Source organism: Geobacillus proteiniphilus, from assembly GCF_001908025.1.
Taxonomy (GTDB): domain Bacteria; phylum Bacillota; class Bacilli; order Bacillales; family Anoxybacillaceae; genus Geobacillus; species Geobacillus proteiniphilus.
Window position 1 is genome coordinate 1 of the sequence record NZ_MQMG01000022.1, and the last position, 52,882, is coordinate 52,882.

Here is a 52,882-nt window from a genome sequence, read left to right on the forward strand (position 1 = left end):
AAAGTTGATTGGCTTTTCGCATTGTCTAGCTTCAGCGCCTAGCTCTCTTCTGCCAAATCACCTTCCCCCTCGGGGTGCAAGCACCCCAGCGGGTGAAGAACATTTGGCTTCGAGATCGCCAGGATGGCGATATTTCGCCGTTGCCCGCAGGACGCGGGCTGCCTTTAGGCGAAATTACGGCGCCTCCGCTTTTCGTTTGCGCTTCGTTTCGTTCAGTTTTCAAGGAACGAGGCTGCTGCCTAGACTTACTCCTTTGCAGCCTTGCGCCGAGGAACCCAATTCCTCCGAATTCAATAGAAGACACAGGCGCAAAGTTGCTGCATTGAAACAACTTCTCTGCTGATTTGCGTCGAAGAATCCCGCTTCTCTCCATTCACTTGCAGACACAAGGTTGCTACTTTAGTTTGCTTCTCTGTAATCCTACCGAGGAACCTCACGTCTTCAAATTCCCTTGCAAGCGGCAGGCACAGACATAAAGCAACAGTGGAGCCTATCGGGATCGAACCGATGACCTCCTGCGTGCAAAGCAGGCGCTCTCCCAGCTGAGCTAAGGCCCCATATGTCCGCTATCGGGAAGACAGGATTTGAACCTGCGACCCCATGGTCCCAAACCATGTGCTCTGCCAAACTGAGCTACTTCCCGCCAACGCGCTCGAGAGGATTCGAACCCCTAACCTTCTGATCCGTAGTCAGATGCTCTATCCAATTGAGCTACGAGCGCAAGTGCCGAGGGCCGGACTCGAACCGGCACGGTAGTTACCTACCCCAGGATTTTAAGTCCTGTGCGTCTGCCAATTCCGCCACCCCGGCTAAATGGGCAAATAAATGGAGCGGAAGACGGGACTCGAACCCGCGACCCCCACCTTGGCAAGGTGGTGTTCTACCGCTGAACTACTTCCGCTCGAATCAACATGCGGGTGAAGGGACTCGAACCCCCACGCCCGTAAAGGGCACTAGACCCTGAATCTAGCGCGTCTGCCAATTCCGCCACACCCGCAAATCAATTGTGGTGAGCCATGGAGGACTCGAACCTCCGACCCTCTGATTAAAAGTCAGATGCTCTACCTACTGAGCTAATGGCTCATGGGTTAGATAACACTCCGAGACAACGATGTCCCTTCCTCTGCCAGCTGATTCAAAGAAGCCGAATGCGTCGGGACAACTCGATGCCTATTCGACGATGTAACGCTCGTTACTGAGCTAATGGCTCATAGTTTGGATAACACTCTAGGTACTACCTAGCTCTACCTGCCTCTTCCTCTCCCAGCCTATTCAAAGAAGCTAGGTGCGTCGAGGCAACTCGCAGCGAACTCGAAGATGTAGCGCTCGTTACTGAGCTAATGGCTCATAATAGGTGATGGTGGAGGATGACGGGATCGAACCGCCGACCCCTTGCTTGTAAGGCAAGTGCTCTCCCAGCTGAGCTAATCCTCCACGGGATTGCCTAGCGACGACCTACTCTTGCAGGGGCGCTGGCCCCAACTACCATCGGCGCTGGAGGGCTTAACTTCCGTGTTCGGGATGGGAACGGGTGTTTCCCCTCCGCTATCATCACTAGACAATCAACAGACAAGTTATATTATAATTAAATTTATTTATTTGTCAATAGGTCCTTGTTTTTGATTAGTGCTGTCATTTCAATGCGCTATCATAATATAACACGTTGGGAATGGTTTGTCAACTCAACTTCCTATGTTTGTTTTTCAACAAAACAACGACGACTATTTTTACTACTTAAAAAAAATCGCCCCCTGCTGCTTGTCTTTACAGGGAGCGATCAAATTTATCTATGACGCATTTGCGGGAAAAGCAGCACGTCGCGGATCGACGGCGAGTTCGTCAGCAGCATGACCAGACGGTCGACGCCGATGCCAAGCCCGCCTGTTGGCGGCATGCCGTACTCGAGCGCTTCAAGGAAGTCTTCGTCCATTTCATGTGCTTCATCGTTTCCTTGTTCACGCTCTTTCAGCTGCGCCTCAAAGCGTTGGCGCTGATCGATCGGATCATTCAATTCGGTAAAGGCGTTGGCATGTTCGCGCCCGACGATAAACAGCTCAAATCGGTCGGTAAAACGCGGGTCGTCCGGATTTTTCTTGGCCAACGGTGAAATTTCAACCGGATGGCCATAAATGAACGTCGGCTGAATGAGGTGAGACTCGACTTTTTGTTCAAAAAATTCGTTGACAATATGGCCAAACGTCATATGTGGAGCAACTTCCACTCCATGTTCTTTCGCCAGCTCCCGCGCCTCTTCGTCGCTCATCTGCCGCCAGAAGTCGACGCCGACATATTCCTTGATCGCATCGACCATATGGAGGCGCCGCCACTCGGGCGTTAAGTCGACGACATGCTCGCCGTATTGAATTTTCGTCGTTCCAAGCACTTCAGTGGCAATGTGGGCGATCAAATTTTCGGTCAGTTTCATGATGTCGCGGAAATCGGCGTACGCCTCGTACAATTCGAGCATCGTAAACTCCGGATTATGACGGGTGGAAATGCCTTCGTTCCGGAAAACGCGGCCGATTTCATACACTTTTTCCAAACCGCCGACGATGAGCCGTTTTAAATGGAGCTCGATGGCGATTCGCATATAAAGGGTCATATCCAATGCGTTATGATGCGTAATGAATGGGCGCGCCGCAGCGCCGCCAGCAACGGCGTGCATCATCGGCGTTTCAACTTCCAAATAGCCATGGCTGTCGAGATACCGCCGCATCGATTGGATGATTAAACTGCGGGTGATGAACGTCTTTTTGCTCTCCGGATTCATAATTAAATCGAGATAACGCTGGCGATAGCGTTGCTCTATGTCTTTCAAACCATGGTATTTTTCCGGCAGCGGACGCAGCGCTTTCGTCAAAAATTCGTACGACGACACTTTGATGGAAAGTTCACCGACTTTTGTTTTAAACATTGTGCCGCGCACGCCGACGATATCGCCAAGGTCAGAGATTTTAAACAGTTCGTACTGCTGTTCGCCAACATCGTCTTGGCGGACGTAAATTTGAATCTGCCCGGTGACATCCTGGATATGGGCGAACCCGGCTTTTCCTTTGCCGCGCTTTGTCATGATGCGGCCGGCGACGGCGACTTCAATTTGCTTTTCTTCAAGTTCCTCTTTCGACAAATCGCCGTACAGTTCGAACAGTTCTTGCGCTTTATGAGTGCGCTCGAACCGTTTGCCAAACGGGTCGACACCCAATTCCTCAATTTTTTTCAGCTTTTCCCTGCGGACGCGCAGTTGGTCGTTCAATTCTTCATGACTCATACCTCATTCACTCCATTTAGCGATTTTTTACGAAAAATACTGCCAGCGCTCGCTGGCAGTCCTCCGCTGCATGAACGTCATCTCCGTTGTTTAAACGGCTTCGGCGTTCGCCGCTGCTTGGACTTCCGCTTCCTCCGCCACGCGAAGCAACAGTGCGGCCAGTTCGTCCCGCGTTTCACATTCATTGATGGCGTTGCGGATTTTCGCTGCGCCGCGAATGCCTTTTAAATACCAAGCAGCGTGTTTACGCATTTCTTTGACGGCGATATACTCGCCTTTTAAGGCAATTAATCGGTCTAAATGCAGCAGGCAGACATCGATTTTTTCCCTCGGCGTCGGTTCCGGGATGAGCTCTCCAGTTTCTAAATAACGGACAGTGCGATAGATCATCCAAGGGTTTCCAAGCGCCGCCCGTCCGATCATGACGCCGTCGACCCCTGTTTCTTCAAGCATCCGCTTTGCATCTTGAGGCGTTTTAACATCTCCGTTGCCGATAACCGGGATGTTGACGGCTTCTTTCACTTGCTTGATGATGTTCCAGTCCGCTTTTCCTTCATACATTTGCACCCTTGTCCGTCCGTGGACGGCGACGGCCTTCCCGCCGGCGCGCTCAACGGCTTGAGCGTTTTCGACGGCGTAAATGTGCTTTTCATCCCAACCGATCCGCATTTTCACCGTGACCGGTTTTTCAACGGCATCGACGATCGCGGCAACGACATCATAGATTTTATTCGGGTCAAGCAGCCATTTCGCTCCAGCGTCGCAATTCGTAATTTTCGGCACTGGGCAACCCATGTTGATGTCGATGATATCTGCATTCGTATTTTTATCGACAAATTTCGCCGCTTTGACGAGCGTTTCTTTCTCGCCGCCGAAAATTTGCAAGCTGATCGGCTTTTCCCGTTCATCAATATATAACATGTTTAACGTCTTTTCGTTGTTGTATACGATTCCTTTGTCGCTTACCATCTCGGCGCATACAAGCCCGGCGCCGAATTCTTTGACGGTCAGGCGGAACGCGGAGTTGCATACGCCTGCCATCGGAGCGAGCACGACGCGGTTTTTAATTTCGACATCGCCAATGCGAAACATCGCAGATGCCTCCTTTCTACTTGTTCGATTCGAGTTTCGGCGGCGCCAGTTCTTCCACCGATATATTCAGCCGTTCGGCGATTTGTCCAACGAGCGAATCGGACGGCATCCGGTTCCCCCGTTCAATTTCACCAAGGATCGATACGGAAATGCCTAGTTCTTTCGCCAGTCTTTCTTGCGTATATCCTTTCAACTTTCGAAAAGCGCGAATACGTCTTCCCCATCTTTCCGCTTCCATACATGAACTCCTTTTTTGTCAGGTAGTCGGCCAATGATGTCGATTAACGGTTCAGAAAGAGTCGGTACTGTCACATGGGCGTTGACTTCCAACAACGGGATGAGCACGAACGCCCGCTCCGCCATGCGCGGATGCGGGATCGTCAGCTGCTCTGTTTCAATATTTTCATGATTATACAGCAAAATGTCAAGGTCTAACGTCCGTGGTCCCCAGCGAATTTCCCTTTTTCTTCCAAGTCGTCGTTCGATTTGCTGGGTCACGTCAAGCAAGGCAAACGGCGACAACGTGGTCGCCACCTCGATCACCATGTTTAAAAACTTGCCTTGGTTGACATAGCCGACCGGATCGGTTTCATAAATCGATGAGCTCGATGTGATAAAAATTTCCTGATGATGATGGAGCGCTTCAATGGCAGCCCGCAAATAAGAAACACGATCTCCCATGTTCGAGCCTAACGCGATATATGCGATGTTTCCCATTTAACGCCCCCTGTCAATTTCGACTGCGACATGTCGATAATGGCCGCGAATCGGCGGATTCGGTTTCGTCACTTTGACCAGGCACCGCTGAACGGAGGGGAAGGCGGCAAGCAAATCGGCAGCAATCGCCTCAGCGACTGCCTCGATCAAGGAGAATGTCCGCTCCTCCACAATCGCCCGGCAGCGCTCGTACACATCGGCGTAGTTGACAGTATGTTCTAAACGATCGCTCCGCCCGGCGGGCTGCAAATCGAGCTCCAACGTTACATCAACCAAAAACCGCTGGCCGAGGATGTTTTCTTCGCGAAGCACCCCATGGTAGCCGTAAAATTCCATGCCGTGTACGTAGATTTTATCGATGGCCGCTCTCTCCCTTCCCAAGCATAGCATCCATCATTTTCGCCATGCGGGCAATCGGCAATACATCATGGACGCGAACGATATGCACTCCTTTGACGATGCCGAGGCAAACGGTCGCTCCCGTCCCTTCCACCCGCTCCTCAACCGGGACATTGAGCACATGGCCGATAAACCGTTTGCGCGATGTACCGAGCAAAAGCGGATAGCCAAGAGCGGCAAATTCGTCAAGACGCCGCATCACTTCCAAGTTATGCTCGACCGTCTTGGCGAAGCCGATCCCTGGGTCTAAAATAATGTTTTCATCTTTCACACCGGCTTCTTTGGCAATGCGAATGCTTTCCTTCAAATCAGCGATCATGTCGGAAATCAAATCGCAATACGCCATATCGCGACGGTTATGCATTAAAATGATCGGTGCGCCGTACGTGGCGGCGACGCGGGCCATATCGGGATCGGCTTTTGCTCCCCAAATGTCGTTGATGATGTGCGCTCCGGCTTCGATCGCTTGCCGGGCGACCTCTGCCTTGTAAGTGTCAATGGAAATGGGTACGTTCACCGCCTCGGCGATCGCTTTGACCGCCGGGATGACGCGCCGCAATTCTTCATCAAGCGGCACTGGCTCCGCTCCCGGACGAGTCGATTCACCGCCGATGTCAATGATGTCCGCCCCTTCCGCCACGAGCCGCTTCGCGTGCTTGACCGCGTTTTCCACGTCGTAAAACCGGCCGCCGTCGGAAAACGAATCGGGCGTGACGTTGACAATGCCCATGATCAACGTTTTTTTGTTTAAGTCAAGCTCATGCCCGCGGCATTGAAGCCGAAGAGGGCGCATCGATGTTGTCATCAGTCGTTCATCCTTTCTGCCAATTCGTTCCTCGTCCATAACCGATGGGTCAAGCGTCGGTAATGGTGCTGCAAGGCCCGGACCACCGGACCATTTTTTCCTTGGTAAACGCAATGGCCAATGCGGCAAAGGGGTACAATTTCCTGCACAGAGTTGGTGATAAATGCTTCATCAGCCTGCAACAAATGGGACAGCGGATATACCCCTTCTTCAACTGGGATGCGCAACTGCTTGAGCAAGGCAATGATGAATTGTCTTGTGATGCCGTTTAATATGCCGACAGCCGGCGCTGGCGTGTAGACGATGCCGTCTTTCACCCAAAAAATATTGGAAACGATCCCCTCCGCTACCGCACCATCTGAATTCAAAAAAATTCCTTCCGCATGAGGTCGATGTCCGAGCTCCCATTTCCCAATCATATTGTTTAAATAATGGTGCGACTTTAGTCGCTCATTGCCTTCCGGGCTGTTTCGCCTTGCCGCGAGCACCACCCCTTCTTTTCCTTCCGGAGGGACGGGCGGCGGAAGCGGCTTCATATAGACGATGACGGTCGGGTTTCGGTAACGTTCGATCGGCAAGCCGAGATCGCCGACCCCGGCCGATACATTGAAGCGCACATAAGCGTCGCGCAAGCCATTGGCCTCGAGCAACTGCTCGATGATCGCCACCGCTTCGGCGCGGCCGAACTGCCTTTCGATGTGAAGCTCAGACAGCCCTTTGTTCAATCGGGCCAAATGATCGTCAAGCAAAAAAGGGTGGCCGCTATACGTGCGAAATGTTTCAAATAAGCCGAGCCCATATAAAAAGCCGTGATCAAACGCTGATAACTGCGCTTCTTCGCGCGGAACGACCGCGCCGTTGATATACACGTACATGATCGTCACGCCTTTTTATACATGTCGATAAAGTTTTTCAACAGCTGCATCCCATGGCTTGTCATAATCGATTCCGGGTGAAACTGCACGCCTTCCACCGGCAGCGTTTTATGGCGAATCGCCATCACTTCATCCTCTTCCGTCCAAGCCGACACGACGAAACAGTCCGGAAGCGTCTCTTTCTCGACGATAAGGGAATGGTAGCGCGTTGCCGTAAACGGGTTCGGCACGCCGCGGAAAATCGTCTCCCCATCATGGTAGACGGACGATGTTTTCCCGTGCATCAGCCTTGGAGCGCGGACAACGCGGCCGCCGAACGCCTGGGCGATGGCTTGATGCCCGAGGCAGACGCCGAAAATCGGAATTTGGCCGGCAAAGCGATCGATGACTTCCAGGCTGACCCCTGCCTCATTCGGTGTGCACGGACCGGGGGAAATCATAATAAAATCGGGGCGGAGTCGTTCGATTTCAGCCACCGTAATTTCATCATTCCGTTTGACAATCAGCTCTTCTCCCAACACGCCCAAATATTGCACTAAATTGTACGTAAATGAATCGTAGTTATCAATCATGACGATCATCATTCTCACCTCATGCTCGGAAATAATGCCTCTGCTTCGCTCAGCTCTTTCGCTTTCCAAAGGGCAGCCGCTTTCTTTAAACATTCCTTGTACTCATGCTCTGGGTTGGAATCGATGACGATGCCCGCTCCAGCCTGTACATGCGCCAATCCGTCTTTGACGACCATCGTTCGAATGGCGATGTTTAGCTCCATGTTTCCTTGAAAATCGATCCAACCGATCGAGCCCGTGTACAAGCCGCGGCGGACCGGTTCCAACTCTTCAATAATTTCCATTGTTCGCACTTTCGGGGCGCCGGTGATCGTCCCGCCGGGAAACATGGCGCGAATGACGGAAAACGCATCGTGCTCCGGCGCCATGGTGCCGGATACGTGAGAAACGATATGCATCACATGAGAATACTTTTCTACGGTCATCCATTCGTCAACTCGAACCGTCCCGTATGCACAGACGCGCCCAAGGTCATTCCGTTCAAGATCAACGAGCATGGCGTGCTCGGCCCGCTCCTTTTCACTCGCAAGCAACTTGCGAGCAATTTGTTCATCCTCTGCCGCCGTCCGACCGCGCGAACGTGTGCCGGCAATCGGCCGCGTCTCAAGACGCCATCCCCGCTTGCGGACGAGCAGCTCCGGCGAGCCGCTGACAACTTGAAATTCCGGGGTATGCAAATACGCCATATAGGGTGATGGATTAAGGGCCCGCAACTGTTTGTAGACGGCAAATGGGTGTGTCAAAAGCGGCTGCGACTGGCGCACCGACAAATTGACTTGGAACACATCGCCCGCCGCAATATAGCGTTGCACGCGGCGAACCGCATCCATAAACCTCTCTTTTGTCATTGAAACAGACGGCGCAGCTGTCGAGGCAGCAAGCGGCCAGACCAGCGCTTCATTCCGATCCTCGAGCCACATCCGTGCATGCCGCGCAAGCCGCCGGTTTGCCTCGCTTTCCTCCCCTTCATTCGCGTAGGCAAGCAAATGAAGCTGTTCAGTTTGGTGATCATAAATCGCTACGTCGTCAAAGAGGAAAAAATACATGAGCGGCAGCCGCAAATCATCTTGCGCGAGCACCGGGAGCCGTTCCAAATAGCGAACCGCATCATAGCTAATGAAACCGATCAGCCCGCCTTGGCAAGGCAACGACTCCCCCTCATCCGGCACGGCGAAACACCGAAGCCATTGCCGGAGCCCTTCGAGCGGCGAGCCATCAAGCACCGTTTCAACCCCGCGCTGCTTGATGATGAGCCGCCGCTCGTCAGCGCGGATCACTCCGATCGGGTCAAGGCCGATAATGCTGTACCTTCCCCCTTGGCCGCTCTCAAGCAACACATGATGAGGCCGGCTATAGGCCAGCTGTTCGTACTGGCGGAACCAATCCCGTCCGCGATAATCGATAGTTCGTTTCAGTCGCCTGCGCCGCTGTTCCATCCTCGTCAGCTCCTTACGATGTCCATAGTTACTTTTATTGTACAATGATTGTCCGTCTGGGTCACCATCCTCGTAAAAAAATTCGACAGGGTTGCCCCTGCCGAAAAAGTCTGCTTAGTCTTCAAATTGGTAAAGAGGCGTGCTCAAATAACGTTCGCCGTTGCTCGGGATGATGGCGAGCACTTTTTTCCCTTTGCCGAGCTCTTTCGCCACTTTCAATGCCGCATGAATCGCAGCGCCGGACGAAATGCCGCCGAGAATGCCTTCCTCGCGAGCCGCGCGGCGGGCCGCCGCAAACGCTTCTTCCGTCGTTACCGTAATAACCCCATCGTAAATGCTCGTATCCAAAATATCTGGAACAAAGCCAGCGCCGATCCCTTGGATTTTGTGCGGGCCCGGTTTTCCTCCCGACAAGACTGGGGAATCGGCCGGTTCAACGGCGTAAATTTTAATGTTTGGGTAAGCTTCGCGCAACACTTTGCCTGCTCCGGTGATCGTTCCGCCCGTGCCAACGCCGGCAACAAACGCATCAAGCTGGTCGCCCATTTGCTCCACGATCTCTTTCCCGGTCGTCAAGCGATGGATTTCCGGGTTCGCCTCGTTTTTAAATTGCTGCGGCATAAAGTAGCCGTGCTCGCGGACGAGCTCTTCCGCCTTTGCGATTGCTCCGCGCATCCCTTGTGCACCCGGTGTGAGCACAAGCTCGGCTCCATACGCCCGCAGCAGGTTGCGGCGCTCCAAGCTCATCGTATCCGGCATGACTAATACCGCCTTATACCCTTTCGCTGCTGCGACCATCGCCAATCCGATCCCAGTGTTGCCGCTTGTCGGCTCAACGATCGTGTCGCCCGGCTTCAGCTTGCCCGCTTTTTCCGCCGCTTCAATCATCGCCAACGCAATCCGGTCTTTGACGCTGCTGCCCGGGTTCATAAATTCCAGTTTCAAATACACATCCGCGCTGTCTTCATCAACGATGCGGTTCAGTTTCACGGCCGGCGTATCGCCGATCAATTCGGTTATCGAGTTGACTGTGCGTGCCATTGTTCCACCTCTAATCCCCATTAATTTTATCGACTTTGTCTCCAATGTATCAACTATTGGCGTAATTGTCAATCATTTTACTGTTTTCATTCTTTTTTCGCTAATCGTTTCAACTGTTCCAGCTCCGCTTTGTCGAAATGGTACGTTTCATTGCAAAAATGGCACGAAGCTTCCGCCTGCCCTTCTTTGTCGATGATGTCTTGGATTTCCTCGGGCCCTAGGCTGATAAGGGCATCAGCGATCCGCTCGCGCGAACAGCGGCAGACGAATGACACCGGCATCGTCTCGAGCACACGGACGCCTCCATCTCCCAACAGTTGTTCGAGCAGCTGTTCCGGGCTGAGCCCTCTTTCGATCATGCGCGACACGGGCGGAATTTGTTTCAGCCGCTCTTCAATGCGAGTGATCGTGTTCTCCTCCGTCCCGGGCATCAACTGGATAATAAATCCTCCGGCGGCTCGGATGGTATGGTCGGGATTGACGAGCACCCCGACGCCAACCGATGACGGAATTTGTTCGGACGAAGCAAAATAATACGTAAAATCATCGCCAAGCTCCCCGGAGATAAGCGGCACTTGTCCGGTGAAAAAGTCGCGCAGCCCAAGATCCTTCACAACCGTCAACATCCCATTTTTGCCGACCGCCCGTGCCACATCAAGTTTCCCGTGCTCGTTCAGCTCAAAATGCACATGCGGATTCGTTACATAGCCACGCACTTCCCCTCTGGCGTTGCTGTCGACCAAAATGACGCCGATCGGGCCGCCGCCGTCAATTTTAATCGTCAACGTTTCCTCGCCTTTCAGCATCGCTCCCATCATAACACCGGCGGTCAACGCTCGACCAAGGGCCGCTGAGGCGGTCGGCCATGTTTGGTGGCGGCGTTGCGCCTCGGCGACAGTTTCCGTCGTTCTTGCGGCATACGCTCTCACTTGTCCATTGTAAGCGAGTGCTTTGACTAAGTAGTCTCCCATCTTCATCAAGCCTTTCATCCTTTTTTCTCGGTGTTTTTCTCGTACAACAATTTTAAGCCAGTCAGCGTCAAAAACGGATCAACGACATCGATGATGTCCGATTCGCTGGCAATGAGTGGAGCTAGGCCGCCGGTGGCAATCACCTTCGGCGGGATTTTGCTTTTCGCCTTCATTCGCGACACGATGCCTTCCACTTGTCCGACATAACCGTATAAAATACCGGCTTGCATGGCGCTGACCGTATTTTTGCCGATGATATCATCCGGGCGGGCGATTTCAATGCGCGGCAATTTCGCCGCCCGCGCAAACAGAGCCTCTGTCGAGATCATAATTCCCGGGGCAATGGCCCCTCCCATATATTGTTTATGTTCATTAATATAACAATACGTCGTCGCCGTGCCAAAATCGACGATAATCAGCGGACTGCCGTACAAATGGATGCCGGCGACCGCGTTGACAATCCGGTCGGCACCCACCTCACGCGGATTGTCATATTTGATGTCGAGCCCGGTTTTAATGCCCGGACCGACGATGAGCGGTTTGATATGGAAATATTTTAGACACATGCGTTCAAGAGCAAACATAATCGGCGGCACGACCGAGGAAATGATGATGCCTCGAATGTCGGAAAACTGCAAGCCGACATGGTTCAAGAGCGCTTTGATCATCATGCCGTATTCGTCTTCCGTTTTCCCCCGGCTCGTTTCAATGCGCCAATGATGTTTCAGTTCGTCCCCGTCATACACCCCTAACACCGTGTTTGTATTGCCGACGTCCAATACAAAAATCATCGCTTCATTCCTCGCTTTTCCTCGATAAATTCCCATTCTTTATCATATCATACTTACGGGAAAAAAACTGTCCTTCTTTCCCTGGGCCGCCGGCAAAAAAAAAGATGCCTCCGAACAGAGACATCGATTACTCCTCTTTCTTTTGGATGTTGATTTTCACATCGCCGTCGCTTTTGCCGGCCTCCTCGCGCCCGTTCCGGTCTTTGGGCAGCGTGCCATGTTCGAACAAATGTTTAATTTGCTCCGCATCGAGCGTCTCGACTTCTAACAGCGTGTTGGCGATCAAATCCAATTTGTCCCGATGTTGGGTCAAAATTTGTTTCGCTTTTTCATAGCACTCTTTAATGATGCGCTGAATCTCTAAGTCAATTTCATAAGCGATTTTGTCGCTGTAGTTTTGCTCGTTGTGTAAGTCACGTCCTAAAAACACTTGCCCGCTCGGTTGGCCGAATTGAAGCGGACCAAGCTTTTCGCTCATGCCAAACTCCGTCACCATCCGGCGCGCGATGTTTGTCGCCCGCTGAAAATCGTTATGGGCCCCTGTACTCACTTCATTGAACACGATTTCCTCGGCAACGCGCCCGCCGAGCAGTCCGGTGATTTTATCCATCAGTTCGGCTTTCGTCATAAAGTAGCGGTCTTCTTTCGGCAGCATGACCGCATAACCCCCGGCTTGGCCGCGCGGCACAATCGTCACTTTATGCACCATTTCCGCATCGGCGAGCACCATGCCGATGACCGTATGCCCAGCTTCGTGAAACGCGACGATGCGCCGTTCTTTTTCCGAAATGACGCGGCTTTTTTTCGCCGGTCCGGCAATCACCCGGTCCGTCGCCTCGTCGATGTCGCTCATATCAATTTTCTTTTTGTTGCGGCGCGCCGCAACGAGCGCCGCCTCATTCAGCAAGTTTTCCAAGTCGGCGCCGGAAAATCCAGGCGTCCGCATCGCGATCGTCTTCAAGTCAACCGATTCATCGAGCGGCTTGTTGCGGGCATGCACGCGCAGCACCGCTTCACGCCCTTTGACGTCCGGGCGGTCGACGGTGATTTGCCGGTCGAAGCGACCCGGGCGCAACAGCGCCGGGTCTAAAATGTCCGGCCGGTTGGTCGCCGCGATAATAATGATCCCTTCGTTGCCGTTAAAGCCGTCCATTTCGACAAGCAGTTGGTTGAGCGTCTGCTCACGCTCGTCATGGCCACCGCCAAGGCCGGCGCCGCGCTGGCGGCCGACGGCGTCGATCTCATCAATGAAGATGATGCACGGGGCATTTTTTTTCGCCGTCTCAAACAAGTCGCGCACCCGCGATGCCCCGACCCCGACGAACATTTCCACGAAATCCGACCCGCTGATCGAGAAAAACGGCACGCCCGCTTCTCCGGCAACCGCGCGCGCCAACAACGTTTTCCCGGTTCCGGGCGGCCCAACGAGCAATACCCCTTTCGGAATGCGGGCGCCAAGTTCTGCAAACTTGCGCGGATCTTTTAAAAACTCGACGATTTCCACCAACTCTTCCTTTTCCTCATCCGCCCCAGCCACATCGCGGAAGCGGACTTTCCGCTTGTCATCCGTATACAGCCGCGCCCGGCTTTTGCCGAAATTCATCACCCGGCTGCCGCCGCCCTGTGCCTGGTTCAAAAGGAAGAAGAACAAAATAAAAATAATAACAAACGGGATGATAGAAGTGAAAAACGTCACCCATCCGCTCGTTTCGTCCGCTGGCACGACTTCCACCCGCGTCCGCGCCGCCGCCGCATCGATGCGGTCAAGCACTTTGTCACTGTTCATGACGTAGGTGGAAAAGTACTGCCCTTCGCTATATGTTTTCAACTGGCCTTTGATTTCATATACGCCGCGCTCCGGCTTAATGGAAAACGACTTGACATCCCCGTTTTCCAGATGAGTAATGAACGCATCGTACGTCATCGGCTCCGTTCGCTGGTTCGTGCCGTTAAAAAAGCTGACGACGCCGATCACGACGAGGAAAATCAGCAAATAAAAGATGGTATTGCGGAAAATCCGGTTCATTTCTTGCCTCCTCCCATATGAAACACACTATACTCAATACTATCATAGAAATTTGTTTAAATACAAACAATTCGGCCGTCGCCCAGCAACCGTTCTACTTTTGGTACACTTCCGGCTTTAAGACGCCGATAAACGGGAGGTTGCGGTATTTTTCCGCGTAATCGAGCCCGTAGCCGACGACGAATTCATCCGGGACGGTAAATCCGGTGTAATCGGCTTGAATGTCCGCCTTCCGCCCAGACGGCTTGTCAAGAAGCGTGACGATTTTGATCGAATTCGCCTTCCGGTAGCGAAACAAGTCGACCAAATAGCTGAGCGTCAGCCCGCTGTCAATAATATCCTCAATGATCAAAATATCCCGTCCTTCGACGGATGTGTTCAAGTCTTTGACGATTTTCACTTCGCCGGATGAAACGGTCGCATTGCCATAGCTTGATACGTCCATAAAATCCATTTCCAAATATGTATCAATATGTTTGAGCAAGTCGGCCATAAACGGCATCGCCCCTTTGAGGACGCCGACAGCGAGCGGAAAACGGCCTTCATATTCTTTCGTTAACAAACCGCCGAGTTCTTTGACTTTTGCCTGAATTTCCTCTTCAGTGATCAACACTTTTTGAATATCGTCTTTCATCCCCATCTTTTTTCCTCCTAGCTGTTCATCGCCTGATAGTGCAGCAAAATATAGCGGGCTTGCCCACGGTTTTGCGCTTCCAAAGCCGATTTTTTCAAGCCGGGCACCCAAAGGATACGGCCGTCGGCATCTTCGACAATCGGCCAGCGATCCCTTTCCATCCGCGGAATTTTTGCTTCAATGAAAATTTCTTTCAATTTTTTCGTGCCTCCCGTCCCCTTGAGCACCATCCGGTCGCCGCGCCGACGCGTCCGCACGCGAAGCGGCAAGGAGACGGAAGCAGGATCCACGACGAACCAATCATTCCCGGCCTGCTTTCTTGGATAGTGTTCCCCAAATTCACTGATGATTGCATAGCCGTTTGGGAGGGGCAATAGCGCCGGAACCGGCAGTTCAAACCAATAGCCTTTCTCGCCGCTTTCTGCGCCAAAAGTAAACAAACAGCGGTCGTACGAGCGAATCACTTTGAGCCCTTTTGGCAAATCGATCATTCCGGAAGGGCGGCCGCGCTCACAAAGCATCAGTATATGGCCGATATGTACGGAAGTCAATGTCGGCGGAACGCCGCCATAAAGACGGAGAAGCAACCGCTGCAGCACTCGGCGCTGCAGCGGTCGCGGCAGCGCCAAAAATGGTCCGATGGAAAGCGCCGCATCGCGATGTTGTTTTTCCATTACTTTATTCAGCGCGTCCGCGGCTAATTCCTCCAAAAATTGCTCATCTTCCGCCATCATTTCGCTGTATTGCTGAAACCGCTCGTGCAGGCGCGGATTTTCCTGCCGTAGCAACGGGACGATATGATGGCGGAACCGGTTGCGCGTATAATCGTCTTTTTCATTGCTCGGATCGCGGCGCGGAGAGAGCCCCATCTGCTGGCAATACGCTTCAATCTCCGCCCGGCTGACAGCCAAAAACGGACGGATGAGATAGCCGCCGTGAAACGGCCGTTTGACGGGAATGCCAGCGTATCCTTTGCTTGTGCTGCCGCGCACAAGCCGCATTAAAATCGTCTCAACTTGATCGTCGCCATGATGGCCTACGGCGACGTACCCCGCTTGATGCTTTTCCATCAGTTCGGCAAAAAAGCGGTAGCGGCAGATCCGCGCCGCCTCTTGGGCACCGAGGCCCGTGCGGCGCTGAAAGGCCGGGACGTCGATTTGCGCGGTCTCACATAAAATACGGCGCTCCACGCAAAAACGTTTCACAAACTCCATCTCTTCTTCTGACTCCCGCCCGCGAAACATATGGTCAACATGGGCGGCTATGACCTGAAGCTTCCATTCGTCGCGCAGCGACAAAAAAACGTGCAGCAACGCAAGCGAATCCGGGCCTCCGGAGACGCCAACGATGACGGCCGCTCCTTCTGAAAGCAGTTGATGCCTGTGGATAAAGGCGCGCACTTTGTCGATCATCCGAGCCAACCTCTTTGCGTTTCTTTCAGCTTCATCGTAACACGTCCGCCCTGTTTTCTCAAAAAAAATTACATCGCCAGCTGCCAATATATATAAAAGGCATAGGCGCCCAGCAATGCGGCGGCGATGACCACCGTTTCGACAATCCCTCTCGCTTGGCGGCGCCGTTTCACCTGCCGCCCCGACCGACGGCTTGGCACTGCCTTTCTTTCGTTTTCCGCCGATGTATGGCGGGAAGAGGCGGCCAATAAGTCGCGACGCATATCGGCCGCCTTTCGATATCGGCCGTCAAGCGCCTTTTGCAGCACCTCCTTGTATCGGGTTAAAAAGCGGTCCGTTTCGATGATGGACAACAGCTGCGCCCGACCGTCACCCTTTTTCTCAATCGGCCCCGGGCAGCAAGAAGAAATCATCACCATCGCCGCCGCAAACAAGTCGTAAGATGGCTCCGCTTTGCGCGATCCAAGCCCCCAATAGCCGCGGTCATACAGCTCAGTAAACTCTTTTACCGCCCTTCCTTGCAGCGTCGTCCCGCCCACATCAAGCAACCGAACCGACGGCGGCGACCCGGTAACGATCAAATTATCCGGCTTTAAATCCCCAAATACCCATCCTTCTTGATGAAGCCGATCAAGCACCGACAACAGCTGCATCACGAGCACGGGCGCCCATTCTTTTCCACGGCGGCGGATGAAAGCAGCGAAATTCTCCCCTTCAATATACTCCATCACATAAAACGGGATCGTCTCCCGCGCAAACGGGCTTTGCCAGTCATCGGCTTCCAGCAAAGAAGGCCCGAGGGCGGCTCCCTGGACCTTAGCAAAACGGCGCAATATATTCATTTCCGATGCCAATGACGCATAGTCATCGCTCAACTTGACGGCGACGCGAGTCCGGCCGTTCTCCGCCAAATAGACGACGCCGTTCGCCCCGCTGCCAAGCCGCCGCAGCAGCCGGTAGGAACGGCCGTGCCATTTCCCAGTGATGACCGTACCAGGCGGCAAATTACAAAGACGATTCTTCGATGTATGGCTCATCGCCATCGCCGATCCAGCTCCTTAACGACCGTTTACGCTCAAAATAGGCGATTGCCTCACGCAGCGCCGGTCCGGTCGGCGTCAGCCCGCCCGACGCCAATTTCGGAAAGATAGTGGACAACTCTTCAATCCTTGGCGTCCAGTCGATCATTTTTTCGGCGTGCGCCCGTTTTCCCGGGAAGATGAACACCGAAAAGCGGTTTTCGCCCATGCGCGCATTTAAGCTGAGCGATAAATCGATGAGCGCCTCTTTGACGGTCGGCAGTTTTGTTTTCATGCTCCCGCTCGTATCGATCAAAATGAGCACATCAAGGGCAACCGTTTCCCCGAGTTCATCGACGACTTCCATCACTTGGCCGCGCTTGTCCGGCGGCAAGTCCTCAAGCGAAACGTCAGAACCAAAGATTTGTTTCAACTCGCGATTGACGAGCCCTTGCAACGTCTGAGTCATCGCTTGGCGCGTCACCATTTGCACGGTTTGCGACAGCTGTTTCGCGTACACGACTTGGCTCATCCCGCCGCCAGCCGCGGCGATCGCTTCAATTTCCCGCCGTCCGTTTTCATCCATCGCACCTTGGTCCAAGATGCCGATCACGTTCACCGTAATGCCTTGCTCACGGGCTAGCGCCGCCATGGCGGCTGGGTCCTCACCATGGTTGGAGCAGCCATCGGTAATGAGCAAAATTTGCCGCAACGTTCCCTTTCGCACGTTCGTTCCCCTCCTTGGCGAATGTATTACCATCATCGCCGCAGGGGAACGTTTTTATACGCTAGCTATTGCGCCTTTTTCATATACATGTATGCCGGAATCGTCGCCCATTTCGGCGTATTGTGCCGAACTTTGGCGACAACGACGGTCATATCGTCTTCAATCTCGCCGCCGCATTGGCGGATCACTTCTTCCATGATCAAATCGGCGACTTCCTGCGGGTCGTTCGTCTTTAATTCTTGAATTTTCCGCTTCATCCAAACATCATGGTTTTCGACGTTCATCGGCCCTTCAAACACACCATCGCTCATCATAATGAGCAAGTCGCCCGATTTCAGCTGCTCGGTGACAACGTCAAATTCCACTTCTTTAATGATGCCCATCGGCAAGTTGCTCGCTTCCACTTTCATCACCTTGTCACCGCGCTTAATAAAGCTTGGCGTCGATCCGATTTTCAAAAACTTCGTCGCCGCGTTTTGCAAGTCGATGATGGCCAAATCCAGCGTCGCATACATGTCTTCTGTCGTCCGCAATGCCAAAATCGAATTGATCGATTTGATGGCAATCGACTCGTCCATTCCCGTCTGCAAAATCTTTTGCAACAGGCGCAGCGTCTCGCGGCTTTCGTCATGCGCCCGCTCCCCATTGCCCATGCCATCGCTGATGGCAACGGCGTACTTGCCGGTAGCAAGTTCAATCGTTGCATAACTGTCGCCAGAAATGAACCCCCCTCCTTTGGCGGCAAACGCGACGCCCGTTTCGACGACGAACGCTTTCGTCGAGCCGAAGGCGACGCGGCAGTAGCCGTTCGGGTAGGCGGCGCACTCTTCGCGCTTGACGACGATCGTCTCTCCCAAAATATCTGACAGCATCGGCGCAATCAGTTTTTCGCACTCACCCCGCCCTTCGCAGTAAGGAATGCTCATTTCAATATCGATATTTCCTTTTTCCAAACTGTAAATGTCGACATGGCCCACTTCGATGCCAAACTCTTGCAGCGCATGGTAAATTTGTTCTTCCTGCAAATAATGGTTTTCCTGTTCTTTCTGCATTTCTTTGGCGAAATCGTCCATCACTTGCGAAACGCCCAACAGCTGTTCAGCGACAAGCTTCCGGCTTTCGTGGATTTGCCGTTTGAGCTTGCGGTTTGCTTGATAAGCAACCATCTCTTTTTCAATCGCGTCGACGACTTTGCCGGCCTTGACGCAATACCGCTCCCACTCGCGCAGCAACTGATGGTTTTGCGACAATGTTTTTTCGTCCGCCTCGCCCATCATTTGCTTCATGTACGCATAGGTTGTACGAAAGTTGTCCGCCCAGCATTGCGTCTTCTTAAAGCACGTTTGGCACGTTTTTTCCGTGATGTCGCTCAAAAAATAGTCGACTTCACGGTCGCTGTATTCATTAGCATCCGGAAGCGGTTCGGGCGAAAAGCTTTCCGCCAGCGCCTGAAAGACGTTGGAAAACTGCGAGACGCGTTGCACCGTCATATCGCGGATTTTCCGGACGTATTGTTGTTGCTCATTTATATATTCTGCCGTGCCGGGAATGTATTTGGCGATTTTCTCCGTCAGTGAACGGGATGTACCAAAAAACAGCATAATTGCGATGCCGGATTCAAACAGCGTCGGCACAAGCTCACTCTTCCCTTCGCCGTATAAACCAAGCAGCAGCGTCGCGACGAGGAGGCCGAACGCCACCCCAAGTTTTTTCCCTTCCCTCAGCAACCCGCCAAGCAGCCCGGCGAAAGCAAGCAAACTCATTTCCGACAAGTTGCCGACATTTGCCAAGCTCAGTACAAGCCCGGTGACAACGCCGACGGTGGAGCCGGTCGCCGCTCCGGCGACAAACGCGAACAACAAAACGAGGTAGCGCGACATCACATGCTCAAGCGACAAACCGTACACAGCCCAACCGATCATCCCGGTCAACATCGAGGCGAGCAAAATGATCAACGAAATGATCTCTTCCGCTCGCAACGCATGTTTATGCTTCTGCACTGTCAACAACGGGATGCTTTGCATAAAAATCAAGGTCAATACAAGCGACAGCCCGGCTTCGACGACCGCCATGGCGGCGCCGTAGACCGATCGCTCTCCGAGCCAATAATAGGAGATCAGCCATTTGGCGGAAAGAGACAGCACAAACACAACAAATGGAACGATTTTCAGTGACTCACTGATCACCCTCCGCACCCATCCGTAAATAAAGAGAAAGCCAAAAATGGAAACGCCGACAAACAGCGCCACATCAAGCGACAGCGTCAAAGCACCGGCCAACAGCGAGATCAACGCAAAAGCGGCCTTGTCGCGGCGCAGCATATAGACCGAAACGAAAAATGGCAAAGCGAACGGGGTCAGCTTCGATAAAATCAATGCTCGTCCAAGCAAAAAGCCGACAAGAAGAAGCAAAAAGCCTTGATGGATGAACAGATGACCGAGGCGCAGCTTCACATGGCGCATCCAGCGCGACACCGTTGCTTGCGTGTCATGAATCGGCACTTCCGAAATGCTGCGGCGCACCGTCCCTCTTTCTACTCTTTCCATTCCCGATCCTCTCCTTTACCTTTCTATTACCCCCTATTATATCGCTTGAATTGTCAGAAATTTGTCAAAACCACAGAGAAAAATAAAAAATCGTTCGACGTTTTCCACGGCAAAACGCGGTCAACAGGCTTGTTCCGACAGAAAGAGACAAAAAAGAAAAACGAGCATGTCGCTTGATGGCGCATGCTCGTTTGCGATGACCCGTACGGGATTCGAACCCGTGTTACCGCCGTGAAAGGGCGGTGTCTTAACCACTTGACCAACGGGCCATTTTGGATTGTTGGTGGCGGTGGAGGGGATCGAACCCCCGACCTCACGGGTATGAACCGTACGCTCTAGCCAGCTGAGCTACACCGCCGTGTGACAACAGTTTATATCATAACGGAGGAGATGACGATTGTCAATACATATAGGCGGAAAATGCAGAGGGGAAATATATCCTCTTATTCCATACAGAAACAAAAAAGCATCCATAGCGACGGATGCTTGTTTCCGAATTTGTCATCCTTCAAACAATCTTTCAGCAGCAAGTTACCCTCGTCTCGCTCCACGACCTCCCCGCTTCGACTCCGTATGACGGCGCAGCGATGCCAATCGGTCTTCACTCTCTTTTAAGAATCGGCTGATTTTTTGTTCTAAGCTGTCCGCCGCGGAGCGGTCGTTTGTCCGATGGCGCGGCCGCTGCGAAGAAGGCGTGTCTTTTGCTTTGCGAATGGACAGGCCGATTTTTCCATCTTGACCGACGTTGATGACTTTGACATACACCATATCGCCGACTTTCAGATGATCGTTGATGTCTTTGACATAGTTATCGGCTACCTCGCTAATGTGAACGAGTCCTGTGACCCCCTCCGGCAGCTCCACAAACGCCCCAAATTTCGTAATGCCCGTGACCTTGCCTTGTAACTTGCTGCCTACTTCAATCGACATAAAAAAAGTGCTCCTCCTTAAAACGCTTTAAAGATGGTGTTTTTTTTATTATAGCGAATGAAAAAAATGCGTGTCAATATGACGAATGCCCATAGAAAACGGGCATTCGCAGGCAAAATTATTTTTCCGGCAAGACGAAAATAATTTCTCCATCTTTCGATAAGTAATATTTTTTCCGCGCCAGCTCGGCGATATAGTCATCATCATGCAACTTTTTCATTTCCTCTTTCAGTTGCTTTTCCTTCCGTTCAAGCTCCGCAAGCTGCTCTTTCAGCTTTTGCTGTTCCGCCGTTTTTGCATCGATCGCCTTCGCTTGCGAGTGCAAGGTGTAGACAAGAGCGGAGGCGAATATCGCAAACAACAACGACCAGACAACCAAACGGACAGCGACAACCCGCCGTCTTCTCGCCGCCTTCTGCTTTTTCTCCTCATGCTCCGCTATGTACGTCGACGACAGCTTCGTCACATTCGTTCTCCGGGGCACGTTCATCGCGTTTACACCTCTTTTACTCGCGCCATTTCGCAAACCACATGCTTATTTTCTCTTTTGTATTCTTGATTTGTCCAGCAAATCCTTTTAAACGTCGAAAAAATTTTTCCACCCCGGCTCGTCTTTGCGGCGGCACCCGCCGCCAAATCATGATGCCCGTCCAACGCAGCGGAGCAAGCAAAAGGCGGATCATCTTCCAAACAGCCAGCAGCACAAACCGAACGATCCACAACAAAAGCCGCCAAGCGAACAATAGAAGTGCCAGCGCCATTTGCCCAAGGAGGATGAGCGGGCGCATGACCATGAGGCGGAACAGCTGAACGAGCGTCTGTCCGAGTCTTACCGCCAGCCCAATGAACCACTCGAGCACCCGAACATAAAAGGAGCGGAGCAAGCTTTGATAAGCGGCATATCCGCATAAAAGCGCGAGAAACAAATAAAAGCGAAGCTCGCCTTCATTGACGAAAAGAAGCACATAAAACACGATGAGCGCCTGCACCGCCCAAAACAGCACGTCATTCACAAAGACGAGCCAGTGCGCCCGCTCATGCCGTTTCAACATCCGGCTGTACGTATCCCACGCCAGGCCAAGCCAGCCGCCCATGCCAATCATCGCCAGCATGGTGTACAGCTGTATGCTGACATTCATTTGAACAACTTGCTAAAGAATCCTTTAGCCTTCTCCTGATGGTCATCTAAATAAACGAGGTCGAAAATGCGCCCTTTAATCGAAACAACGCCTTTGTCGACATCTAAGTTTTTCATCTGCAAGTTTTGCCCGCGGATGGCCAAAAAGCCCATGACCGTCTCAAGCAAAAACTCCTCGTTGTCAAAGCTCTCGACTTGTTTCACCCCGGTGATGTCAAGAAGGCGCCGGCCGCGCATGATCACATCATGTTCCTGGACCGGACCTTTGTTCGTGCTTCCGCCAAATTCATCGTGTCGACTCATGTTCATCCCCCGCATTTCCATTTAGTATAGAAAGCCGGCAAGGCCAACCGCCTTTTCTCATCCGTTGTTTGTACCATATGTATGTCAGCGGGGGATGGTTTAGAACAAGCCTGCAGGACAAATTAGACGTCGTCTTGTTCCGGCGCCGGGGTGGTCCGTTCTTCGCGGATCAATTCGTACAGCCCGGTTGCCTCCTCTTTTTTCGTTGTTTCTTTTAGATCCGTCACTTTTACCGTTACCCGCTTTTGCCCAAATTGAATCGTCAATTCATCGCCGACTTTCACATCGGAGCTCGCTTTGGCGACATGGCCGTTGATCCACACTCTCCCTTGATCGGCGATTTCCTTCGCCAACGTGCGGCGTTTGATGAGGCGGGACACTTTTAAAAATTTATCAAGGCGCATTGCATGATCCCCCTTACCGTTCGTTTTCTTTGGCTTCTTCCCAAAAACGATCGAGTTCGGCAAGCGAAAACGAGGTGATCGACCGGCCGCTTTTTCGCACTTGTTCCTCGATATAAGCGAAACGGCGGGCAAATTTGTCGTTGGCCATTTGCAACGCTTCTTCCGGTTGAATCCCGTAATAACGGGCAAGGTTGATGAGCGCGAACAATAGATCGCCAAACTCGCCGACAAGCCGATCGCGACGGCCGCCGGACGTTTCGGCTCGAAACTCGGCCATTTCTTCTTCGACTTTTTGCCATATCGGCGCGGCATCATCCCAGTCAAACCCGACTTTCGCCGCTCGTTTCTGCAGCTCGTACGCCCGCATCGTCCCCGGCAGACTTTTCGGAATGTCGGCAAGAATCGATTCCGAAAGCCCGCCTCCTTTTTCTTTCTCCTTGATCTTCTCCCAGTTGGCAACGACTTGTTCGGCCGTCTCGGCCGTGACATCGCCAAACACATGCGGGTGGCGTCGGATCATTTTCGCCGTCAGCGTGCGGATGACGTCGTCGATCGAAAACAACCCTCGGTCGGCGCCGATTTGCGCATGGAGCATTACTTGCAGCAATACGTCGCCGAGCTCCTCGACCATATGATCATCGTCACCCTCGTCAATCGCCTCGAGCAGCTCATACGCCTCCTCAAGCAAATAGCGCTTCAGCGACGCATGCGTCTGCTTCCGATCCCATGGACAGCCGTTCGGCCCTCTCAGCGTGGCGATGACGCGGCGCAGCGTCTCAAACCGGTGGTAAAGCAACGGCTCGTCCTTCACCGGCGGCACGTAGACGCTTGTCAAGTTGTCAAGCCCCGTCTCGCGGTCCAACTCATAAAGCGGCACGCGCTTTACTTGCTCGTCCTTCGTGCCTGCCGCGGTGACAATGTAGATCGGGTAATCGTCGGGAAGCTGCTCCATCAAAGAAAGCTTCACGTTCGAGGCCACAAACGAATCGTACACTTGACAAAAAACAGCATGCAGTGAGGGCGACCATTCTTCTCCTCGAAAAGTCGTCGCATCAAGCAACTGAAACCCTTCAATTGGATCGATGCGCACCGCCGTAAACAGCGCATCCAAAAAGCTTTGACCACCTTCGATCACGATTCGGCAGACGCCGCGCCGCTCAGCTTCGAAAAGAAGCTGCACCGTCCGCTCGGCAACAAGCGGATGGCCGGGAACAGCGTAAAACACATCGCCGCGCTTCGCCTGTTCCGTCAATCGATCGACGATGTCAGCGTACACATCCGCAAACTGCTCGTGTTTTTCATACACTTCATCAAATGACGTAAACGCAATCCCTTCCTCCGTAAGCCATTTGACCACCGGGTGTTCTTTCGTCCGCAAAAAGAGCGGATGCGCCCGCTTTAGCTTTCGGTACACACCGATCGGCAGCTGTTTTACATCTCCGGCGCCGAGGCCGAACACATAAATCGTATTCATCGCCGATCACCTGCCTCCTAATCGTAGACGGAATTTATTAGCCAATGGGAAAGCTGCCAACTCCTGTTCAGAAAAAACATGTCCTTTCACAATACACGCAAGGTAAACGACAGCACCGATGGCAACGCCGCCAAGCGCCTCGGCAGCCGCCCATAGCCGCCCCTCGCTCGAGCTGTCCATCAGCCACCTATACCCATGCAAGACGACGGCCATCATAGCGGCCGCTTTCACGGTTGGGTACATGTATTTCCGGCCCGCCGTCCGATATTCACGCGGCAAAAAGGCGCATAAAAAGCCTGCCATGAGCGCATAAGCACCCGTCGTCGCCGCGGCGGCGCCAAGCGCTCCAAACCGCGGAGCAAGCCAATGCATAAGCGCGGCCTTCCCCGCCACTGCCAACGCCACGCCGGCAGCGGCCGTCCATTCCCTCCCCATTCCTTGCAATAATGCAGAGGCGGTCAACGCGATCGTAGTAAAAAAGACAGAGGAGGACAAGACGGCGAGAACCGACGAACCGTAGTCATTCTCGAACAACATCGCATTGATCGGTCGAATGAGGCAAATGAGCCCTAACGAAGCACCAAGCCCAATGACAACGGCAAGCCGGATGGACAGCGCTCCATAGGCGAAAACGGCACCTTGGCGGCGCGCTCCGGAAAGAAGTGGAACAAGCGCCAATGAAAACGACGTGCCGACGACCGTGCCGAGCTGAATGAGCGGCTGACCGCGGTCGTACACTCCTTTTAGCCGCTGCACCTCATCGAGCCTTGCCCCCGCTTCCTGTAGAAGCGGAACGAATAAAAATGAATCGACGAGTGGAATCAGCGTCAACGCCATATTCGTCAAGCAAATGACCGTCCCCGCCGTCAATAAACGCCGGCCCACCTGTCGATCCCAAGCTGGCGGCGTGCGGCCCGACGTTTTTAGCCGCCGACGCCGGGACAGGAAGAAAAGCAAAATGAAAAGCGCCGCCGCCATGCCTACTAGCGTCCCTGCGACCGCTGCCATGCCGCAAGCATAGACGTCGGCGCCGCGCTGCACCGCTCCATACGACAGCCCTAAAATCGCCGTCACCCGGACGAATTGCTCGCCAACTTGGGACGCCGCTGTCGGCGTCATATCATGCCGCCCTTGGAAATAGCCACGCAACAATGCGATGGGCGGAAACAGCAAAAACGAAAATGAAAGCAAGCGCACGAGCGGCGTAAGCCGTCCATCGCCCATCGCCGAGGCAATCACCCCCGCCCCTAGATACAGCGAAGCAAACAGGATGACGCCAAGGACGCTTAACACCAACAAGGCGACGCGCACACTAGCGGCAGCGCCCGCTTCATCCTGTCCCGCCAACCGCTCGGCGACAAGCTTCGAGACGGCAACCGGGTAGCCGGTCAGCGAGAGTGCGACGACGATGCCATAAATCGGGTACACTTGTTGGTAAATATAAAAACCAATGTCCCCGACCATATTTTGATACGGAACACGGTACAAAGCGCTTAATAGTTTCGCGGCCAAAGCGGCGGCCGTTAAGATCGCCGCCCCTTTCCATACGTTTCCCATCCAGTTTCTCCCCTCGCATAGACAACCCACTCAACCTAGACGCCGGAGGGCGATAGAAGCCGCCAAGCGCCATTATGGCTACGCTCGATATTATAGCGCAACTTCCGCCTGTTGGACAAAGGTGATGGTCAACTCGCACGGCTTCATGCGCTGTTCCGCAAGCCAAGCGGACGAAAAAGCAGGATGTGGAAGCGATTCCGGGATTCAAGGCATCTCGCCCCCATTTGCCGGGCGGAAAAAAAGGCAGCCTGTGAAGCTGCCTTGTTGTTTCGCCTATTGTTCCATTTGTCGAGCCAAAAAGCTGGCGGCTGTTTCTACTGCTTTATGCTCCACTTCACCAAGCGTTTTCTCGCGCGATAAAATGATGACTGCTCCGATCGGATCGCCGTTGGCGACAATCGGGCCGATCGTATACGACTTCAACGTTTCCGTCATCCCGTCAACGAGCTCGACTTCCCCTTCCTCCGTATGGAGGATGGAATTGCGGTCTTCCATGGCTTTTTCCACCAACGGGCTGACGCTTTTGTTCATATACTCTTTTTTCGAAACGCCGGCGACAGCGATGTATACATCGCGGTCGCAAATGAGCACAGGCTGGCCGAGGCTGTCAAACAGCGCTTCGGCGTACTCTTTGGCAAAGTCGCCTAATTCACTGATCGGCGAATATTTTTTCAAAATGACTTCTCCATCGCGGTCAACAAATATTTCGAGCGGATCTCCTTCGCGAATGCGCAACGTTCTGCGAATTTCCTTCGGAATGACAACTCTCCCTAAATCATCAATGCGACGAACAATACCGGTTGCTTTCATGCCTTGTATACCCTCACTTTCATCTAGGATTTGAAGGATACTCCGATGAACCCTTTCAATGGGGAATTCACCATTGTTGTCATTAGTATCCTTCACAATCCACGTTCTATACGTGATGAAAGTGATTTTGGCCATTTTAGATAAAATTGCCCATCCTTCATTATCGCCACATGCAGGAAACGATAAACATCATAAAACTTTTTCTTGATTATGCCGTCACCGACTTCTCATTTTCCACCCCAGACAGCCGCCGCAGCGTCTCCTCTAAAATCATCAGCCACTCGTGCGGCTTCATTTCCTTGATATAGAGCACAATTTTCAGCTTCGCTCCGTCCATGCCAAACCCGAATAAGCGGCCATGCCGGCGTCCGATGTCAGATAGACGCTGGATTTCCACCGTTTTCGATGCCTGTTCAGTAAACAAGATGTCAATTTGCTGCTTATGTTGCTTCATCGATTCGACGCCAAGCTGCTTGGCCAACACCTTCAACTCAGCAATTTGGAACAAATACGCAACTTCATCTGGATAATCGCCGAAGCGGTCGACCATTTCCTCACGCAGCGCCTCAACGTCTTCGAGCGTCTCCACTGCCTTAAATCGCTTGTACATCTCGATCTTTTGCAACTCGTCTGCAATGTATGTGCTCGGAATATAGGCGTCGACTTCGACATCGATGACGACATCCGGCCGCTCGTCTTCTCGCTTGATGCCGCGCCGTTTCTCGATCGCTTCTTTCAACATTTGCGAATACAAATCGAATCCGACCGAGTCGATAAAGCCGTGCTGTTCGGCGCCGAGAATGTTGCCCGCGCCGCGGATCGACAAATCGCGCATGGCAATTTTAAAACCAGAGCCGAGCTCGGTAAACTCTTTAATGGCTTGCAGCCGCTTTTCTGCCGCTTCATTGAGCACTTTATCTTTCCGATAGGTGAAATACGCATAAGCGACGCGGTTGGAGCGGCCGACGCGCCCGCGCAGCTGATACAGCTGCGACAATCCCATCCGGTCGGCGTCATAGACGATAAGCGTGTTGACATTCGGAATATCGATGCCCGTTTCAATGATCGTCGTCGTCACCAGCACATCGTATTGCCCTTCCAAAAACGCCAAAATCGTCGATTCGAGCTCCGTTTCCGACATGCGGCCATGCACGTAAGTGACGCGCGCTTCCGGGACAAGCTGTGCGATTTCTTCCGCTTTCAAGTCGATATCTTCAATATGGTTGTAAAGGAAAAACACCTGCCCGTCGCGGGCGAGCTCACGTTCAATCGCCTCTTTGACGAGTTCGGGCGTATATTCCATGACATACGTTTGCACCGGGAATCGGTTTTCAGGCGGCGTCTCGATGATCGACAAATCGCGCACGCCGATCATCGACATATGCAACGTACGCGGAATCGGCGTCGCCGTTAAGGTGAGCACGTCGATGTTCGCCTTCAGCTGCTTAATTTTTTCTTTATGCGCCACGCCAAACCGCTGCTCCTCGTCGATAATGAGCAAGCCTAAATCTTTAAACTTCACGTCTTTCGACAGCAGCCGATGCGTTCCAATGACCATATCGATCGTCCCATCTTTTAGCCCTTTGATGATCTCGGCTTGTTGCTTTTTCGTCCGGAAGCGGTTCAACAGTCCGACGTTGATTGGGAACCCTTGAAACCGTTCGCGCACCGTTTCGTAATGCTGTTGGGCTAGGATCGTCGTCGGCACAAGAAAGGCCACTTGTTTGCCGTCCATAATGGCTTTAAACGCCGCCCGCAACGCCACTTCCGTCTTCCCGTAGCCGACGTCGCCGCAAAGGAGGCGGTCCATCGGTTTGTCGCTCTCCATATCACGCTTAATTTCCTCAATCGACCGAAGCTGATCTTCCGTCTCTTGATACGGAAACGCCGCTTCAAATTCGCGCTGCATCTCGGTGTCCGGCGAAAACGCATATCCTTTGCTTGCCTCACGCTCGGCGTACAGCTTGATTAAATCTTCAGCAATATCCTGGACGGATGATTCCACTTTCTTTTTGACCTTTTTCCATTCCGAACCGCCTAGTTTGTAAATTTTTGGTTCTTTTCCTTCCGAGCCGACGTATTTTTGCACTTGATCCATTTGGTCGACCGGAACATACAGCGTATCGCCGCCTTGGTACTGGATATGAATATAGTCTTTATGCACCCCGTTGATTTCTAACGTCTCGATGCCTAAATATTTCCCGATGCCATGGTTGACATGGACGACGTAGTCGCCGACTTGCAATTCGGCGTAGCTTTTGATCCGCTCGGCGTTGGACAGCTTTTGCCGGCGCACCGGGCGTTTGACCCGTTTTTTGAACAACTCTTCTTCTGTGATGACGGCAATTTTTTGCAACGGCAATTCAAACCCGGTATTTAAATCTCCTTCAAGGAGCTGGCATTTGCCATGCAGCAAAGCCGCATCGCGCGCGAGCGGCAGCGCGTCAATCTCATAATCTTGAAGCAATGATTGCAGCTTTTTCACCCGCTCTGCATTCGGCGCCAAAAAGACGACCGCATAGTTTGCCTTTTTCCACCGCTCGACTTCGGATTGAAGAAGCGCCATTTGCCCATGGAAGTTTTGCATTTGTTTGCACGTAATATTGACGACGTTTTGTGGGTGGGCATACGGAACATGGCGCAAAAACAACGATAAGTATACCCGCTGGAATCGATGTTTTTGCAATAATTCAGAAAACGAATGCGAAAGCGGCACGCCATGAATCATTTTCCCACTGTCAAGCAAACTCGTATACCATTCCGCCTCTTCGCGGTCCAACCGTTCCGCCGCCTCTTGCAGCCGGCTCATTTCATCCATGAGCAGCACGCCGTCTTCTGGCAGGTAATCTAGCAAACTCGCAACCTTTTCATAAAAAAGGGACATATATTTATATTGTTGCTCGATTTCCTGCCCCTCGCGCAATTGCTCAAGCTCAGCGTGAATATGTTCATACATCCGCTGTTTGGCGGCCTCATCTTTCATCGTCTCCAAACTCGACGCAAGTCCCGCTTCAATCCGCTCGATTCCTCGGCGCCGCGTCTCACCATCGAGAATGATTTCATCGGCCGGCCCGATCATGATGCGCTCGATTTGCCCTTGCGAACGTTGGTCGTCAGGGGTGAACGTCCGAATCGATTCGATTTCCGTATCAAACAGCTCGATGCGGTACGGAAGCTCAGCGGTCAATGGATAAATGTCGATGATGCCGCCGCGGACGCTGAACTCTCCGGGGGCGGAAACGGTGCCGACCCGTTTGTACCCCATTTGCACAAACTTCTGTTTACAACGTTCTACATCGAACTCTTGTCCAACGGAGAAGGTGAACAAATACTGCTTCCAAAGCGACGGCGGCGGCAACAAACGCCGCAAGCCGGCGACCGGGCAGACGACGACTCCTTTTCCGCCTTGCGCCCAATGGTTCATAATCTCTAGGCGCTGTGCCTTCAGCTCCGGGCTGGCGACCGCCATCTCAGCGGCGATCACTTCGTTCACTGAATAAAGGAACACGTCTTCCGGCCCGAGCAACGAAACGAGATCGTCATACATTTTTTGCGCCTGAAACAAATTGTGAGAGACGACTAACAGCGGCCGGCCTGTCTCCTTGTAAAGCGTGGAAATAAAAACAGACCGGGCCGATCCGGACAGCCCGGCGACAAGCTGTTCCTTCAAACGGACATGGAGCCCCTCGATGATCGTACGGACATCTTGGTTTTCAGCTAAATAGCGATGCAACGAAAGCACCCCTATTCTCCCTCCTCTCAACGCCAGTTTCTTTCCGTTTCATTGGCCTGGCGCAAACACAAAAACGCTTTGGTCGCCCAAAGCCGCCCTTAATGGATGAATTTTTCGTATTGATGCCATTCTGGGTTTCGCGCCAGCGCCTCTTGACAGTCTTCGCAAATCGTTTTCACATGAATGTCACCGTTCGGTTCATACGAAATCATCTCGAGCCGTTCCTCTTCCGTTAAGTGGTGGAATCCCAGTTTCTCGCTGTATATCGGCATTTGCTCAATCGTTCCGACTTTTGCACCGCAATGGCGGCAATAGTAATGTAGCGCCATTCAAGCCAACCTCCTCACTGGGCACCGGGCTGTTCCGCCCACAAGGCAGGCGAAGCCGACGCTTCGGCCGCCTCCCGTACTCACATTGTGCACCAATTCAGAGGAAAATATTCACTCGTTAAAATCATTCATCACTTGAATAAATGGCGCCTTCACCGCCTGTTCACACGCATCGGCAGCCCGCAGCACCGCTTTGTCCACCGCCGGTTTCTCCTCTTCCGTAAAGCGGCTGAGCACGTAATCCGCAACCGGTTGCCCGTTCGTTGGCCGACCGATGCCAATGCGAATGCGCTTAAACTGCTCGGTGCCAAGGTGGTGAATGAGCGATTTGACGCCATTATGGCCGCCGGAGCTTCCTTTCAGACGAAGGCGGATTTTTCCCGGCGGGAGATCGAGGTCATCGTAAATGACGATGACATCATCGATGGCAATGTCGTAGTAATCCATAAGTGGGCGAACACATTCCCCTGATAAATTCATATATGTCAACGGTTTGCATAATGCCACTTTTTCGCCAGAAACGGACGCCGTTCCGAACAAGCCGCGAAATTTAGCGGTTTTTAACGATACATTCCAGCGCTTCGCCAGTTCGTCGATGACGAAAAAGCCGACATTGTGCCTTGTTTGCTCATACTCCTTGCCCGGATTGCCGAGCCCGACAAACAGCTTCAATCCTCGCGCTCCTCTCTTTGCATGATACTACAAAAGACGTAACCGAAACGGTTACGTCTGTCACTCTTCTGGCGTCGTTTCTCTTCCTTCCGCAGCGTCAGGCTGCCCTGCCTCTTGCTGTTCGCCGCTATCGATTTCTTCCTCTTGTTGCGGCGGCAAGATCGTGGCGATCACTTCGGAAGGTTCATGATTGATTTCAAATTTGCCATCCGTTTGCACGTCGCCAACGGTGACGGTATCACCGACTTGCAGTCCAGAAATGTCCACTTCGATCACTGACGGAATGTTCGCCGGCAGGACGCGGATGGACAGCTCATGCAAGTTTTGCTGCAACACGCCGCCCTCCTTCACGCCAGGCGCCTCACCCACTAAGCGAACTTCAACGTCAATATCGACTTCTGTCGATAAATCAACCGCTTGAAAATCGGCGTGAAGCAACTCGCCACGCAACGGATCGCGCTGCATCTCGCGCAACAACACCGAGTAGTCCTCGCCGCCGACTTTCAGCGTCAGCAAGCTTGTACGTCCGCCTTCACGAAGCACTTTCTCCAGCTCAGCGGCGCTGACGAAAATCATTTTGTTTTCGACTTTTTTGCCGTACAAAATCGCTGGAATGCCACCTTGTGAACGAATACGCCGCAATGTCGAACGTTTTTTGTCTGTGCGTTCTTTCGCTTCCAACACAATCGCCATGTTTCTCCACCTTCCTGAATTAGAATCTATTGACTACTTTATCCTAAAACAAGAAGGGCTAAACATGTTTTCTTGCGTTAGTCGAACAGGACGCTGACAGACTTCATTTCATACACGCGCGTAATCGCTTCAGCAATAAGCGGAGCCACCGACAGCTCTACAATTTTATCAATTTTCTTCTCTTCTGGCAAGGCAATTGAATTGGTGACGACCAGTTTCTTAATTTTGGAACTTTGAATGCGCTCGATCGCTGGACCGGACAGCACCGGATGGGTGCAGCACGCGTACACTTCCTTCGCTCCGCTTTCCGCCAGAGCGTTGGCCGCGAGCGTAATCGTGCCGGCGGTATCGATAATATCGTCAATCAAAATGGCCGTTTTCCCCGCCACTTGCCCGACAATGTTCATCACTTCCGCCACGTTCGGCTTCGGCCGGCGCTTATCGATAATGGCAATCGGCGCTTTCAAGCGGTCGGCGAGCTTGCGCGCCCTTGTGACACCGCCATGGTCCGGGGAGACGACGACAATATCTTCCAACTGTTTACTTTTGAAATAATCCGCCAAAATGGGCACACCCATCAAATGATCGATTGGAATATCGAAAAATCCTTGAATTTGCGGGGCATGCAAATCAAGCGTGATGACGCGCGACGCTCCGGCCGTCTCGAGCAAGTTGGCGACCAGCTTCGCCGTAATCGGCTCGCGCGAACGCGCTTTCCGGTCTTGGCGGGCATAGCCGTAATACGGCATCACGATATTGATCGTGCGGGCCGAGGCACGCTTTAACGCGTCGATCATAATGAGCAGCTCCATCAAATGCTCATTGACCGGCACGCTCGTCGATTGGATGACGAACACATCGTCGCCGCGGATGCTTTCTTCAATGTTGATTTGAATTTCCCCGTCGCTGAAACGGGAAACGGAACATTTGCCGAGCTCGATTCCCAGGACTTCTGCAATTTCCTTCGCCAACTTCATGTTCGAGTTCAGAGCGAACAATTTTAATTGATGCTGACAGTCAGACATGGTAGACCTCCGCTAAGATTTTTTCTTGCCTGGCAGGCGATCGACATAATTTTCTTTATTGACTTGCCGGGCGCGGGCAATGGCGAGCGCGCGACCGGGGACGTCATTCGTGATCGTCGATCCGGCGGCGACGTAAGCGCCTTGTCCAACCGTAACCGGTGCAATCAAATTGACATTGCAACCGATAAACGCCCCGTCTTCGATTTTGGTCATATGCTTATTCACGCCGTCGTAGTTGACCGTAATCGACCCGCAGCCGAGATTGACATCGGCGCCGACTTCAGCATCGCCGATATAACTCAAGTGCGACGCCTTGCTTCCTTTGCCGAACGTCGATTTTTTCACCTCGACGAAATTGCCGATCCGCACCTCATCGTCGATTTTTGACAGCGGTCGAATATGGGCGAACGGGCCGATCGTCACATCCGAACCAATCTCGCTGTCATGGGCGACCGAATGGCGAATCGATGTGCGATGGCCGATATAGCAATTTTTAATTTCCGAATTTGGTCCAATGACACAGTCTTCACCGATCACCGTCTCGCCTTCAATCACCGTGCCGGGATAAATGACCGTGTCGCGCCCGATCACCGCCTCGGCGGAAATATAGGTGGAAGCCGGATCGATGATCGTGACCCCGTTTTTCATATGATAACGGCAAATGCGACCGCGCATGATCCGCTCCGCTTCGGCGAGGGCGATGCGGTCGTTTACGCCGATCGTTTCCTCAAACGACGGCGCCTGATAGGCGGATACAACGCCGCCGTCCGCTTTGATAATTTCAATCACATCCGTTAAATAATATTCACCTTGAGCGTTGTGGTTGGTCACTTTTGTAAGCGCTTGAAACAATGTCTGGTTGTCAAAGCAATAGATTCCCGTGTTAATCTCGCGGATGTTCCGCTCTTGCTCGCTCGCATCCTTATGTTCGACAATTTTCTCGACATGGCCAGCCTGGTTGCGGACAATGCGGCCATATCCGGACGGATCATCAGCGATGGCCGTCAATACGGTCGCCTTCGCCTTGGCGGCCATATGATGCTCGACGAGCGTCTCCATCGTCTCAGCGGTGATGAGCGGCGTATCCCCACAGACGACAATCGTCACTCCTTCAAGGCCGCGCAAATGCGGAGCCGCCTGCATTACCGCATGCGCCGTCCCGAGTTGCTCCTCCTGCAGGGCATATTCACACTGGGAGCCGAGCTGTTCTTTCACTTGTTCCGCCCCAAATCCCACTACCGCAATCGTTTTTTCCACCCCAAGCTTCGACACTTGGTCGATGACGTGCTGAACCATTGGCTTGCCGCAAACGGGATGAAGAACTTTATACCACTTTGATTTCATCCGCGTTCCTTGTCCGGCCGCCAAAATGACCGCATATCGCTTCATGTGAAAGGCCTCCAATTACCCTTTTATCCATAATTGAATATATATGAATCAGTGGCACTTTTCAAGGAAACAATGCGGTTGCCAAAAAATAGAGAGCTTGGTGAATTTCACCCAAGCTCCCTTTCATATGTTTACGAAGCGCCAGCTTCTTCAAGTTCTTCTTCCAACTTCCCGAGGCGGTGATATTCAGCGAGGATCGCCTCCTGGATTTTCCCGCGCGTGGCGGAATTGATCGGATGAGCGATATCACGGAACTCCCCATCTGGTGTGCGCTTGCTCGGCATCGCGACGAACAGCCCATTGTTTCCGTCGATGACGCGGATGTCATGGACGACGAACTCGTTGTCCAACGTAATGGAGGCGATCGCTTTCATCCGTCCTTCGGTATTGACGCGGCGTAATCTTACGTCTGTCACTTCCATTTTGCTCACCACCTTTTTCCCTATATGAGACTCGATGTAATTAATTCCACGTGCTCGAGTCATTTCCTTCTTTTTTTCGAAAAATTTTTTATAAATTTTTATGTAGGGAAAAAGTGGGTCTGATCATTACGGAACGAGGGCAACGACTTCAATTTCGACAAGGACGTCTTTCGGCAGCCGGGCTACTTCCACGCACGAGCGCGCCGGCTTATGGTTCGGGAAGTATTGGCTGTACACTTCGTTCATGGCCGCAAAATCATCCATACTTTTCAGAAATACGGTCGTTTTCACCACCGTATCGAGCGAAGCGCCGGCCGCTTCCAATACGGCTTTCAAGTTTTGAAACACTTGATGCGTCTGCGCCTGAATGTCGCCTTTCACCAATTCCCCTTCTGGAGTGAGCGGGATTTGCCCCGAGCTGTAAAACATGTTGTTGACGATGATCCCTTGCGAATATGGGCCGATCGCTTGCGGCGCCTTCGTTGTCTCTACCTTTCTCATTAGCCAGTCTCCTTTCTTGATTTTTATGTCAAGCAGCAAGCTGCTATAAAAACGCTTTGTAATTGCCTTCTTTGACAGCGATCCGCTTTTCTTTCACATCTACCTCGGACAGTTTGACGAGCGAAATGTATTCGTCGACCAACCGTTCTTTCGCCTCCTCTGACTCGACGAGCACGCCGATGCCGGAGACATTGCCGTTAAACTCCTGCAGCAAGCTGATCATGCCGTTGATTGTGCCCCCCGCCTTCATAAAGTCGTCAACGATGAGCACATTGGCTCCTTCCGCTAAACTGCGCTTCGATAGGACCATCGTTTGGATGCGCTTGGACGAACCGGATACGTAATTGATGCTCACCATCGGTCCTTCTGTCACTTTATTGTCATGGCGAACGATGACAACGGGCACATACAAAAAGTTGGCGATGGCATACGCGAACGGAATCCCATTGGTGGCGATCGTCATGACGACATCCACCGGACGGTCGGCAAACATCGACGCATAAAGGCGGCCGATTTTGTTCATAATACGGGGATCGCCAAGAATGTCGGTCATATACAAATATCCGCCGGGAAGAAGCCGATCCGGACGCGACAGTTGTTCACACAAATACGCAACCACTTCTTCCGCTTCCTCAGCAGCCATTTTTGGAATGTATTGCACGCCGCCGGCAGCGCCGGGCAGCGTCCGAACGGTTCCGATTCCTTGCTGCTCGAACGTCTGCTTAATGATGGCCAAATCTTCGCTGATCGACGATTTGGCCGATTCGTACCGCTCCGCAAAAAATGTCAGCGGAATGAGCTGATGTGGCCGTTCAAGAAGATAATGCGTCATATCAACTAAACGGCCGCTTCGCCTTAGCTTCATAGCCGACCTCCTGAAACCGAATATTATAAATATATTTTAACAAAAATGTACGTGTTTAATCAAGAGAATGCCGTTCTCCTAACATTCTCACCGCAAACACTTGGTCGCAAAAGCCGCGCAGCCCATTGTATACCCGCTGCATTCTGGAATCGTGCTCGATCAGTCCAAACACGGTCGGCCCGCTGCCGCTCATCAGCACCGCATCAGCGCCAAACCGCTTCATTTGTTCTTTAATATGCGCGACTTCCGGATATTTTTTCAACGTCACTTCCTCAAGAACATTGCCGACCAACCGGCAGATCGCCGCATAATCTTGCCGCTCGATCGCTCTCACCATCGCATCGACGTCCGGATGGCTGACACGCTCAAGTTCCAAGTTTCGGTACACTTCCGCCGTCGATACACCGATCGGGGGCTTGGCCAGCACAACCCAGCACGGCGGCGGTGAAGCGATCGGAGTGATGATTTCCCCGCGCCCCGTCGCCAAGGCGGTTCCGCCGTAGACGCAAAAAGCGACATCCGAACCGATTTTCGCCCCGAGCTCTGCCAGTTCATCCATCGTTAATCCAAGTTGCCAAAGCTTGTTCAACCCGCGCAGCGTCGCCGCCGCATCGCTGCTTCCTCCCGCCAATCCGGCGGCCACCGGAATATGCTTCGTAATCGAAATGGCCACCCCTTGGCGGATCGAAAACGTCTCTTTAAGAAGCTTCGCCGCCTGATACGCCAAGTTGCGGCAATCATCCGGCACAAAGCGGTTTTGCGAAACGATGCGGATCGCATCTTCCTCCGGCAGCGCGACAAGCTCAATGCGATCGGCCAAATCGATCGTCGTCATCACCATTTTCACTTCATGGTAACCATCCGGGCGCTTATAAAGAACGTCGAGTGACAAATTGATTTTCGCCGGCGCTTTTATCGACAACCTCACTCATCCTCACCTACTTCCACGCGCAATCATGAATAAGCGGATCGGCATCCATCGGCTGCTTTCCGTCTCCGCCGTCTTTGCCCCGTCTCATCCGCCTTTCTTTCGTCAACCCATTTTATCATATTACCATGTTCTGGCGACGACGCCAAACAATATATGTATGCAAAAAAGGGCGCCCCGTTCGGGACACCCTCGCCGCAACACGCCCCGCTGCCGGCGCTATTCCGTTGTTCCGGCCAGCTGCCGCTCCGCCCGTTCAATCGCCAATCTGACCATGTTTCCTGCGTCTTTCGCGCGGATGGCGCCCCATCCCTCACGTTGCACGACATCGTAAAAGCCCAACTCTTTCGCCAGCTCTTCTTTCAAGCGTTGCGACATAACCCCGCGGCGTCGACCCAATGTCAGCAACCCCTTTCCATGTTCATTGGCGCTATGGCATGAAACGTTTGGCAACCCGCCGGCGCATCAACAAGCCGGCTTTGCATTTGTCAAGGCAAAAGGCGGCTGCGGCAGTTTTAGTATGAAATAAAGGGGGTGGTTTTATGAAAAAACAAAAAGCAGCAAACAAATCTGTCTACTGCCCCCCTGCTTGCTCATCATCCCAAAACGTCAACTTTACCGTCTCTGTCAATACGTCGGCGTAACTGAACGATACGCGTTCAAACGAATTCTCTTTTTGATCCAGCTCAATGACAAATACGGATGGATATGTTTCCGCCAAAATACCACAACGCTCAATCATTTTTCTGCGTCCGCCGTTGGCCCGCAGCGTCAACCGTTTCCCGATATTCGAATCCAGCGTTTTTTTAATATCGGATAAAGTCTTTGGCATTCATCATCCACCTCACTATTTGCAATTATAACAAAGATGGCGTCTAAAGTCAAAAAATAAAGATTATATCAGGGCATTTTTATTTCTGTCAATGTATATTTTTCTACAATATCCTTCTTTTTATGTGTGATGTGGAACTTTTTTGTAAAAAAATGCGACGGACGTATAGAAAAAACCGCCCATCAACTGCGGCGGTTTTCCTCTCGATCCTCAACAAGGCGAAACGGCATCCCGGTGCGGAGCACGCCTTTCGTTTCCACCCCACCAAGCCCCTTTTCCCCGGTTAACGTGTTGCGCAGCACATCCCATACGTCGACCGTTTCGGTGAACGGGGTGAAGCTGAGGCGCGACACAATGTAGACGGGGTCAAGAGCATGAATGTTCACCCGCGCCGGCGAACTGGCAAAATTTGCTCCAGCGCGGATGAGCGATTCAAAGTGCGACTGGCAGGCGCCGGCGAAAATGATCAGTTGATCCAAATGGGGCACTTTTTTGCGCGCCTCTTTCACCGTTTGCACAAAATGGCGCGAATGGCGGTACGCTTTTAACTCATGCACCTTTCCTTTCGACTTCGAATACGAATCATGCCCGGTGATGACTAAAATATCAGGGCGAAACTGCTCAATCCAGTAGCCGACTTTTTCCGGCATTTCGCTTTCCTCGCAGTAAATGCCGTGCACCGGCACGCCGATCCGTTCATACAAATCCATGCATTTGCGCAAATATAACGGGTCGCCATCCAAATGGAGGACGCGCCCCGGAATTTGAAAAAAATCTTTCTCCACCCGGTATCCGCCGGTCGCCCGATATTCGACTTTTTGCTTGATCGCCTGATAATCTTGGCGAAAAAGCCGATACGATTGTTCGATCAGCTCGATTTCCCGCTTTTTCCGTTCCTGCTGCTCCCGCTCATCGATGACGACTAAATCACTGCACGGAGCGTCCGCGACGAGGCGCACATCTTCACCATACAAAATCGCTTCCCACTCGCCGTTTTTCTCTTTCATATCAATGACTCGGAACAATAAATCACATTGGTAAGACTTGCGGGCGACAATATCGCCGATTTTAATGACGTCCATCACCGCTCACTCCATTGCATAATCGTTGTCATCCATACGATATGCACGTGCGGACAATAGGTGATAGACGCCTGTTTGAATGGCTTTGCTTGACGAAAAGACCGCTGCCCCCTAGAGGAGCGCTTTCTTTACGACTCCTTCACTTGCCGAAAAGCGGCGCCAACGCGTTGCTTAATGAAGCAAACTCAGCGATGTCAAGCGTCTCTCCGCGGCGGCGCGGGTCAATGCCCAAAGCAGCGAGCGCTCGTTCAATTTGCTCTTTGTTCTCTTTTCCTCCCGGCAAATTGTTTGTTAAGTTGTTGAACAGCGTTTTGCGGCGCTGGGCGAAGCTTGCCCGCACCACTTGGAAAAACACGCCCTCATCGTCGACAACAACAGGCGGACGCTGCCGCTTTACGAGCCGGATGACAGCAGAATCAACGTTCGGCTGCGGCATAAAGACGGTGCGCGGCACCGTCATGACGACTTCCGCTTCAGTATAATACTGCACAGCGATCGTCAGCGAGCCGTAATCTTTCGTCCCCGGCTTGGCGGCAAGACGGTCGGCGACTTCTTTTTGCAGCATGACGACCATGCCGCGGATCGGCAACCGCTCGGTTAGCAGCTTCATAATGATCGGTGTCGTCACATAATAAGGTAAGTTGGCGACGACCATCCGGTCGCTTACATCAGCCAATTCCTCGGCGATGACGGCATGCAAGTCGGCCTTTAATACATCTTGGTGAAAGATGCGCACATTGTCATAAGGAGACAGCGTGTCGGCCAAAATGGGCAACAGTCGGCCGTCGATTTCGAAAGCGACGACTTTTTTCGCCCGCCGCGCCAATTGTTCCGTCAACGCTCCGATGCCCGGTCCGATTTCAATCGCTCCTGTATCAGGGGAGATGTCGGCAACATCCACGATTTTCCGCAAAATGTTCGCATCGATCAAAAAGTTTTGCCCAAGGCTCTTTTTAAACGAAAAGCCATATCGATCCAAAATTTCTTTCGTCCGCCCCGGTGTTGCAATATCTTTATACATCGTCCGCCTCCTCCTGCATCACGCGCGCTAACGCGGCATAAAAAGCATCACGGGAAATGCGGAACACTTGCAGCCGCTTATGAAACTGCCGACCGTTCGCATAGCCGATTTTCAGCTCCTCCCCGAGACGCTGCCGCCGCTGGCGCGCCATCGCGCCGCCGATCAACCCAGCCTCGATCAGTTCAGCAAACGTAATTTCTTCCTTCCAATCCGACGCCTCTTCATACACGTTGGCGAGCGCCTGACGGATTTCGTCAGGGGACGCGTGCTCAACCCCGATGCCTTTGCCGTTTTTCGCTTTGGCCGCCTCGCGCGGCAAAAAGGCATGCTTGCACCCCGGCACCTGTTCGGCAATCGTGCGGCGAATTTTTTCGCCGGGAAAATCGGGATCGGTAAAAATGATTACGCCGCGGCGCTCTTTCGCCAGCTTGATCCGCTCAATGACATCCGCGCCCACCGCTGCTCCGTTTGTCTCGATTGTATCAGCATCGACGGCGCGCCGGATCGCCGCCGTATCATCTTTTCCTTCCACAACGATCACTTCTTTGATCTTCATCCTCCCATTGCAGAAACAACGGAATCGTCCCTTTTTCCTATTTCTGCAATGCCTCCTTTCCGGTAAAATCAAAAGTAAGGCGGATCATCGCCGAAAGCCGCTTTATTCCTTTTATTATTTTTTGAATTTCGCTGAAACTTTTTTTCCGTTTGCGCCGTCTAATTTAGCAGAAACGGCGCGCACTGTCGCGGCACAATGCCATTATAGCGAAAAAAAGCAGAGGGAAAAAACCCTCCGCTTCGTTCTCCTATCGCATCTCTATGGCAATACCCGTATTTTCACGCGCTTTCTGCCCCAACGAAACGCATCCGACCGTTCCGGGAAAAACACATCAATTTTATATCCACGGATGCCTGAGCCGGTGTCAGCGGCAATGGCATATCCGTATCCTTCCACATACACTTTCGACCCAAGGGGGATGATGGACGGGTCGACCGCAATCACTTTAGCGGAAGGATTTTTGCGCAAGTTGATGCCTGTGCTTGTTATGCCTGAACAGCCTGCACAATAAGCGGTGTAGGCGGTGGCGGTGACGTAAAATTCCTTCGCGGCATGGTCCGAGCCGCGCGAGGACGGGCGGTCGGGCGCGGCAGCCGGGCGCACAGTTTTCGTGCCGATGGCGACAATGCGCGCCTTGCTTTCTTTTAACGTTTTCGTAGCGATCAGTTTGCGCGCCGTTTCTTTGCCGTTTTCCAACGTCACCTCATACATTTTTTGAACCGTTCCTTTTTCCCCAGGCTGAATGACGCGCCGCTCTCCTTTCGGCAATGAGTCGTCCCGTTTTGTCACCACGGCAAAGTCGACGGGTTCTTCCACTACATCGGTGACTTTTTTTACTCGGATTACGCGAATGGTCATCTGTTCTTTGACCGTTTCCTGCAAGGAGGGCTCTATCCGATCGAGTTGACCTAGCTGAATCCCTTGCTGCTTCAAAAAGTCAGCGACCGTAGTCGAAGTCGTCCATGCCTGCTGTTGTTTACCGCCGACATTGACGTGGACTGGAAACGCCTTTTCAACGCCGATGTCCATACCTTTTTGAATTTTCGCCGAAAGCGCCGGCGCCACTTTGTCATGCGGCCCGACCGCCACGTGCTGCGAACGGAGCAACTCCGCGACTGTATCGGCCGTCGTCCATATCTTTTTCTTTTTCCCATTGACCGTCAGCGTCACTTCTTTGCTCGCTTCCCAAATGATATGGAGATCGTCGGTGATCGGCGAATGCAGAGACGGATAAATATAATCTTCTTTGCGCGGTTGAATGTTTTGCTCCGCAAGCAGTTCTTTCACCGTTTTCGCATGAGTGCGAATTTCTTGTTTGTTTCCGTTTTTGATCAGCGTCACATCATCTTTGGCCATCTCATATCCGGCAACCCCTGTCGTCGCGGAGATGGCGAGAAACCCACCCGCTGTGACGGTCACGTTTTTCCTCCATAAGTCCATCCATTTCCTCCTATTCGGCAACATCAGAAGAAACGCCTCCTTTTCCTCTGGAATTCCCCTCTCCCTTTAACATGTACGCACAAGCATACTCTATTATGCAGAAAATTCAGTGAAAAAGGAAGGAAGACTTGTCGACAGACAATTAGCTCATTTTCGCCGAATTTGTAGAACTTTTTCGTTTTCGCCGCTTTTTCGACAAGCCTCCCGATGATCCGACGCCTAATTTTAGCGGTCGATGGCGAACAATTTTTTGGCATTTTCCGCCGTTGTTTCCGCTACTTCGGCAAAAGAAATGTTTTTGATCTGTGCGATCGCTTCGGCAACGTATTTGACATAGCTCGGCTCGTTTCGTTTGCCGCGGAAAGGGTGAGGCGTTAAATATGGACAGTCGGTTTCGATCAATAAATGGCTGAGCGGAATCTCCTTCGCCACTTCCTTCGGTTTTTTCGCGTTTTTAAACGTGACCGGTCCGCCAAGGGAAATGAGAAAATTCATGTCCATGCACTGTTTGGCCACCTCGACGCTGCCGCTGAAGCAATGCATAATCCCGCCGACTTCGGCGGCGTTTTCCTCCTGCAAAATTTTTAAAATATCCGCCGTCGCCTCACGGTTATGAATGATGATCGGCAACTTCACCTTTTTAGCCAGCCGGATTTGCTGCCGAAACACCTCTTGTTGCACGTCTTTCGGCGATTTATCCCAATGGTAGTCAAGCCCCATCTCGCCGAGCGCCACGACTTTCGGGTGGGCGGCGAGCTGTTCAATCATCTGCAAGTCATCGTCCGTCATCTCGATCGCATCGACCGGATGCCAGCCAACCGCCGCATAAATAAACGGATACCGCTCGGCCAGCTCGATCGCCCGATCGATCGTCGGACGGTCAAATCCGACGACGACAATGTGTGAAACCCCTTCATCGCGAGCGCGTTCAATGACTTGTTCCAAATCTTCTTCGTATTGGACCGCATTCAAATGTGCGTGCGTATCAAACAGCATACCAATGCCCTCTTTTCCACCTTGATGTTAAGTGTAGCATAGAAATTGGTTACATACGTCACAATTCGTTAACATTTCCATTACAAAATAGCGACAAGGAGGTGTCAAGCGCAACACCCCCCTGCCAAGCAAACGATTATTTGATTTTCGTTCCATTCGGCACGTATTGATCAACCGTCGCCAGCGAAAACTCCCCGCCGCTGCCTCCGGCTAGAATCATGCCTTCCGACCATTCGCCGCGAAGCTTGGCTGGTTTTAAATTGGCGACGCAAATGACTTTTTTGCCGACGAGTTCTTCTGGCTTGTAAAACTCAGCAATGCCGGAGATCACTTGCCGCTTCTCGCCGCCAAGGTCAAGCTGAAGCTTCAACAGCTTATCGGCGTTTTTCATCCGTTCGGCATGGATGACTTCAGCGACGCGCAAATCGATTTTGGCAAACTCGTCAATCGAAATTTCCGCCGCCTCCGCTGCTTTTTTTTCCTCTTTTACCGGCTCGGCGGCCGGTTTGCCCCCTTGCATATGCGCCTTAATGTACTCCACTTCCGCTTCGATGTCGAGGCGTGGGAAGAGCGGTTCTCCTTTTTGCACCTTTGTCCCTTCCGGAATGAGGCCGAAATCGTATAAGCTGTCCCACTCTTTCAACGAACGGTCCGTGATGCCGAGCTGGGCGAAGATGCGCTCCGGCGTGCGCGTCAAAAATGGCTGAAGCAGCACCGCCGTATGGCGAAGGGATTCAGCCAAGTGGGTCATGACGGCGGCAAGCTCATCCCGTTTCTGTTCGTCTTTCGCCAACACCCATGGCTGCGTTTCATCGATGTATTTGTTCGTCCGGCTAATCAACTGCCAAACAGCGGCGAGAGCGACGGAAAACTCCATCCCCTCCATCGCTTCTTCGTATTGACGCACCACTTCGCGCGCCGTTTGCGCCAACTCTTGGTCAAACGGTGTTTTCGGCCCGCGGTATGGCGGAATAACACCGTTGAAATATTTCTCGATCATCGCTACGGTACGGTGCAACAAGTTGCCTAAGTCGTTGGCTAAGTCATAGTTGATGCGCTCAATAAATCCTTCCGGCGTAAACACGCCATCAGCGCCGAACGGCACTTCCCGCAGCAAATAATAGCGGAGCGCATCAAGCCCATACCGGTCGATGAGCGTCACTGGGTCGACGACATTGCCTTTCGATTTGGACATTTTTCCATCCTTCATCAGCAACCAGCCATGGCCGAATACTTTTTTCGGCAACGGCAAGCCGAGCGCCATCAGCATAATCGGCCAATAAATTGTATGGAAACGGACAATTTCTTTGCCGACCAAATGGACGTCGGCCGGCCAATATTTGCGGAACTTTTCATCGTTATCCGTGCCGTAGCCGAGCGCTGTGATGTAATTGGCGAGCGCGTCGATCCAGACATAGATGACATGTTTCGGATTGCCTGGCACTTTAATGCCCCAATCGAACGTCGTCCGCGACACGGCCAAATCCTCAAGCCCCGGCTTAATGAAGTTGTTGATCATCTCATTTTTCCGCGATTCCGGTTGGATAAAATCGGGGTTTTCTTCGTAATATTGCAACAAGCGGTCGACGTATTTGCTCATCCGAAAGAAATAAGACTCTTCTTTCACTTTCTCAACAGGCCGGCCGCAGTCCGGACAGTTGCCGTCCACAAGCTGCCGCTCGGTGTAAAACGATTCGCACGGCGTACAATACCAGCCCTCATATTCGCCTAAATAAATATCGCCTTGTTCGACAAGACGGGCGAAAATTTGTTCGACGACTTTTTTATGCCGCTCCTGCGTTGTGCGAATAAAATCGTCGTAGGAAATGTCGAGCTTCTTCCATAGCTCCTGAATGCCAGCGACGATCTCGTCGACGTATTGCTGCGGCGTTATTCCTTTTTCTTCCGCCTTGCGCTGAATTTTTTGCCCATGCTCATCGGTGCCGGTCAAATACATGACATCGTAGCCGCGCAGCCGTTTATAGCGAGCCATGGCGTCCCCCGCCACCGTTGTGTAAGCATGACCGATATGCAGGCGGTCACTCGGGTAATAAATCGGCGTCGTCAAATAAAACGTTTTTTTCTCCATCGGTTAGGCCCTCCCTCGTACTGTTGAGCACAAAAGCCCTCGTCCGGCGACGAGAGCGGCGTTACTTCTATTTTACATAATTTTTTCATTCTACAAAAACATCTATTTCTCGTGGGCTGAAAAAATATACCCAAACCAGCAAAAATACCGCTGCATTTTCAACCTTCGCTGCGAATTTATTATATAAGGATAGAGTTTAGATAGGCAAATTTATTCGTTTTCTCCTTTCTTTCTAAACAAACTTTTTTTTGAAATAACAATATACATTTTTTTAAAATTTTACATATTAAAGGATTGACGCTTAATGGAAACACTGATATGATTAGGTTGTAGGAAATTTGTCGAATATTGACGAATAAACGACAAAAAACTTTTTTGCGGAGAGGAGAATCGACGATGAAATCGACAGGGATCGTGCGTAAAGTCGATGAGTTAGGCCGCGTCGTCATTCCGATTGAGCTGCGACGTACGTTGGATATTAACGAAAAAGATGCGTTGGAAATTTATGTTGACGATGACCGCATCATTTTGAAAAAGTATAAGCCGAACATGACGTGTGTCGTCACCGGCGAAGTGTCGGACGACAACTTCAAACTGGCCGGCGGCAAAATCATTTTAAGCCGCGAAGGCGCGGAAATTTTGCTGCAGGAGATCCAACAGCATCTAGAAGCAGCAGCGGACAAAGAAAAAGAATAAAAAAGTTTCTCTGGCTTCAGAGAAACTCTTTTTTTTCTTCTTCTTGCTGTTGATGATACTGCCGATAAACGTCGCGTTTCGACATATTTCGATCACTGGCCGCCTGTTTCACCGCCTCCTTGACGGAAAGGCTGTGCTCGCGAATATAATAATCGACATGTTCGACAAGCGAAAGCGGCTGCCACCATTCCTCTCCCTCTTGCTCTTGTTTATTCCCGTCTCGCGCCCCTTCGACAATGAGGCAAAATTCGCCGCGGATGTCATGTTCTTCCGCCCAGGCGACCACATCACTTAAATCGCCACGGATGAACTCCTCAAACCGTTTCGTCAGCTCGCGGCCAAGAGCGATGCGCCGATTGCCGAATATATCATACATGAGAGCGAGCGTTTCTTTCAGGCGGTGGGGCGCCTCATAAAAAATTAACGTCTCCGCCGCTGTTTTTAACGACAGCAACTGCTCTTTTTTCTCTTTTTTCGCCCGTTCCAAAAAGCCGACAAACAAAAAGCGGTCCGTGGGCAGCCCGGAGGCGACAAGCGCTGTCAATGCCGCGTTCGCTCCAGGAAGAGGGACGACGCGGCAGCGCTCGGCAAGCGCCGCAGCAATAAGCTCATAGCCCGGATCGGAAATGCCGGGCATCCCGGCGTCGCTCACCAATGCCACCGTTTTTCCTTCCTTCAGCCATTCGACAAGCTGCCGGCCGCTCGCGTATTTATTATGCTCATGGTAGCTGACGAGCGGCGTATGGATGTCGAAATGAGCGAGCAGCTTTTTCGTCTGCCTTGTGTCTTCGGCGGCGATGACGTCAGCTTCCTGAAGCGTCCTAACCGCACGAAACGTCATATCCTCCAAATTGCCGATCGGCGTCGGCACGATGTACAGTGTCCCTTGTTCCGTTTGTTCGGTAAAACTTTTTTGCTGCCAAAGCATCCTTGTTCCGCCCCTTTAAGATGAAATAATGCCATATAAGATCCGCTTCGTCTCCTCGGTATATTCGTTATTCTCATCATACACGACAAGCGGAGGCAACACTTTTAAGTCCGGGCTTGCATCTTTTGTCCCTTCAATTAAAATCATGTTCGCCTCTTTGCCCGCTTTCGGGTACACAAAGCGGAGCCGTTTCGGCTCAAGACGGTATTGGCGCATGAGCGTCACAAGGTCAAGCAGCCGCCCGGGCCGGTGGACGAACGCCGCCTTCCCTCCTTGCTTCAACAGCTGGCTGCTGACGCGAATCACATCCTCTAGGGTGCAATAAATTTCATGGCGGGCGATGGCGATATGTTCATTTTTGCTCAGTTCGTCTTTGCCGACTGCCGGAAAATACGGGGGGTTGCACGTGACGACATCGTACCGGCTGTAACCGATCCGTTGCGGCGCTTCTTTAATGTCGCCGTGTATGATCTCGATTTGTCCTTCAAGCCCGTTGTATTGCACGCTTCGCCTCGCCATGTCGCAAAGCCGTTCTTGAATTTCAATGCCGATGATCGTCCCTTTTGTTCGCCGGCTCAACAAGAGGGGAATCACCCCGTTGCCCGTGCACAAATCAACAATCTGCCCCTTTTGAATCGGCATATAGGCAAAATGAGCAAGGAGCACGGCATCAAGGGAAAACGAAAATACAGATGGACTTTGAATGATGCGGAGCTCTTCGTTAAACAAATAATCGAGCCGTTCATCCTCGTACAATTTCACCATGACGCACGATCCTCCATTGAAAAAAATAACCTTTCCGAAACGGAAAGGGTGGCGCTGCCTTTAGTTTTTGTTCAAAAACGACAAGCAAAACAAACAATCGCCCTCGGTGCGAACGCTTCCGTAATGGATGTGACAAATATGAAACCCTTCTTGGTAAAGGCGGGCTAAATTGTCATACCCTTCGCCAATGTCGATGAGTTTTTTGCCATGTTTGTCCCCTTTTCGTTTGCCTTCTTCCCATGCTTCTGACAATTGTTCAAGCCGACGGCGCAAATGAGCATTTTCGATTTGCAGCTGGTGATTCTCTTCTAACAGCTCCGTTACGCGCTGTTTCAGCTGCACCAGCTCGCGGTAAAAATAACTAAGTTGCTCTTCCATATTGGCCACTGATCGAAACACTTCTTTTTTATCTACTTTTTCCACTGGCCCCACCCCAAATTAATCTGCGACGCGAATGGACAACGTCCCGTTTTTCATCAGCTCATCGAGTGTATATTCGACGACCCGTCCGAATTCTGGAAGCTCGATTTGCAGCACCCGCTCTAAAATGTTCAAGCCGACGACTTTGCCGAAGCCGTGCGGTGTTTCGACATATTCCCCTAAATCCGGGAGTTGTTCTTTCGCCGTCTCATACTCTTCGTTTTCATATTTCAGGCAACACATCAGCCGGCCGCACAGCCCGGAAATCTTCGTCGGATTGAGCGACAAGTTTTGATCTTTCGCCATTTTGATCGACACCGGTTCAAAATCGCCTAAAAACGTCGAACAACAAAGCATGCGGCCGCACGGCCCGATGCCGCCAAGCATTTTCGCCTCGTCGCGCACCCCGATTTGCCGCAGCTCAATGCGCGTGCGGAAAATCGACGCTAAGTCCTTCACAAGCTCGCGGAAATCGACGCGCCCATCGGCAGTGAAATAAAAGATCACTTTATTGCGGTCAAACGTATATTCCACATCGACGAGCTTCATTTCGAGCCCGTGCTCCTCCACTTTGCGCAAGCAAATGTCATACGCCTCGCGCGCCGCCTTTTTGTTTTCTTCCACAACCCATTTATCTTTCTCATTCGCCACACGGATCACTTTTTTGAGCGGCATCACGATGTCGTTTTCGTCGACTTGTTTATTGGCGATGACGACTTTTCCGTACTCAATGCCGCGCGCCGTCTCAACAATGACGAATTCGCCGACGGGAATAACGGCATCGCCAGGGTCAAAATAATAAATTTTCCCTGCTTTTTTAAAACGAACGCCGACTACCGTATACAACGGCTCTCCCTCCTTTACCGCTTTAATTGAAGAACGAGCTGCTCAACAAGCAACGCCGTGCTCATATTCGTTGTATTTAAACGCGTTTTCGCTTGTAAAATCGCTTCCATGCCAGCCACAATCCGCCGCTGCGGGCAAGCAAGCGCCCATCGTTGCAGGCGGTTCAGCTGATCGCGGTATAACACGCCGTCCATTTGCCCGGTTTGAATATGCAACAAATCGCGGTATAAATATAAAAGCAAATCAAGTCCAAGGTCAAGCTGATGGTTTTCCAAAAAATGCGGAAACAAGCGGTCGTGGATGAAAAACAAAAGCTGCAGCTCCGGCTTGCCCAGCATCTCATACCATTGTAGCACTAATGTTCGCGCCTCGGCAAACCAACTATCTTGGGCAAGCGCCAGTGCTTCCTCGAAGCTGTTTGTCAAATGGGCAGCCAACAGCGCCAACGGCAACGGCACGTGCTCCTCGACAAGTCCCTGGGCGAGCTCTGCCGGCGGCAACGGCCGGAACGAAAGCACTTGACAGCGGGAAACGATCGTCCCTAGCAGGCGGTGGTATTGCTCAGTCAGCAATACCGCCACCGTCCCCGGATGCGGCTCTTCCAAAAATTTCAGAAGGCTGTTGGCAGCGCTTGTCGTCATTTGATCGGCGTGCTCAACGATGTACATTTTTTTATCCGACTCGACCGCTGTTTTCGAGAACTCTTGCTGCAGCCATTCGATTTGTTCCTTTTTGATTGATCCTCCATCCGGGCCGATCATCCGGACGTCGGGGTGGTTGCCGGAGTCGATGCGCCGGCAGTTGCGGCACTCTAGACACGGGGAAACTCCGATTGGGGACAGACAAAACAAACGTTTCGCCAACAACAAACTGGCCGCTTTTTTGCCCGTCCCCCGCTGCCCCTCAAACAAGTACGCATGAGAAATCCGCCCTTTTTCCAAGCCGCTTTGCAGCATTTTCGCCACCACCGGCTGGCGTTTCGCTAGCTGTTCCCATCGCATCGCCATCACTCTTCCTTATTTCTTATTTCTATTCTATCATGTCCGCTAGGAATCATCACGGTCGGATTCATGGAAATGGCGCTGTCATCTTCCTTTCAAGCGGGAAAGCACCGCGGCCGTTGTTTCGGCGAATACATCATCAAGCGGGCGGTTCGCGTCGATGACGACAATGCGGTCGGCAAACCGTCTGGCGAGTTCCCGATACCCTTCTCGCACCTTCTCATGAAAAGACAACGTTTCAAGGTCAAGCCGATTCACTTCCCGGCCGCGATTTCGCCGGATTCGTTCAAGCCCAATTTGCGGATCGATATCAAAATAAATCGTCAGCGACGGCATATACCCATCAATAGCGAACTCATTAATTTTCCATACTTCTTCAATGCCAAGCCCGCGGGCAAATCCCTGGTAGGCGAGGGAGCTATCAACAAACCGGTCGCAAAGGACGACGCACCCAGCCTCAAGCGCCGGCACGATTTTCTCAAGCAAATGCTGTCGGCGCGCCGCCGCATACAAAAGCGCCTCCGTCCGCCCGTCCATCTCCGTATAATCGCGGTTTAAAATGATTGAGCGAATCGCCTCGGCAATGCGCACTCCGCCCGGTTCCCTCGTCGCCACGACGTCAATCCCCCGCTCACGCAACAACGACTCCAATTTGCTGATCATCGTCGTTTTGCCCGCTCCTTCCGGCCCTTCAAACGAAAAAAAGCATCCGTTCATCACTCGCGGCATCCTTTCCATCCTCCCTATTCGTATACAACCAATTGACCATCTTTCAGCCGGCTTCCGCCTTGTATGTGCGCCCGCTGACAAAGAAGCTGGCGGATCTGTTCAATATGGCTGCGGCCGATCCGTTCTCCGATCCACACGAGCGGCACCCCAGGCGGATATGGAATAACCGTTTCCGCCGCTATATGTCCTTCAGCTTCCTCGAGCGCCACAGCTTTTGTCCGCAAATGGCGCAATTCATCATACGGGACTAAAACCGATAGCGGCGGGCCGAGAAAAGGCGAAGCGTCACACACCGGCGCCTCGCCATCTGGCAAATCGCGCCACGCTCGTTTGATTTTCTCCGCCGCTTCCTGAAGCCGCCCGGTTACCGCCAGCGGGCAAACGAAAAGCACGTTCATTCGATCAACGAGCTCGACAAACACCCCTTCGCGCTCAAGCCGACGCTGCAGTTCATACCCGGTCAAGGAACAGCGCGTCTGCACCGTTACTTTCAGCGGGTCGGTCTGTACGCCAAAATGGCGGGAACAAACGACTGCCACCCCGTCAATATCCGCCAGGGCTGCTTTAAACTCCTCAATTTCTGCCACGATCGCCGCCGCATCGCTTTTTGAAAGCTGGGCGACATAACTCCGCGCCAAATCGAGCGACGCCATAATCGGGTAAGACGGGCTGCTTGACTGAAACAACTGCAAAAAATACTTCAATCGTTCAAGATCAACCCGCTCGCTGTTCACATGCAAAAACGCTCCCATCGTCATCGCCGGCAACGTTTTATGCGCCGACTGCACGACGACATCGGCGCCATAGCGAAGCGCCGATGTCGGAAACGGGGGACCGACAACGAAATGGGCGCCATGCGCCTCATCAACCAGCACCGGAATGCCATGTTCATGAACTAGACGGACGATTTCTGTCAAATCGGCGGCCATTCCATAATAATTTGGGTTCGTCAATACAACCGCAGCAACATCACCATGAAGCGCCAACGCCTCTTTGACCGCTTCAGGACGAATGTGCGAAGCGACACACACATCACGATCAAACTCGGGGGCAAGTAGAACAGCAGTGGCCCCCATGAGTTGCAATGCATGCATCACCGATTTATGGCAATTGCGTTGCACAATCACTTTCTTCCTCTTTCCATCACACACGGCGGCGATCATTGCCAAATTCCCTGCCGTCGAACCGTTCACAAGGAAAAACGTCTCCCTAACGCCATACAGCTCCGCCGCCAGCGCCTGCGCCTCGGCAATCACCGACTCAGGATGATGCAAGTCATCCAAACCGGAAATTTCCGTCGCATCCAACGCCAACAGCGGCGCAAACATATCTCTCCCTCGTTCCGAAAACAAAGCGCCGTATTTATGTCCCGGCACGTGAAACGAAACCGGGCGGCGCGCCCAATGGTGCACGAGGGCGTCATATAAAGGAGTTTTCGTTTGATCCATCATCATCCTCTTTCCTTGCTGTCTGTCCAAGAACGGCCATCATCCGGGCAGACTGCCGAAATGCATGGGATATACAGGAGAAACATCAAACATATAGTATCACAAACGCCCGAAAAAACGCACGAGTCGCGTCAATCGCAAATAAAAACAGGCCCAAATGCAGGCCCTGATTACGAGTGAATTTTCGATGTAAACATTTTGCGCAACTGCCGCACATAAATCGAGTAGTTCGGGTCATCCGTATTCGTTTGCACAATCGCCCGATTGCAGTCCAAACAAAGAAAATGGCCAAAAAGGAAAATCCCTTCCTTTTTTTCCTGTTCACAAACGATGCATACATGTTCGCGTTGATTCCGGTCTGCTATTGATGTCCTCACGCTCTCCACCTCCCATCCTCTATGTTTCCCACATTGCTAACATTCTATACTAGTAGATGAAAGGAAGAGAGACATTGAGCGGGTCCTTATCGTTTTTTCCTCAAAAAACGAAAGCAGCCAATTGCACCAATGCAACTGGCTGCTCGTTTATT

Annotated in this window: 53 protein-coding genes, 10 tRNA genes and 1 rRNA gene; 1 reads left to right on the forward strand and 63 read right to left on the reverse strand. The window is 52.2% G+C overall.

Features of this window, described 5'->3' with window-relative positions:
• Nucleotides 1–484 precede the first annotated feature (484 nt).
• The 55 genes from BRO54_RS09040 to metG all read right to left on the reverse strand — a co-directional run bounded on the left by BRO54_RS09040 (nucleotide 485) and on the right by metG (nucleotide 45,520).
• Nucleotides 485–557: transfer RNA gene (locus BRO54_RS09040), tRNA-Ala, on the reverse strand.
• A gap of 12 nt (nucleotides 558–569) precedes the next feature.
• Nucleotides 570–643, reverse strand: a tRNA-Pro gene (locus BRO54_RS09045).
• Nucleotides 644–647: 4 nt separating this feature from the next.
• Nucleotides 648–721, reverse strand: a tRNA-Arg gene (locus tag BRO54_RS09050).
• 3 nt (nucleotides 722–724) lie between these two features.
• A tRNA-Leu gene (locus BRO54_RS09055) sits at nucleotides 725–810 on the reverse strand.
• Nucleotides 811–826: 16 nt separating this feature from the next.
• Nucleotides 827–901: transfer RNA gene (locus BRO54_RS09060), tRNA-Gly, on the reverse strand.
• An 11-nt stretch (nucleotides 902–912) separates the two neighbouring features.
• A tRNA-Leu gene (locus BRO54_RS09065) sits at nucleotides 913–997 on the reverse strand.
• 10 nt (nucleotides 998–1,007) lie between these two features.
• Nucleotides 1,008–1,083, reverse strand: a tRNA-Lys gene (locus BRO54_RS09070).
• 275 nt (nucleotides 1,084–1,358) lie between these two features.
• Nucleotides 1,359–1,434: transfer RNA gene (locus tag BRO54_RS09075), tRNA-Val, on the reverse strand.
• Nucleotides 1,435–1,442: 8 nt separating this feature from the next.
• Nucleotides 1,443–1,559: ribosomal RNA gene (rrf, locus tag BRO54_RS09080) — 5S ribosomal RNA — on the reverse strand.
• A gap of 224 nt (nucleotides 1,560–1,783) precedes the next feature.
• Nucleotides 1,784–3,268 (reverse strand): lysine--tRNA ligase, encoded by a 1,485-nt coding sequence (gene lysS, locus BRO54_RS09085; RefSeq protein ID WP_074043752.1) that lies wholly within the window; start codon nucleotides 3,266–3,268, stop codon nucleotides 1,784–1,786.
• Between the two features lie 90 nt (nucleotides 3,269–3,358).
• Complete coding sequence (dusB, locus tag BRO54_RS09090; RefSeq protein ID WP_011229588.1) at nucleotides 3,359–4,360, reverse strand: tRNA dihydrouridine synthase DusB; 1,002 nt, start codon at nucleotides 4,358–4,360, stop codon at nucleotides 3,359–3,361.
• Between the two features lie 16 nt (nucleotides 4,361–4,376).
• Nucleotides 4,377–4,598, reverse strand: a complete 222-nt coding sequence (locus BRO54_RS09095; protein ID WP_011229587.1) for a helix-turn-helix domain-containing protein — start codon at nucleotides 4,596–4,598, stop codon at nucleotides 4,377–4,379.
• A complete protein-coding gene (gene folK, locus BRO54_RS09100) occupies nucleotides 4,550–5,077 on the reverse strand; it encodes a 2-amino-4-hydroxy-6-hydroxymethyldihydropteridine diphosphokinase (protein WP_074043753.1) in 528 nt (175 codons plus the stop codon). The genes BRO54_RS09095 and folK overlap by 49 nt, the downstream gene beginning before the upstream one ends.
• Nucleotides 5,078–5,437: a dihydroneopterin aldolase gene (gene folB / locus BRO54_RS09105; protein ID WP_303048383.1), complete on the reverse strand. Its 360-nt coding sequence runs from the start codon at nucleotides 5,435–5,437 to the stop codon at nucleotides 5,078–5,080.
• Nucleotides 5,430–6,281, reverse strand: coding sequence for a dihydropteroate synthase (gene folP / locus BRO54_RS09110; protein WP_074043755.1), 852 nt, complete (start codon nucleotides 6,279–6,281; stop codon nucleotides 5,430–5,432). Before folP ends, folB begins: the two co-directional genes overlap by 8 nt.
• Entirely contained in the window at nucleotides 6,281–7,156 is an 876-nt protein-coding gene (pabC, locus tag BRO54_RS09115; RefSeq protein WP_011229583.1) for an aminodeoxychorismate lyase, read from the reverse strand. Before pabC ends, folP begins: the two co-directional genes overlap by 1 nt.
• Before the next feature lie 5 nt (nucleotides 7,157–7,161).
• Nucleotides 7,162–7,737: an aminodeoxychorismate/anthranilate synthase component II gene (gene pabA / locus BRO54_RS09120; RefSeq protein ID WP_021322648.1), complete on the reverse strand. Its 576-nt coding sequence runs from the start codon at nucleotides 7,735–7,737 to the stop codon at nucleotides 7,162–7,164.
• Nucleotides 7,738–7,742: 5 nt separating this feature from the next.
• Nucleotides 7,743–9,164 carry an aminodeoxychorismate synthase component I gene (gene pabB, locus BRO54_RS09125; protein WP_021322647.1) on the reverse strand — a complete coding sequence of 474 codons (1,422 nt, stop codon included), beginning with the start codon at nucleotides 9,162–9,164 and terminating at the stop codon, nucleotides 7,743–7,745.
• Between the two features lie 114 nt (nucleotides 9,165–9,278).
• The gene (gene cysK / locus BRO54_RS09130; RefSeq protein WP_011229580.1) at nucleotides 9,279–10,205 is read right to left on the reverse strand and encodes a cysteine synthase A; all 927 of its coding nucleotides are present in this window, start codon (nucleotides 10,203–10,205) and stop codon (nucleotides 9,279–9,281) included.
• Nucleotides 10,206–10,291: 86 nt separating this feature from the next.
• Nucleotides 10,292–11,182 carry an Hsp33 family molecular chaperone HslO gene (hslO, locus tag BRO54_RS09135; RefSeq protein ID WP_079935767.1) on the reverse strand — a complete coding sequence of 297 codons (891 nt, stop codon included), beginning with the start codon at nucleotides 11,180–11,182 and terminating at the stop codon, nucleotides 10,292–10,294.
• 8 nt (nucleotides 11,183–11,190) lie between these two features.
• Nucleotides 11,191–11,967 carry a type III pantothenate kinase gene (locus BRO54_RS09140; RefSeq protein ID WP_074043756.1) on the reverse strand — a complete coding sequence of 259 codons (777 nt, stop codon included), beginning with the start codon at nucleotides 11,965–11,967 and terminating at the stop codon, nucleotides 11,191–11,193.
• Nucleotides 11,968–12,094: 127 nt separating this feature from the next.
• A complete protein-coding gene (ftsH, locus tag BRO54_RS09145; RefSeq protein WP_012820459.1) occupies nucleotides 12,095–13,993 on the reverse strand; it encodes an ATP-dependent zinc metalloprotease FtsH in 1,899 nt (632 codons plus the stop codon).
• Nucleotides 13,994–14,087: 94 nt separating this feature from the next.
• Complete coding sequence (gene hpt, locus BRO54_RS09150; protein WP_012820458.1) at nucleotides 14,088–14,633, reverse strand: hypoxanthine phosphoribosyltransferase; 546 nt, start codon at nucleotides 14,631–14,633, stop codon at nucleotides 14,088–14,090.
• An 11-nt stretch (nucleotides 14,634–14,644) separates the two neighbouring features.
• Nucleotides 14,645–16,039 (reverse strand): tRNA lysidine(34) synthetase TilS, encoded by a 1,395-nt coding sequence (gene tilS, locus BRO54_RS09155; RefSeq protein ID WP_074043757.1) that lies wholly within the window; start codon nucleotides 16,037–16,039, stop codon nucleotides 14,645–14,647.
• A 68-nt stretch (nucleotides 16,040–16,107) separates the two neighbouring features.
• Nucleotides 16,108–17,082, reverse strand: coding sequence for a serine/threonine protein kinase (locus BRO54_RS09160; RefSeq protein ID WP_011229574.1), 975 nt, complete (start codon nucleotides 17,080–17,082; stop codon nucleotides 16,108–16,110).
• Entirely contained in the window at nucleotides 17,045–17,821 is a 777-nt protein-coding gene (locus BRO54_RS09165) for a vWA domain-containing protein (protein ID WP_020754013.1), read from the reverse strand. Before BRO54_RS09165 ends, BRO54_RS09160 begins: the two co-directional genes overlap by 38 nt.
• Nucleotides 17,822–17,850: 29 nt before the next feature.
• The gene (gene spoIIE / locus BRO54_RS09170) at nucleotides 17,851–20,331 is read right to left on the reverse strand and encodes a stage II sporulation protein E (RefSeq protein WP_011229572.1); all 2,481 of its coding nucleotides are present in this window, start codon (nucleotides 20,329–20,331) and stop codon (nucleotides 17,851–17,853) included.
• Nucleotides 20,332–20,528: 197 nt separating this feature from the next.
• Nucleotides 20,529–20,600 (reverse strand) — tRNA-Glu (locus tag BRO54_RS09175).
• Nucleotides 20,601–20,612: 12 nt separating this feature from the next.
• Nucleotides 20,613–20,689, reverse strand: a tRNA-Met gene (locus BRO54_RS09180).
• Between the two features lie 173 nt (nucleotides 20,690–20,862).
• Nucleotides 20,863–21,261 (reverse strand): S1 domain-containing RNA-binding protein, encoded by a 399-nt coding sequence (locus BRO54_RS09185; RefSeq protein ID WP_011229571.1) that lies wholly within the window; start codon nucleotides 21,259–21,261, stop codon nucleotides 20,863–20,865.
• Between the two features lie 118 nt (nucleotides 21,262–21,379).
• On the reverse strand, nucleotides 21,380–21,751 hold the full coding sequence (locus tag BRO54_RS09190) for an FtsB family cell division protein (RefSeq protein WP_014194581.1): 372 nt from the start codon (nucleotides 21,749–21,751) through the stop codon (nucleotides 21,380–21,382).
• Between the two features lie 16 nt (nucleotides 21,752–21,767).
• Nucleotides 21,768–22,400, reverse strand: coding sequence for a spore cortex biosynthesis protein YabQ (gene yabQ, locus BRO54_RS09195; RefSeq protein WP_012820453.1), 633 nt, complete (start codon nucleotides 22,398–22,400; stop codon nucleotides 21,768–21,770).
• Nucleotides 22,397–22,702, reverse strand: a complete 306-nt coding sequence (gene yabP, locus BRO54_RS09200) for a sporulation protein YabP (protein ID WP_012820452.1) — start codon at nucleotides 22,700–22,702, stop codon at nucleotides 22,397–22,399. The genes yabQ and yabP overlap by 4 nt, the downstream gene beginning before the upstream one ends.
• A gap of 122 nt (nucleotides 22,703–22,824) precedes the next feature.
• On the reverse strand, nucleotides 22,825–23,106 hold the full coding sequence (locus BRO54_RS09205) for an RNA-binding S4 domain-containing protein (RefSeq protein ID WP_012820451.1): 282 nt from the start codon (nucleotides 23,104–23,106) through the stop codon (nucleotides 22,825–22,827).
• 13 nt (nucleotides 23,107–23,119) lie between these two features.
• Nucleotides 23,120–24,580, reverse strand: coding sequence for a bifunctional methyltransferase/pyrophosphohydrolase YabN (gene yabN / locus BRO54_RS09210; protein WP_014194579.1), 1,461 nt, complete (start codon nucleotides 24,578–24,580; stop codon nucleotides 23,120–23,122).
• Between the two features lie 6 nt (nucleotides 24,581–24,586).
• Nucleotides 24,587–26,137, reverse strand: a complete 1,551-nt coding sequence (locus BRO54_RS09215) for a putative polysaccharide biosynthesis protein (protein ID WP_014194578.1) — start codon at nucleotides 26,135–26,137, stop codon at nucleotides 24,587–24,589.
• 273 nt (nucleotides 26,138–26,410) lie between these two features.
• Complete coding sequence (gene spoVT, locus BRO54_RS09220) at nucleotides 26,411–26,947, reverse strand: stage V sporulation protein T (protein WP_011229564.1); 537 nt, start codon at nucleotides 26,945–26,947, stop codon at nucleotides 26,411–26,413.
• Nucleotides 26,948–27,155: 208 nt separating this feature from the next.
• A complete protein-coding gene (gene mfd / locus BRO54_RS09225; protein ID WP_021322637.1) occupies nucleotides 27,156–30,689 on the reverse strand; it encodes a transcription-repair coupling factor in 3,534 nt (1,177 codons plus the stop codon).
• Nucleotides 30,690–30,778: 89 nt separating this feature from the next.
• The gene (locus tag BRO54_RS09230) at nucleotides 30,779–31,009 is read right to left on the reverse strand and encodes an anti-sigma-F factor Fin (protein WP_011229562.1); all 231 of its coding nucleotides are present in this window, start codon (nucleotides 31,007–31,009) and stop codon (nucleotides 30,779–30,781) included.
• A gap of 111 nt (nucleotides 31,010–31,120) precedes the next feature.
• On the reverse strand, nucleotides 31,121–31,681 hold the full coding sequence (gene pth, locus BRO54_RS09235; protein WP_021322636.1) for an aminoacyl-tRNA hydrolase: 561 nt from the start codon (nucleotides 31,679–31,681) through the stop codon (nucleotides 31,121–31,123).
• A 60-nt stretch (nucleotides 31,682–31,741) separates the two neighbouring features.
• Nucleotides 31,742–32,374, reverse strand: coding sequence for a 50S ribosomal protein L25/general stress protein Ctc (locus BRO54_RS09240; protein WP_074043758.1), 633 nt, complete (start codon nucleotides 32,372–32,374; stop codon nucleotides 31,742–31,744).
• A gap of 77 nt (nucleotides 32,375–32,451) precedes the next feature.
• Nucleotides 32,452–33,399, reverse strand: a complete 948-nt coding sequence (locus BRO54_RS09245; RefSeq protein ID WP_074043759.1) for a ribose-phosphate diphosphokinase — start codon at nucleotides 33,397–33,399, stop codon at nucleotides 32,452–32,454.
• Nucleotides 33,400–33,411: 12 nt separating this feature from the next.
• Nucleotides 33,412–34,788 (reverse strand): bifunctional UDP-N-acetylglucosamine diphosphorylase/glucosamine-1-phosphate N-acetyltransferase GlmU, encoded by a 1,377-nt coding sequence (gene glmU / locus BRO54_RS09250; protein ID WP_021322634.1) that lies wholly within the window; start codon nucleotides 34,786–34,788, stop codon nucleotides 33,412–33,414.
• A gap of 131 nt (nucleotides 34,789–34,919) precedes the next feature.
• On the reverse strand, nucleotides 34,920–35,210 hold the full coding sequence (gene spoVG / locus BRO54_RS09255) for a septation regulator SpoVG (protein WP_003247437.1): 291 nt from the start codon (nucleotides 35,208–35,210) through the stop codon (nucleotides 34,920–34,922).
• A gap of 126 nt (nucleotides 35,211–35,336) precedes the next feature.
• On the reverse strand, nucleotides 35,337–35,711 hold the full coding sequence (locus BRO54_RS09260) for a RidA family protein (protein ID WP_074043760.1): 375 nt from the start codon (nucleotides 35,709–35,711) through the stop codon (nucleotides 35,337–35,339).
• A gap of 43 nt (nucleotides 35,712–35,754) precedes the next feature.
• Nucleotides 35,755–36,576 carry a pur operon repressor gene (gene purR, locus BRO54_RS09265; protein WP_014194574.1) on the reverse strand — a complete coding sequence of 274 codons (822 nt, stop codon included), beginning with the start codon at nucleotides 36,574–36,576 and terminating at the stop codon, nucleotides 35,755–35,757.
• A gap of 55 nt (nucleotides 36,577–36,631) precedes the next feature.
• Nucleotides 36,632–37,504, reverse strand: coding sequence for a 4-(cytidine 5'-diphospho)-2-C-methyl-D-erythritol kinase (gene ispE / locus BRO54_RS09270; protein ID WP_013143962.1), 873 nt, complete (start codon nucleotides 37,502–37,504; stop codon nucleotides 36,632–36,634).
• 219 nt (nucleotides 37,505–37,723) lie between these two features.
• Nucleotides 37,724–37,903: a small, acid-soluble spore protein, alpha/beta type gene (locus BRO54_RS09280; protein WP_122983906.1), complete on the reverse strand. Its 180-nt coding sequence runs from the start codon at nucleotides 37,901–37,903 to the stop codon at nucleotides 37,724–37,726.
• A gap of 175 nt (nucleotides 37,904–38,078) precedes the next feature.
• A complete protein-coding gene (veg, locus tag BRO54_RS09285) occupies nucleotides 38,079–38,336 on the reverse strand; it encodes a biofilm formation stimulator Veg (RefSeq protein ID WP_011229553.1) in 258 nt (85 codons plus the stop codon).
• A gap of 182 nt (nucleotides 38,337–38,518) precedes the next feature.
• Nucleotides 38,519–39,418, reverse strand: coding sequence for a sporulation peptidase YabG (gene yabG, locus BRO54_RS09290; protein ID WP_074043761.1), 900 nt, complete (start codon nucleotides 39,416–39,418; stop codon nucleotides 38,519–38,521).
• Nucleotides 39,419–39,557: 139 nt separating this feature from the next.
• Complete coding sequence (gene rsmA, locus BRO54_RS09295) at nucleotides 39,558–40,439, reverse strand: 16S rRNA (adenine(1518)-N(6)/adenine(1519)-N(6))-dimethyltransferase RsmA (protein ID WP_074043762.1); 882 nt, start codon at nucleotides 40,437–40,439, stop codon at nucleotides 39,558–39,560.
• Nucleotides 40,432–40,995, reverse strand: coding sequence for a ribonuclease M5 (gene rnmV, locus BRO54_RS09300; RefSeq protein ID WP_074043763.1), 564 nt, complete (start codon nucleotides 40,993–40,995; stop codon nucleotides 40,432–40,434). The genes rsmA and rnmV overlap by 8 nt, the downstream gene beginning before the upstream one ends.
• A gap of 258 nt (nucleotides 40,996–41,253) precedes the next feature.
• Entirely contained in the window at nucleotides 41,254–42,459 is a 1,206-nt protein-coding gene (locus BRO54_RS09305; RefSeq protein WP_074043764.1) for a G5 and 3D domain-containing protein, read from the reverse strand.
• Nucleotides 42,460–42,660: 201 nt separating this feature from the next.
• A complete protein-coding gene (locus tag BRO54_RS09310; RefSeq protein WP_013143959.1) occupies nucleotides 42,661–43,431 on the reverse strand; it encodes a TatD family hydrolase in 771 nt (256 codons plus the stop codon).
• A gap of 136 nt (nucleotides 43,432–43,567) precedes the next feature.
• Complete coding sequence (gene metG / locus BRO54_RS09315; RefSeq protein ID WP_074043765.1) at nucleotides 43,568–45,520, reverse strand: methionine--tRNA ligase; 1,953 nt, start codon at nucleotides 45,518–45,520, stop codon at nucleotides 43,568–43,570.
• Between the two features lie 396 nt (nucleotides 45,521–45,916).
• On the opposite strand from metG, the gene BRO54_RS09320 reads away from it, so the two are divergent.
• Nucleotides 45,917–46,216 (forward strand): AbrB/MazE/SpoVT family DNA-binding domain-containing protein, encoded by a 300-nt coding sequence (locus BRO54_RS09320; protein ID WP_021322629.1) that lies wholly within the window; start codon nucleotides 45,917–45,919, stop codon nucleotides 46,214–46,216.
• A gap of 16 nt (nucleotides 46,217–46,232) precedes the next feature.
• On the opposite strand, the gene rsmI is transcribed toward BRO54_RS09320, so the two are convergent.
• The 8 genes from rsmI to BRO54_RS09360 form a co-directional block, all read right to left on the reverse strand.
• Nucleotides 46,233–47,144 carry a 16S rRNA (cytidine(1402)-2'-O)-methyltransferase gene (gene rsmI / locus BRO54_RS09325; protein ID WP_074043766.1) on the reverse strand — a complete coding sequence of 304 codons (912 nt, stop codon included), beginning with the start codon at nucleotides 47,142–47,144 and terminating at the stop codon, nucleotides 46,233–46,235.
• A 15-nt stretch (nucleotides 47,145–47,159) separates the two neighbouring features.
• On the reverse strand, nucleotides 47,160–47,909 hold the full coding sequence (locus BRO54_RS09330) for a tRNA1(Val) (adenine(37)-N6)-methyltransferase (protein ID WP_074043767.1): 750 nt from the start codon (nucleotides 47,907–47,909) through the stop codon (nucleotides 47,160–47,162).
• A 60-nt stretch (nucleotides 47,910–47,969) separates the two neighbouring features.
• Complete coding sequence (gene yabA, locus BRO54_RS09335) at nucleotides 47,970–48,332, reverse strand: DNA replication initiation control protein YabA (protein WP_074043768.1); 363 nt, start codon at nucleotides 48,330–48,332, stop codon at nucleotides 47,970–47,972.
• Nucleotides 48,333–48,347: 15 nt separating this feature from the next.
• Complete coding sequence (locus BRO54_RS09340) at nucleotides 48,348–49,175, reverse strand: PSP1 domain-containing protein (RefSeq protein WP_074043769.1); 828 nt, start codon at nucleotides 49,173–49,175, stop codon at nucleotides 48,348–48,350.
• 14 nt (nucleotides 49,176–49,189) lie between these two features.
• On the reverse strand, nucleotides 49,190–50,182 hold the full coding sequence (gene holB / locus BRO54_RS09345; RefSeq protein WP_074043770.1) for a DNA polymerase III subunit delta': 993 nt from the start codon (nucleotides 50,180–50,182) through the stop codon (nucleotides 49,190–49,192).
• A gap of 78 nt (nucleotides 50,183–50,260) precedes the next feature.
• Entirely contained in the window at nucleotides 50,261–50,893 is a 633-nt protein-coding gene (gene tmk, locus BRO54_RS09350; RefSeq protein WP_041467722.1) for a dTMP kinase, read from the reverse strand.
• 26 nt (nucleotides 50,894–50,919) lie between these two features.
• A complete protein-coding gene (locus BRO54_RS09355; RefSeq protein ID WP_074043772.1) occupies nucleotides 50,920–52,353 on the reverse strand; it encodes an aminotransferase class I/II-fold pyridoxal phosphate-dependent enzyme in 1,434 nt (477 codons plus the stop codon).
• A gap of 170 nt (nucleotides 52,354–52,523) precedes the next feature.
• Nucleotides 52,524–52,730: a sigma factor G inhibitor Gin gene (locus BRO54_RS09360; RefSeq protein WP_074043771.1), complete on the reverse strand. Its 207-nt coding sequence runs from the start codon at nucleotides 52,728–52,730 to the stop codon at nucleotides 52,524–52,526.
• Between the last annotated feature and the right edge of the window lie 152 nt (nucleotides 52,731–52,882).

Coding starts and splice junctions, on each gene's coding strand:
- lysS (WP_074043752.1), bottom strand. CDS start 3,268: ATGAGTCATGAAGAATTGAACGACCAACTGCGCGTCCGCAGGGAAAAG.
- dusB (WP_011229588.1), bottom strand. CDS start 4,360: ATGTTTCGCATTGGCGATGTCGAAATTAAAAACCGCGTCGTGCTCGCT.
- BRO54_RS09095 (WP_011229587.1), bottom strand. CDS start 4,598: ATGGAAGCGGAAAGATGGGGAAGACGTATTCGCGCTTTTCGAAAGTTG.
- folK (WP_074043753.1), bottom strand. CDS start 5,077: ATGGGAAACATCGCATATATCGCGTTAGGCTCGAACATGGGAGATCGT.
- folP (WP_074043755.1), bottom strand. CDS start 6,281: ATGACAACATCGATGCGCCCTCTTCGGCTTCAATGCCGCGGGCATGAG.
- pabC (WP_011229583.1), bottom strand. CDS start 7,156: ATGTACGTGTATATCAACGGCGCGGTCGTTCCGCGCGAAGAAGCGCAG.
- pabA (WP_021322648.1), bottom strand. CDS start 7,737: ATGATCGTCATGATTGATAACTACGATTCATTTACGTACAATTTAGTG.
- pabB (WP_021322647.1), bottom strand. CDS start 9,164: ATGGAACAGCGGCGCAGGCGACTGAAACGAACTATCGATTATCGCGGA.
- cysK (WP_011229580.1), bottom strand. CDS start 10,205: ATGGCACGCACAGTCAACTCGATAACCGAATTGATCGGCGATACGCCG.
- hslO (WP_079935767.1), bottom strand. CDS start 11,182: ATGAAGATGGGAGACTACTTAGTCAAAGCACTCGCTTACAATGGACAA.
- BRO54_RS09140 (WP_074043756.1), bottom strand. CDS start 11,967: ATGATTTTTGTATTGGACGTCGGCAATACAAACACGGTGTTAGGGGTG.
- ftsH (WP_012820459.1), bottom strand. CDS start 13,993: ATGAACCGGATTTTCCGCAATACCATCTTTTATTTGCTGATTTTCCTC.
- hpt (WP_012820458.1), bottom strand. CDS start 14,633: ATGGGGATGAAAGACGATATTCAAAAAGTGTTGATCACTGAAGAGGAA.
- tilS (WP_074043757.1), bottom strand. CDS start 16,039: ATGATCGACAAAGTGCGCGCCTTTATCCACAGGCATCAACTGCTTTCA.
- BRO54_RS09160 (WP_011229574.1), bottom strand. CDS start 17,082: ATGGCGATGAGCCATACATCGAAGAATCGTCTTTGTAATTTGCCGCCT.
- BRO54_RS09165 (WP_020754013.1), bottom strand. CDS start 17,821: ATGATGGTAATACATTCGCCAAGGAGGGGAACGAACGTGCGAAAGGGA.
- spoIIE (WP_011229572.1), bottom strand. CDS start 20,331: ATGGAAAGAGTAGAAAGAGGGACGGTGCGCCGCAGCATTTCGGAAGTG.
- BRO54_RS09185 (WP_011229571.1), bottom strand. CDS start 21,261: ATGTCGATTGAAGTAGGCAGCAAGTTACAAGGCAAGGTCACGGGCATT.
- BRO54_RS09190 (WP_014194581.1), bottom strand. CDS start 21,751: ATGAACGTGCCCCGGAGAACGAATGTGACGAAGCTGTCGTCGACGTAC.
- yabQ (WP_012820453.1), bottom strand. CDS start 22,400: ATGAATGTCAGCATACAGCTGTACACCATGCTGGCGATGATTGGCATG.
- yabP (WP_012820452.1), bottom strand. CDS start 22,702: ATGAGTCGACACGATGAATTTGGCGGAAGCACGAACAAAGGTCCGGTC.
- BRO54_RS09205 (WP_012820451.1), bottom strand. CDS start 23,106: ATGCGCCTTGATAAATTTTTAAAAGTGTCCCGCCTCATCAAACGCCGC.
- yabN (WP_014194579.1), bottom strand. CDS start 24,580: ATGAATACGATTTATGTGTTCGGCCTCGGCGCCGGAGATGTAAAACAG.
- BRO54_RS09215 (WP_014194578.1), bottom strand. CDS start 26,137: ATGGGAAACGTATGGAAAGGGGCGGCGATCTTAACGGCCGCCGCTTTG.
- spoVT (WP_011229564.1), bottom strand. CDS start 26,947: ATGAAAGCAACCGGTATTGTTCGTCGCATTGATGATTTAGGGAGAGTT.
- BRO54_RS09230 (WP_011229562.1), bottom strand. CDS start 31,009: ATGGCGCTACATTACTATTGCCGCCATTGCGGTGCAAAAGTCGGAACG.
- BRO54_RS09240 (WP_074043758.1), bottom strand. CDS start 32,374: ATGGCGATTGTGTTGGAAGCGAAAGAACGCACAGACAAAAAACGTTCG.
- BRO54_RS09245 (WP_074043759.1), bottom strand. CDS start 33,399: ATGTCTGACTGTCAGCATCAATTAAAATTGTTCGCTCTGAACTCGAAC.
- glmU (WP_021322634.1), bottom strand. CDS start 34,788: ATGAAGCGATATGCGGTCATTTTGGCGGCCGGACAAGGAACGCGGATG.
- spoVG (WP_003247437.1), bottom strand. CDS start 35,210: ATGGAAGTGACAGACGTAAGATTACGCCGCGTCAATACCGAAGGACGG.
- BRO54_RS09260 (WP_074043760.1), bottom strand. CDS start 35,711: ATGAGAAAGGTAGAGACAACGAAGGCGCCGCAAGCGATCGGCCCATAT.
- purR (WP_014194574.1), bottom strand. CDS start 36,576: ATGAAGCTAAGGCGAAGCGGCCGTTTAGTTGATATGACGCATTATCTT.
- veg (WP_011229553.1), bottom strand. CDS start 38,336: ATGCCAAAGACTTTATCCGATATTAAAAAAACGCTGGATTCGAATATC.
- yabG (WP_074043761.1), bottom strand. CDS start 39,418: ATGGACGTCATTAAAATCGGCGATATTGTCGCCCGCAAGTCTTACCAA.
- rsmA (WP_074043762.1), bottom strand. CDS start 40,439: ATGTATAAAGATATTGCAACACCGGGGCGGACGAAAGAAATTTTGGAT.
- rnmV (WP_074043763.1), bottom strand. CDS start 40,995: ATGAAGATCAAAGAAGTGATCGTTGTGGAAGGAAAAGATGATACGGCG.
- BRO54_RS09305 (WP_074043764.1), bottom strand. CDS start 42,459: ATGTTGCCGAATAGGAGGAAATGGATGGACTTATGGAGGAAAAACGTG.
- BRO54_RS09310 (WP_013143959.1), bottom strand. CDS start 43,431: ATGCTGTTTGATACGCACGCACATTTGAATGCGGTCCAATACGAAGAA.
- metG (WP_074043765.1), bottom strand. CDS start 45,520: ATGGAGAAAAAAACGTTTTATTTGACGACGCCGATTTATTACCCGAGT.
- BRO54_RS09320 (WP_021322629.1), top strand. CDS start 45,917: ATGAAATCGACAGGGATCGTGCGTAAAGTCGATGAGTTAGGCCGCGTC.
- rsmI (WP_074043766.1), bottom strand. CDS start 47,144: ATGCTTTGGCAGCAAAAAAGTTTTACCGAACAAACGGAACAAGGGACA.
- BRO54_RS09330 (WP_074043767.1), bottom strand. CDS start 47,909: ATGGTGAAATTGTACGAGGATGAACGGCTCGATTATTTGTTTAACGAA.
- holB (WP_074043770.1), bottom strand. CDS start 50,182: ATGGCGATGCGATGGGAACAGCTAGCGAAACGCCAGCCGGTGGTGGCG.
- tmk (WP_041467722.1), bottom strand. CDS start 50,893: ATGAACGGATGCTTTTTTTCGTTTGAAGGGCCGGAAGGAGCGGGCAAA.
- BRO54_RS09355 (WP_074043772.1), bottom strand. CDS start 52,353: ATGGATCAAACGAAAACTCCTTTATATGACGCCCTCGTGCACCATTGG.